Source organism: Hahella ganghwensis DSM 17046 (genome assembly GCF_000376785.1).
GTDB classification, from domain to species: Bacteria; Pseudomonadota; Gammaproteobacteria; order Pseudomonadales; family Oleiphilaceae; genus Hahella; species Hahella ganghwensis.
Map to the genome: position 1 here is coordinate 54,550 of NZ_AQXX01000130.1, position 57,671 is coordinate 112,220.

Genomic DNA, 57,671 nt, shown 5'->3' on the forward strand with positions numbered 1-57,671 from the left:
GAAATCCAAGTCGATATTGCTATACGTTGCGGCATCCCTCAGAAAGCACCAGGAATAACCCACAAGAATAGTCCCGGGCTGGCAGTTGTAATGGTGAATTTCGGCCTTTTTAACGTTACCCACATTCCCACCGGGATGTCTCTTTCAACCCCGTATGAAAGGCACAGTAGTGCATTGCTGATAATGAGCGAGTTCGCACTTATAGCCCATGCCAATGGCTTTAAGTGGGATGAGCTTAATACTTTAGAAGAAGCTCGGGAGCGAATATCTCAACTTCGTGATGAGCCTGTTCCATTCCCGAACGCAACCAGTACATCCCAAGGAGTAACCAGGCCGCAAACAATCAGTGAATGGGTGAATCTATCTCGCAGCTTTTTTGATGAGTTTCCGTGGGAAGAAATAGATCCATACCAGCTGGCACGCGAGAACCTTTCTAAGTGTGGAGAGCAAATACCGAATGATTGCTGCTGCGGGGAGTGTGACGAAGCTTATCGTTTGTGCCCCGTACACAAAACAGATCCAGATGACCTGAAAGTGGGAGGGACTGAGTGATGGCCAAGTACACTCAAGGCATCTGTGCCGATGGCGCCGCAATAGTGAAAGACGGGAAGAGGATGACTATTGAGGAAATACTGGGAGAGCTCAACAGTCAGGCATCAACAACGATAGCTGGCTCCATGTCCGAAGAAACATACTTTCAGGTAGGGGTGCATCTCGTTGAGAGCGGAGAAGGATATTACAACATGAACCCTGCAGACATGAAGCAAGAGGTTGACCAGATACTAAATATCATAGCGGAGTCCGGGAAACCATCGAGCGCCGCAGCCGTACCCTTAGCTAGTAAGCACACTGGGATGAGAGTCAGCGCCCCCGGCATCCTTAATCGCGTTGGCGGGAGGCTCAAGCCTGGAGCTCAAGAAATGCTGCGGCATCTGCAGGAGGTATCAGAACGGTACTACTCCGGAGATCTGAAGGCTGTTGATGAGTTTTTCCAGTTGTATTGCCTGGATGACACAAGGCCTGAAACAACGGAGGGCGTGTGATGACCGATATTTTTGAAACTCTCGGTAAAAGAGATGAGCGCCCTATGAATGGTGGCTGGGCCCCCGGTTATTACACGAACAAATGCTCAACTTGTGGTTCTGAATTCATCGGCGATAAAAGAGCGATCACATGCGCTGACTGTGCCTACGCCAAAGAGCGACCAATCCTATTCAACGGCGAAATGGTCAGAGCAATTCTGGATGGCCGGAAAATTCAAACACGAAGAATCATGAAGGTACAGCCACCATGTGCCAGTTATCAAATGTTGAGAATTGTTGACAGCACTGGTCCAAGAAGTGAGCGAGGAAAACTTCACTGGGCGCAATTGAATGAAAACAAAACTCAAGTTATTGATTCAGATCACAGGCTGTTTACGTGCCCTTTTGGTGAGATTGGCGACAGGCTTTGGGTGAGGGAGACTTGGGCAACTGTGAATACAGAAAGCGGTCCAGCTCTGGCCTACAGAGCCGACAGCGATGTAATACCGTGGCGTGAGTTTTGTGACACCACTTGTGATGATGGTTCAATGGATTACGAGAAGTACCCTGGTGATTATTGCATGTGGTGGTCTGACTTGTTTGATGGTGCAGATGGCCATAAATGGAAGCCCTCAATCCACATGCCAAGATGGGCCAGCCGTATCACCCTCGAAATTACTGATATTCGGGTGGAGCGTTTGCTGGACATTACGGAAAGAAACGCCAGGTTAGAGGGGCCTAAACCTCACCATCTTTCTAATGAATGGGGTGGCGTCGAACCTCACCCGGACTCCACCAAAAAATCACCACATTGGAGATGGTTTGCAAGCGCTATCAATGCCTTTTTGAGTCTGTGGGAATCTATTTATGGAACAGGAAGCTTGAATGCAAATCCCTGGGTCTGGGTGATTGAGTTCAAGAGGGTGGGGATATGAAGATTACCAAACCGAAGATCAAAGAAAAGTGCCCCCACTGTGGGGCAAAGTGGAAGGGGGATGGCTGGACTCTCATTTGTCCGGCCTGCGGTAAAGTAGTACTGAGAGGGAATCTGTGAAAATGAAGAGATCAGCTGGGCTTTCTGCATGTCGAAACCACCGTTACACACTTTCCAGGACCTGGAGTGATACGGGGCCGTTGTTCGGTTACTTCGGTATAAACCCATCGACTGCAGATGCCAATATTGATGACCCTACCGTTCGCAAATGGATTGGCTTTACTCAGCACTTTGGAGGTCGGGGCTTCATTGTAGGAAACGTATTTTCCTACAGAACGCCAAATGTGAGAGATCTGATCCCATTTGCAAACCATGAGAACCTCACAAACGACAGGCATATCGAGCAGATTATCGAAAAGGTGGATGTATTGGTCCCTTGCTGGGGGAACCAGACAAAAGTCCCAATCGATATCCGTCACCACTTCGATCTGCTGTTGGATAAACTCTTTGATTCCGGCAAACCAGTTAAAACCTTTGGGCTCACGAAATCAGGAGATCCGAAGCATCCTGCCAGACTGGGTTATGACACAACTTTGATCGATATGCCGAGGGCGAAATGAGTGAAGCATACGACCTGCAGCCGCGATTTGTCAGGGCTTCTGCTGCCCCCAGGTATTGCGGCATGTGTGAACGAATATTCAATGCTGAGATCCGTCCTTATCTGACTGAGATCTCAATAGGAGTGAAGGGCGTGGCTTTTGATCGCCTTGATTTGGACGCGGCCCTGGATGATTATAAAGAGCGGTACGGTCGCGCTCCTAAAAGAAGTACTAAGGAGCATGGCACATGCAGAAGAAAAGAAAAGCTACACGCGGTCTCCAGTTCAGGAACGGCGTCTGGATCATCGACAAACAGGTCAACGGTCGCAGACTTACGGGAAGCACTGGGACAGCCGACAGGCAGGAAGCGGAAAGGTACTTAGCCAGGCGAATGGAGGAAATCAGGCAGGCCTCAGTTTATGGGGTACGGCCTGAAAGATCCTTCAGAGATGCTGCCATTGAATATGCACAGCGATACAAGGGAGTTAAAAAAAGCTTTGACAGGGACGCACAGGATATAAGTGCTGTCGATCCCTATATCGGGGATATGCCGTTGAGAATGATTCATAACGGCACTTTACAGCGCTTCATTCTGGCCCGAAAAAAGGAGGGGGTGAAGTCGGGAACTGTTAACAGGACGTTGGCAGTAGTGCGGCAGATTCTGAACCTGTGTGCAAGGGAATGGCGAGATGAATATGGGTTGACCTGGCTGGAAACGGCACCGGCGATATCTGGGGTTGATTGGCAAGATAAGCGTAAGCCTTACCCGATCACCTGGAAAGAGCAGGACCGGCTATTCTCAGCATTGGCTGACCATCTCAGGGAGGCGGCATTGTTTGCTGTTAACACAGGATGCAGGGAGCAGGAGATCTGTCAGTTGCGTTGGGAATGGGAAGTGCCGATAGCAGAACTGAAAACATCCGTGTTTGTTCTGCCGGATTGGGCAACGAAAGGTGGAAAAGAAAGAGTGGTTGCTCTGAACTCGGTGGCGATGGCAGTCGTCAACCGGCAGAGGGGGAAGCACAGTGAGTTTGTCTTTACCTACAAAACAAGCCCCGTGCAGTCGTTAAATAATAACGGATGGCAGCGGGCAAGGGAATCAGCTGGGTTAAGGCAGGTGAGATTTCACGATCTACGTCATACCGTTGGCCGGAGGCTTCGGGCGGCAGGGATCGGAGAAGAAACCAGGGCGGATATCTTGGGACATGAGCGGGGAGGTATTACCACTCATTATTCCATTGCTGAGATCAGTGAGTTGATCGAAGCGGTAGAGAAAATCGCCTATCAGTCGTCGGACAATACGCCGAGTCTGACATTGATCCGGTTGAACAACTCACGTAAAACTCACAGTGAAGGCGAAAAAAAAGGGCTCTCAATATGACGCGGCAACGTCGAGAACCCTTTCCGTACAATGCTTTACAATGGTAGCTAGGGGCGGATTCGAACCGCCGACCCCAGCATTATGAGTGCTGTGCTCTAACCAACTGAGCTACCTAGCCACTGCAAATTGAGGCGCGTATTCTCAGGTTTTTTCTGACGGATGTCAACCCTGAAAATTCCCTTTTCTCAGTTAAAAAGATTAGGGGTTACACATTGAAGCGGAAATGGATCACATCGCCATCCTGAACGATGTATTCCTTGCCCTCAAGTCGCCATTTACCGGCTTCTTTGGCGCCCTGCTCGCCATTGTACTGGACGAAATCCTCGTAACTCACAACCTCTGCACGAATGAAGCCGCGTTCGAAATCCGTGTGGATGACGCCCGCTGACTGAGGAGCGGTTGCTCCAACTTTGGTGGTCCAGGCACGAACCTCTTTTACTCCTGCGGTAAAGTAGGTCTGCAGACCAAGCAGGCTGTAACCAGCGCGGATAACTCGATCCAAGCCTGGTTCTTCCATGCCGAGATCTGCCAGGAATTCAGCTTTTTCTTCATCTTCCAGTTCGGCAATTTCAGATTCCAGTTTATTGCAGATAGGAACAACAGCAGCCCCCTCTGACTCTGCGATTTTTTTCACTACATCCAGATAGGGATTGTCCTCAAAGCCCTCTTCGGAAACGTTCGCGATATACATCGTGGGCTTGAGGGTCAGCAGGCACAGCTCGCGCAAAGCCAGTAGCTCTTCCTTGGGCAGGTTCAGTGATCTAACTGGTTTTGCTTCATTAAGGTGAGGGAGGATTTTCTCCATCACGGCCATTTGAAATTTAGCGTCCTTATCACCACCTTTAGCGGCTCGGCTGACACGTTTGATCGCTTTTTCCACTGTATCCAGGTCGGCTAGAGCGAGTTCGGTGTTGATCACTTCAATATCGGCAGCAGGATCGATCTGGTTGGCAACGTGGATGACATTTTCGTCCTGAAAGCAACGGACAACGTGAGCAATCGCATCTGTTTGGCGAATATTGCCGAGAAACTGGTTGCCAAGTCCTTCACCTTTGGAAGCGCCTGCTACCAGACCTGCAATATCGACAAACTCCATGGTGGTTGGAATAACTTTTTCGGGTTTAACAATGTCTGCCAACGCATTCAAGCGCGGGTCAGGCATGGGGACGACACCTGCATTCGGCTCGATGGTGCAGAAAGGAAAGTTTTCGGCATCGATACCGGCTTTGGTCAGTGCATTGAACAGGGTAGACTTTCCGACATTAGGAAGGCCGACAATGCCACAATTAAATCCCATGGTGCATCCTCAAATCTGATTCAAATAGTGTTGCGCGGAGTGCAAGGACTCCTGAAAATTGGGCGAGAATTATACGTGGTTAGTCGGTCCAGGACCATGCCTGAAAGCTTTCCTAATCAATAAGGAAGATAAAAAGTATCGTTGTCGCGATCGGGGAGGAGGAAAAGGTTACTTTTCTGAGCGATGGAGATGATTCATGGCTGTGGACCAGTCTCCTAGCATAATGTTGGTAAGATAGCCGTCCAGGTCCCGGAATGAGTCCTCCAGCAGGTTTAAATCGTCACTGCCGATCCGTCCCAGAACATAATTTACGACTTTGGCTCTGTCTCCGGGGTGTCCAATGCCAAAACGAAGACGTGGAAAGTCCCGATTGCCGCCATATACCCGGATAATATCCTTGATACCATTGTGCCCGCCGTGCCCTCCGCCCATCTTCAAGCGAAGAATGCCTGGATTCAGGTCCAGTTCGTCATAGGCAATCAGGATGTTCTCGGGGTCAATCTTGAAGAATTGGCTAAGCGCAATAACCGCCTGTCCGCTTCGATTCATGAAAGTGGAGGGGAACAGTAGGTGAAGGTCTCCCGTAGAAAAAGGGAGTTTGGTGTACCAGCCATGAAAACGCTTCTCCTGACGCAGGGGGTGGCCATGCTTTTCTGCCAGATACTGAACCCATAGGGCTCCGGCATTGTGGCGGGTCAGGGCGTAGTCGGGGCCGGGATTACCCAGCCCCACTATGGCACGAATAGGAGTCGACATGACGCCTTATTCTTCACCACCTTCAGACTCTTCTCCAGATTCTTCATCTGCTTTGGAGCCTTTTGGTTTGTGTACAGATACAACCGGCAGGTCGTGGTCTGCGCCTTTGCTCAGCTCTGCCAGCTCAACGCCTTTCGGCAGTTTCAGGTCGGACAGGTGAACAATCTGGTCGTTACCAACTTCCGCCATATCAACTTCCAGGAATTCTGGCAGATTGGCAGGCAGACAAACGACTTCAACTTCAGACAGTTGGTGAGAAATTACACCGCCGCCCTGGCGAACGCCAACGCAGGTGTCTTCGTTAAGGAAGTGCAGGGGAACCTGAACGTGCAGCTTCTGATCTTTGCTGACGCGTTGGAAGTCTGCGTGCATGATCAGAGGCTTGTATGGGTGACGCTGCAGGTCTTTCAGGATAACGGACTCATCACCACCTTCCACTTTCAGTGTCAGAATGTGTGAGTAGAACGCTTCGTTTTCAAGCGCGTGAACAAGGTCTTTGTGCATCACGGAGATTGCAGTAGGTTCTGCCTTGCCACCGTAAATGATAGCAGGGACTTTGCCATCCAGACGACGGAGGCGGCGGCTCGCACCTTTCCCCTCTACATCGCGCTTCTCGGCGACCAAAGTAAATTCAGTAGTCATTTTCATTTTCCTCAATATAAGCCAGGCGAATCCGCGACCAGATTCACAGGCAATCATCCGATTTTCATCGGGTTTAAAATGATAAAGCTTCCCAAGGGAAGCTTTATCGAAATGCTCTATTGTCTCAGTTAGCTGAACATGGCACTGATAGATTCTTCGTTGCAGACGCGACGAATAGACTCTGCCAATAGTCCTGCCAGAGAAAGCTGGCGAATTTTAGCACAATTTCTGGCGTTGTCACCTAGTGGAATAGTATCTGTGACAACCAGTTCGTCCATTTCGGAGCCGTTAATGTTCTCAATTGCCGGTCCGGAAAGAACCGGATGGGTAATATAGGCAATGACTTTGCTGGCGCCGTGCTCTTTTAGTGCTGCTGCAGCCTTGCACAGTGTGCCGGCGGTATCTGCAATATCGTCGACCAGTATGCAGACCTTGTCCTGGACGTCACCAATAATATGCATTACCTGGGCAACATTGGCCTGCGGGCGACGTTTGTCGATAATGGCAAGGTCGGCATCATCGAGACGCTTTGCGAAGGCTCTTGCGCGGACGACACCGCCAACATCCGGTGAAACCACGACAAAATTCTGAAAGTTTTTGCGTTCGATATCATCCAGCATGACGGTAGTGGCGTAGGCGTTATCCACAGGAATATGGAAGAAGCCTTGAATCTGGTCAGCATGCAGGTCAACGGTTAAAACCCGGTTGATGCCAACACCGGTGAGGATATCTGCAACGACCTTGGCACTGATTGGTACCCGGGATGAACGCGGGCGGCGATCCTGTCTGGCGTATCCGAAATAGGGGATAACGGCGGTGATACGGCCAGCGGAGGCTCTTCTCAGCGCATCAGCCATGACGACCAGTTCCATCAGGTTGTCGTTGGTGGGCTGACAGGTGGGCTGAATGATAAACACGTCCCGTCCACGAACGTTTTCATTGATTTCCACATTGACTTCACCGTCGCTGAAACGACTGACTGTGGCATCTCCCAGGGGGATATGAAGAGTATCAGCAACTTTCTGCGCGAGCTCGGGATTGGCCCGACCGCTGAAAACCATCAGTTTAGACACGGCACATACCTTTTTACGGTTCGGAACGGATAATTTTTTTGAATATAGAGATGAGAGTGGCTGGGGTGGCAGGATTCGAACCTGCGCATGACGGGATCAAAACCCGTTGCCTTACCGCTTGGCGACACCCCAGTAGCATAATTCTGCTGGTAACTTATTGGTGTTGTTACCGCTGCCGAAGAGTTATTACAACCCTTTAATGGCAGGAGACTTGTTAATGCCCTTGGCGACAAAGCCTTGATAATTTGTCGGCAGTTGGGAGAGTACATTATCCGCTCGCTGTTTGTCGGAGAAGCTTGCAAAAATGCAGGCACCTGTACCGGTTAATTTAGCTGGCGAAAACTGACTAAGCCAATTAATCGCCTGGCGGATCTCGGGGTAAAGTTGACATACAACTGATTCGCAATCATTTGATGTCAGATCGCAGTATTTTGCGATGTTTCCGAGATCTCCCTCAAGAGCGGGCGCTATTTTGCTTTTTGGTGTGTCTCTTGTCAACTGTTTGTTAGAAAAAACATTTGCGGTTGATACATGACATCCAGGGTGGACCACCAAATACCAGGTTTCCGGCAGGTTGACGGGCCTTAACTGCTCTCCTACACCTTCTGCGTAAGCGCTGTGCCCCAAGACAAATACGGGAACATCTGCGCCCAGCGATATGCCGATGCCAGCCAGTTGTTCCGGGCTGTAATCTAATTGCCAGAGCTTGTTCAGGGCCAATAATGTTGTTGCTGCGTTGGAACTGCCGCCACCGAGGCCACCACCCATCGGGAGTTTCTTTTCAAGTTCAATGTGAACTCCGCACAGGGTTGTGGGTTTATTATCCTTTAGTGCCTGCTCTCTCAATTTGACGGCTGCTTTATAAATCAGGTTGTCTTCCAGGCAAACGCCTTCGATAGCAGGTGTTAGCGCAATTTTGTTGCTTTTCTGGTAAGTGAAGGTGAGTTGATCGCCATGATCCAATAACTGGAAGAGCGTCTGGAGTTCGTGATAACCGTCAGGTCGTCTGAAATTGATATGAAGAAAAAGATTGAGTTTCGCTGGAGCGGGCAGCGTTAGAGATGTTAATTCGGACATCAGTGATCTTTACCAGCCGGTTGTTAAATCAGGCTCACAGGTGAAGCGGAATGATCGATATTGTTTGGTCTGAGCAGCCTTAATGCAAGCAAAACGCGGTAATCGTTTTTCCTCATTATTTCTTTAAGGATCTCCATTGTGTAACGATCACTTTCAGGCGAATATCCCCCTTGGTCAGCGTAATCTTATGTGGGAGTATAATTTCTGCGTCCAGGGGCTTAAATCGATCGAGTTCAATTTCCCACTCTGACTGATTAATCCGGTAGGGGTGGCCCTGATCATCAAACTGCATTTCCGTTGGGGCGTCGGGAGCGGGGATTCCTCTAATCCAGTAAGACAAGGATTGTAACGGAAGGCTCCAGCCTAGGGCTTCCTGCAATAACAATTCCGGTGAATCAGAATACAAAGGTGCTTCATCAGGCTGATACAGTCCAATGTATTGGGGATTACCTTCTATTTGGGTTGCTCCCAGACCGAGCAATGCGGAGGATACGTGAATGTTGAATTCTGAGTGACTCTGTACCCACTGATTAATAACCAGGCTATCGCTGCGGTCTCCCTGGCGTACGGCGAGTTTACCCTGGATATTCCATTGGCTGAAATTGGCAAGCTGTTGCTGACGTTCATCCCAGCCTGCAGGGGGCAAAGTGCTGGATTTGCGTTTGGGGGTGATTTCACAGCCTGTCAACCAGAAAGAAAGTATCAGCAGCATAATGACGGCCAATAATGGGTGTCTGGTTTCTGAGCCGGATCTGGATAAAAACATCGGGATTAGGAATTCAACTACTTAGTGGATCTATGGTTGAGGAAAAGCCTATAGCTCAACGTTCAGCCGCTCGAGTGTGGCATTCAGTAGCGGGTGATCCGGCTGAGCCTCTTTCGCTTCACGCCAGATGACTTTGGCATCTTCCTGGCGATCCAGTGTCCAGAGAACTTCACCCAGATGAGCCGCCACTTCTGGGTCGGGAAAGCGGGAGTAGGCTTCCTGGAGATATTCCAAGGCTTCCTCGGGACTGCCCAGCCGGAACTTAACCCATCCCATACTATCTAGAATGGCCGGGTTTTCCGGGTCAATCTGTAGCGCCTTGGAAATCAGGTCGTAGGCTTCCAGGTACCGGTCGGTCTTATCCGCCAGAGTATATCCCAGGGCGTTCAGGGCTACGGAGTTTTCGGGATCCTGCTGCAGGATATGGCGCAGGTCATTTTCCATTTCCGGCAACATACCCTGATTATCCCGAATCATGGCTCTGGCATAACGCAGCTGAATATCATCCGGGAATTCCTCCAGGGCTAAATCGGCCAGCTCCATTGCACGGGTAAAATTTTCGATTTCCACCATCAGGTTGATTTCCAGCTCCCAGAGCTGATTTGCCTGGGCTGACATATTCTGTCTGGCGCTGCTGAATCTGATGGCGGCTTCATCCGGGCGACCGGACTGAATTAGCAGGTAAGCTGATCTGGCTAGTGCGTTGAAGTAATGTCCGCCGCGATTTACCTGCTGATAATGGCCAATAGCCTCATCTACCTGGTCTTCCTGATCAGCAATACGCCCAAGGTAGAAGTGTGCTTCATTAAGATGTTGGCCTTCACTAATGAGCTGTTCTAACTGTTCCTGAGCTATCTCAAGCTTGCCATTCTCCAATGCGACAAGGCCGTAGGAAAGCTTAAGGTGGGGCGCATCAGAGAATCGCTCCATCAGGCTTTTATATATCGTCTCAGCTTTTTCAAAGTCCTTGGCCTCTATCAGCGTTCTGGCGTAGAGCGTTCCCAGTTGCATTTCGTCTGGCAGCTTGCGGGTCTCTTCCTTCAGATAGGCCAGGGCAGTATCGATACCTTCAACTTCCTTCAGCAAGCGGGAGCGAAGCGATATCACTGCCGGGTTTTTCTTTTGCTGTTCAAGTAGCCGGTTAGTGGAATCCAGTGCCTCATCATAAAGTCCGTTGAGTTCCTGGAGTACGGCATAACCATATAGAAGTTCACCGTTGTCCGGGTGGCGTTCCAGGATAATGGAATATAGCCTGAGGAGCTCGGCTTTCTCCTCATCTCCGAGGTTTTTGGCATGTAGTGCAAGCCGGTCAAAGGTTGTAGGGCCTTCCAGGTCCAGCACTCTCTCCATATGAAAAAGTGCGTTCTCGAAGTCCTTTTTCTTGATGAGCTGGAAAGCGGCGAGTTGGTGCGCGTCTACATCTTCCGGTGCTTCTTCTGCCCAGAGTAAGGTCAACTCGGTCAGAGTCTCTTCATCTTTTGCATATTGGGCGGCATTGATCGCGCGCTTGATCACTCCGATATCACGGGTTTTGAAAGCAGTGGCAACATAGTTGTTGACCAGGGTATCGAGCTCGCCTCTCTGGCCTGACAGTTCTGCAATCAGCAAATCATAAAGTACATCTTTGCTGAACTGGCTTGGATGTGGAGACTCTTCCTCTGGTGCCGGCCCGAACTCTTCTTCTGTCATTGTTTCAATGACGGGAATCTGACGTTGGGTAATGGGATCTAGCATCTGGGCGTTTTCGGAATGATTCGCCGTTAATGTGCTGCATCCGCTTTGCAAAACCAAGCTGAAGGTCAGCGCACTTCCTAGCAGTAAAGGGGGGGGAATTCGAAAGCTCATAAATAATTGTGTCACAGCCCAAAGATCCTGATTTTAAAAAAACTACCACAGACAATGCGCTTAGCATAGCCAAACTATTCAGCTTTGCATTACGGACACGTAACGCAAGAGATTGTTTTTTTGCGCATGTTGCGTGCGTTAATTTCCGGAATCATACCGATACAGGTCAAATCTTGAATGGGATTAATCCTATTAAAGTTGTGTGAAAAAAAATGCCAGGTAAAATGGGCGACTCTTTCATGGGCTGATAAACTGTCAGGCAAGCCCGCGGACATTGGGAAAGAGGAGAAAGCCGGGTAAGCCGCCTGGCCAGACGCCGGAAAATGTCCGAAACTTTGTTATAAAACCATACTGATGTCGGGGCTCTATTCCGAATGTCCTTGTTTGTGCTGGGAATCAACCACAAGACTGCACCTGTCGCCATAAGGGAGAAGGTGGCCTTCGGCCCTGAGCAATTACAGGAAGCTCTGCCGATGGCGTCTGCGCGTCCGGGGGTGGAGGAATTGGCGGTTGTATCCACCTGCAACCGGACCGAGCTGTACTGTTCTTTGTCAAATGTGGGAATAGACTGTCTCCTGGAATGGGTGAGCGACTATCATAATGTCAGCCTTTCCGACCTTAAGCGCTGCGTCTATGTACATGAAGATGAGGAAGCCGCCAGTCATATGATGCGGGTTGCCAGTGGGCTCGACTCACTGGTTTTGGGAGAACCCCAGATACTGGGGCAATTAAAAGATGCTCACTCGGTTGCAAGGAACCTTGGTACCTTGGGTGGGCCTCTAGACAGACTTTTTCAGCACACTTTTTCCGTTGCGAAACGTGTTCGTACTGAAACTGCCATTGGTGAAAACCCGGTGTCAGTTGCCTTTGCTGCGGTCAGTATGGCCTCACACATCTTTGCGGACATGTCTTCTAACACTGCCCTGTTGATAGGTGCCGGCGAAACGATTGAATTAGTGGCGCGCCATTTGTATCAGGCTGGTGTCCGTTCGATGATCGTGGCCAACAGAACATTATCGAGGGCTCGTGATCTGGCCGAAATGTTTCACGGAAGTGCGATTGGGTTATCCGATATCCCCGCTTACCTTGAGCAGGCCGATATCATTATCGCGTCCACCGCCAGTCCGCTTCCGATACTGGGTAAGGGGGCTGTGGAAAGGGCTCTGAAAAAGCGTAAACACCGTCCCATGTTCATGGTCGATATTGCGGTTCCGCGTGATATTGAGCAGGAAGTCGATGAACTGGCGGATGTGTACCTCTATACCGTAGACGATCTGCGTCAGGTGATTGACGATAATATGAAATCCCGGGAAGGTGCTGCTGAAGAGGCAGAGCATCTCATTGCGGCAGGGGCTGCTGATTTCATGTATCATCTACGCGCTTTGGATTCCGTGTCGGTTCTTAAAACATTCCGGGATCAGGCTGAGGGATTGCGTGATACAGAATTGACTAAAGCCATGAAGCGTCTGGAAAAGGGTGACGACCCGGAAGCTGTATTAAGGCTCCTGGCCCACGGTCTAACCAATAAACTGATTCATCACCCCACTGTTCAGGTGCGGCGGGCCTCGGCCGAAGGAAGGCTGGAGGTTACCGGATGGTTGAGAGATCTGTTCCAGTTGCCCGACGATAAACTAAAGCAGGATTAGGCCAAACAAAGCCTCTCCTGGTTCAAGAATCTGCCTGAACAGTTCTCCGAAATCCTTCAACTTTCCCAAGGTACTATGCGTTGATAGCCGTGGAGTGCGGGATAACCTGGCTTCCGGGCATAATGGCAGGTAGAGCTGGGCAGGCACACAGAAGACTTTTTGAAAAACAGTTGGTATCACACAACGGTTGCCAGGTTTAATTCAGAGAGTACATAGACTTTTTTAGAATGGTTATACATATATGAAAGATTCAATCCGGTTGAAGCTTGAACAATTGCAGGATCGTTATGAAGAGGTCAGTGCATTGTTGTCGGATGCCGATGTGATTGCTGACCAGAACAAGTTCAAAGCGTTATCCAAAGAATATGCTGAACTTGAACCGGTGGTGAAATGTTTTGAACGCTATCGCTCCTGTCAGGGGACCATTGAAGAAGCGCATCAACTGCTGAAGGATTCTGATCCGGATATGCGGGAAATGGCCAAGGAAGAACTGGGTGAGGCCGAGCCGCGTCTGGAGGAACTGGAGCAGGAGCTACAGATTCTGTTACTGCCCAGGGATCCCATGGACAGTGCCAATATTTACCTGGAAGTGCGTGCAGGAACTGGGGGCGACGAAGCGGCAATTTTTGCGGGGGATCTGTTCAGAATGTACTCCCGATATGCAGAAACACGGAAGTGGAAAGTCGAAATCGTCAGTGAAAACCCTGGCGAACACGGTGGCTATAAGGAAATTATCAGTCGGGTTACCGGAGAAAACGTATACGGCACATTGAAATTTGAGTCCGGCGCTCATCGAGTCCAGAGAGTCCCGGAAACCGAGTCTCAGGGTCGGATTCACACTTCTGCCTGTACTGTGGCGATCCTGCCTGAAGGGGAAGAAGTTGAAGAAGTGGAGATCAATTCGGCAGACCTCCGTGTAGACACCTACAGAGCCTCTGGGGCGGGTGGTCAGCACGTCAACAAAACCGACTCGGCGATCCGGATTACCCACTTGCCGTCGGGGATTGTTGTGGAATGTCAGGACGAGCGGTCACAGCATAAAAACCGCGCTAAAGCCATGTCGCTGCTCAAAGCGAAGCTTTTTAACCAGGCCCAGGAAAAGCAGGCCCAGGAACAGGCACAGGCAAGAAAATCCCTGGTGGGAAGTGGGGATCGTTCTGAGCGTATCCGTACATACAATTATCCACAGGGACGGATCACCGATCACCGAATAAACCTCACCCTATATAAGCTGGAAGAAGTGGTGCAGGGTGATCTGGATCCCGTGATTGGCCCGCTGTTACAGGAATATCAGGCGGAAATGCTGGCATCTCTGAGTGATTGATCATATCTGCATCAAATGAAGATTTCAGAAGCGTTAAGATGGGCACAGAATCAACTTGATAGTGACACTGCCCGGCTGGATGCGGAGGTTCTGCTTTGCCATCTACTGGGTGTTGGTCGTGTATATCTTTTTACTCATGATGATCAGGATCTGGGTCGTCAGCTAAACACCTTTAAGAAGATGATTGAGCGTCGACGCTGCGGGGAACCGGTTGCACATATCACCGGTGTCCGTGAATTCTGGTCTCTTCCTCTGCAGGTAACTCCTGCCACTCTCATACCCCGTCCTGACACTGAGACGCTGGTAGAGTGGTGTCTTGATCAGGAACTACCTGCCACAGCACGAGTGTTGGATCTTGGGACCGGGACCGGCGCTATTGCCTGTGCCCTGGCATCTGAGCGTCCGGGTTGGTCTGTGACTGCAACAGACAGGAGTCGTGAGGCGCTTGAAGTTGCCAGCAGGAACAAAACGCAAATCGGGTTGGAAAACCTGGAGTTGGTTAACTCTGATTGGTTTGGTTCCCTGACAGGTTTGCGTTTCGATTTGATTGTCAGCAACCCTCCTTATATTGCGGAAGGCGATGAACACCTTAGCTCCGGAGACGTGCGTTTTGAGCCCAAGACAGCTTTGGTGTCCGGTGTCTCTGGTTTAGACGATATTTTGATTATTGCGGCAGGAGCCTGTGAGCATTTTGATGGAACGGGCTGGTTGGCGCTGGAGCACGGATACGACCAGGGTGAAAGTGTCCGGGATATTCTGGAAAATACCGGTTATCGTGCTGTGGAAACAATTCAGGATCTTGCGGGGCAGGATCGAATAACCGTGGGATTCTGGTCTCAGCCGTAGAGAGCCTCTGACGGGAGCGGCTGCTTTATTTCAACTGTACAGGGTTTTCCTTAAACAGGGTTTTCCATAATGAGTGATCAGCTAGAAAGCACCCAGCGGGAACAGATGAGCGATGAATTGCTGCTGCGTTACAGTCGGCAAATCATGATGCCGGAGTTTGATGTAGCGTGTCAGGAAAAACTGCGAGCCGGGACTGCCTTAATTGTCGGTATGGGAGGACTGGGGTGTCCTGCCGCTATGTATTTGGCTGCAGCCGGTTGCGGTACGTTATTGCTCGCCGACTTTGATGAGGTTGATCTGAGTAATCTGCAACGCCAGATCGCTCACACGCAGGCGCGGATTGGACAGAACAAGGCTGAGTCCGTCGCTGCTGTCATCGCTGGACTGAATCCGGATGTCAGGGTGGAGACCTTGAAGCATCGCCTAGAAGGAGATGCGCTGACGGCGCAGGTCAGGCGGGCGGATGTGGTGGTCGATTGTACGGATAATTTTAGTACTCGCGACTCAATCAACCAGGCCTGTGTGGAAACAGGGGTTCCGTTGGTGTCCGGTGCGGCGATACGTGCGGAAGGACAGATATCAGTATTTGATTTCAGACAGACTGACTCACCCTGTTATCACTGCCTTTATGGCACCTTCGGCAATGAGGATCTGACCTGTTCACAGACTGGCATTCTGGCACCAGTCGTGGGAATTATTGGCACCATGCAGGCGCTGGAAGCGCTTAAAATTCTTTCAGGCTATGGCCAGCCAGCAGTGGGACGACTGCTTACCTTTGACGCAGACTCGTCGTCCTGGCGCGAATTCCGGTTACGCCAGGATCCTGAATGTCCTGTGTGTCAGGTCAAGCGTCAGGAGACCTGATCTTTCAAAGTTTTAAAGGTATCTATCGCCCGCTGCCGGGACTTTTTCAGATCGGCAATGGGAGGCGGATAATCGATGCCGGAAACAGGATGTTCCAGAGGGTAATGAATTTTTTTGTCCGGGAGGTTCTTGAGTTCTGGAACGTATTGCCGGATGAATGTCCCATCCGAATCAAACTTCTCACTTTGGCTAACTGGATTGAATACTCTGAAATAGGGAGCGGCATCAGTGCCTGTAGATGCGCTCCATTGCCAGCCTCCATTGTTTGCGGGCAAATAACCATCGATCAGGTGTTCCATGAAATAACGCTCGCCCCGCCGCCAGTCTATCAGTAGGTTTTTGGTCAGAAACATGGCGCAGACCATACGAAGGCGATTATGCATCCAGCCGGTGGTATTCAATTGGCGCATTGCAGCATCGACAATAGGGATGCCTGTTCGACCTTCGCACCAGGCGTGAAAGTCATCTTCGGAATCACGCCAGGGAATCTGCTCAGTGTCTGGTTTAAATGCTCGATTCATGCTGACTCTGGGGAAGTCGCAAAGAATATTGATGTAGAAATCCCGCCAGATCAGTTCGTTGATCCAGCAGTCCAACCCTTCCGCCGCATTGGCGTGGCTATGCTGGTACTGGCGGGCGGCAAGAAAACATTGTTTGCCTGATAAAACTCCGAGGGCAAGGTAGGGAGACAGCTGGCTGGTGCCTTCCACTGCAGGTATGTCCCGTTGTTGATGGTAGTGGCCAGCCCGTTCTTCGATAAAACTCTCCAGTTGATAGTGTGCTGCGCTTTCTCCAGCTTTCCATACGGAAGAGTCTTTGGCCTTTATCCGGCTAAGCTGCGGGGGCTGGGGGTTCTTTTCTGTGGTCTTGTGCCGTCCTGTGGGGGCGTGCCATAAGGAGAGATCTGTCTCTGTAATATGCTTCCACCAAGTGCGCTTAAATGGCGTAAACACAGTGTAGGGGGCAGATTGTTGAGTCCTGATTGAGCCAACGGGGAGAATAGACTGATCCCGAAATTTTTTAACTGAGATGCCCTGCTCCTGAAATGTTCGGTGAACCTCCTTGTCCCGCCGGCGCTCGTTAACGCCATATTCTTCGTTGAAGTAGAGTGTCTGGCATTGATGCTCTTCCATCAGTGACCACAGTTCCTTTGGTGTGTTCTGGAAATTCTCGGTACAAATGATCAGTAGCGGAATGCCTTTGTTGGCCAGTGATGATTGCAGACTCATAAGGTTGGCAATAAGAAAATCTGCTTTGATCGGCGCCATATGGTGCTCTTGCCATTGTTCTTCAGCGAGACAGAAACAACAGATCAAATCGCCCTGTGAGTCTGTGGCTGCTGCTGTCAGCGCCGGGTTGTCATGTATTCTGAGATCGTTGCGAAACCAGTGAAGTATACGAGGCATAAATAACGTCGACACCAATAGAAAATTAGTTAAAAACAGAGCGTTGTTACGAAAAGATCAGTCAATCGGACCAGGGGAAGTGGCCGGCTGCACTATACGACAGCCGGCGAAAGGGTTACAGGTTGGCTTCGGCAAATTCTGCCAAGACAGATCTAGGGACGCCACGCAGGTGAACATGCCCGTTATGCTGGAAGCCACGGAATCGCTCCGTAAGGTAGGTCAGGCCTGAGCTGGGTGCATTCAGGTAGGCCGTATCAATCTGCGCCAGATTGCCCAGGCAAATCACCTTACTGCCATTTCCGGCACGAGTGATGATGGTTTTCATCTGATGGGGGGTCAGGTTCTGACACTCATCAATGACTATCAGGCTGTGTTGAAAGCTGCGCCCTCGGATGTAGTTTAGCGATTTAAACTGTATGGGGACTTTCTGCAGAATGTACTCCACACTGGCTGTCATGTTTTCATCATCGCTGTGCAGTGCTTCCAGGTTGTCAGTAATGGCTCCCAGCCAGGGTTCCATTTTTTCTGCTTCAGTCCCAGGTAGAAAGCCAATATCCTCATCCAGTCCTTGGGTGCTGCGGGTGACAATGATGCGTTTATAGCGTTTGCTGGCGACAGTCATCTCAATAGCTGCGGCCAGGGCCAGGATGGTTTTACCCGACCCAGCGGCTCCGGTCAGGTTGACCAGATGGATATCAGGATCCAGCAATAACTGCAGAGCGACTGCCTGGTAGATATCCCGGGGAATCAAGCCCCAAGCTTCCTGTTCCAGAAGTCGATCCCGGGACAAATCCCGCACGATCAGATGGTCTGAATCCACTCTGGAGATTCGTCCGACAAATCCCTGGTCGTCAATAAGAAATTCATTGACGGATAATTCCTTAAGCTCTGGCAGTCGGGGAATGAGGTGCTCCGTTAAGCCTTCCCGCTGCATGGTTTCCACTTTATTGATTTTGTCCCAGAAGCTATCTGTGAAATCGGCATAGCCTTTGGGCAGGAGATCGATATCGTCGATCAACTGGTCAGTGTGATAGTCCTCAGCATCGACCCCACAGGCGCGGGCCTTCAGCCTCATATTGATGTCTTTACTCACTAGAATGGTCGGTCGTCCCGGGTGTTTGCCTTTGAGGGTGACGAGACCATTGATGATCTTGTTGTCGTTCAGTGTTTCGGGGAGTTGGACTTTATGATCTCCGTCGAGGTCCATGAGAATAGAGATCGTGCCAAGGGGGGGAGACTTTTCGTTGCGGATGATGTCGACACCCTTTTCGATATCGGTGGGTGAGGCGTCTCCCAGTAATTTATCAATCAGCCGGATTGCCTGGCGGCAGTCTGCGGCGATTGAGGACTTTCCATTCTTCAGTCTGTCGAGTTCCTCCAGAACCGTGAGTGGGATCACGACATGATGTTCTTCAAAATTCAGTACCGAGTTGGGATCGTGAATCAGAACATTGGTATCGAGCACGTAAGTTTTTTCTTGCGAGACGGTTCGCGCCATATTGGGTTTCCTTCGCCAGAGGTATGGGCATAAAGTCAGGGAGTTTGCGAGTTGTGAAGCGAGTGGGGCACATGGCGTGTGCCGGGAAAGGGAACAATGCTGTGATTAAGAGGTGGGTTAGAGCCAACAACTCACTCCCTGCCATTATCAGAAACGAAAAGCTATCAGAAACAAATAGCGTTCAGTAACAAGCAGGTGGAATCAAGGTTCCACCTTCACTGAAATAATAACCCAATTAAAAAAAAGATTGTAAGCCCTGTGTAAAAGAAATATTCAGACCCTTAGTGTTTCATGGCACCTTGCCATAACAAAGTCATGGCATCCTTCAACGTTGGCGCGAAGTCAGGCATCAGAATTTCATAGTGTCGCTCTTTGATTGCCCTGGCGACTTCAGGCGGGAGATTCTGCATTTGCCACAATCCCAGAATCATTGCATTGGTATGTATCAGCAGATCTTTGCATCGATTTTCACCGATAGCCGGCAATTTTTCGGCCAGGTTTTTGGCCAGAGAGCTGAGCTTGTCTACCAGCATTGATTTGAACTCCAGCACAATGTTCACTTCCGTATTCTGCTCCAGAACGGAATTCGCCATCGTGGCCAAGTGCATAAAGTCTGGATGGTCATGGGTGAAGTGAATGACCTGTTCCACCAGACCCGAGATCAATATTTCCGGCTTGGCGTGATTGTCCTTTAAGGCCAGCTCTGAGAGTTGATTTATCAAGGTTTCGTAGTGGGTGGCAAGTAGACAGATGAATATTTCTTCCTTGGTTTTGAAGTACAGATAGACCGTGCCTTTCGCCAATCCTGCCTCCTGTGCAATATTGATGACAGAGGGCAGAGTTCCCGGTTGTGCCAGAAACAGCCGACTTGCCGCATCCAGAATGCTCTGCTTGCGTAATGCTTTTTCGCCGTCATCGATTGCCCGGCTGCGAGGCTGTAGGCACTTCACCTGTTGTTCACCTGAATCAGTTTGCTTGGATAACGTTGCATAATAGCATTGTTTTGGTCACGTTGGCCTGTATGTCACCAGTCTTCATGGGTTTGCGAATTCAGGTAGGAGGCATTGGGTACGCAATACAACTATGGGGCATTAGGCGCGTGCAATTTCCGGATGAATCATTAAGAATAATGTTTAAAGCCGGGACATGCCGTTGAAGTCTGGTCAAGACTGATCTCGGGTTGCAGCTTCAGAATCCAAAATGGAAAAATTGCTATGCCTTTGCTCGCAAAAGACATTATGACGCCGCATGTGAAGTCAGTTCCTGAGACCTGGACTATGCAGAAATTTGCAGGTTTCCTGGCTGAGAACGGAATTTCGGGAAGCCCTGTGGTGGATACGGATAATCAAATAGTGGGAATCGCCACACTGTCAGACATTGCGGATTTTCATCTCAATCAGGTCGATACTAATTACGATAATCAGATGACCCCAGAGGAGCAGCGGGAAGCTCGGCGTCTGAGGCAGTTTATCTTTGAAGAGATGTCCCGCATGCCGGTGGAGGTACGGGATATCATGACCCCCATTCTGTTCTGGGTAGATGAAAGCACGGCCGTTACGGATGTTGCCAAACAAATGATGGATGAGCATTTACACCGGATTTTCGTCAAGAAGGATGGCGAAGTGGTGGGTATCATTACCTCCTATGATATGCTCAAACTGATCGCCGAAGGACAGTGATTGATTTATCGAGAGTGCCTTTTCGGTACTCTCTTCTCTGTTGGTTTAAAAGTGCCTGTAGCGGAATGTTCGGGAAGGCCGAAGAAAAAATCACTGCACTGACTTGTTTTTCACACCAATAATGGCACCACTCTGATCGTAGTTGATCACGGCCCCATTATACTTCTCTGAATTTGCTACCTCTTCCAGTGCCCGCATGGATTTATACGGGATATCGACAATTAGCGCGTTTACCAGCCAACTTGGTATAGAGCCTGCCGGTTCTGTATGTTGAAGCCATACCATCCTGGTCTTGTTGTCAGGCATTTCGTAAAAGAAGTAGTGAGTTTCCTGTACAGTGACTCTGACATATTCTTCCTTGGTCGGCATTTTGTTATCGACCGCATACATGTTCATGATGATCGCGCCTGTTTCTTGGTCTTTGTGCGTGTTGATCTCAAGAACGTAATCCCGGTCTTTAACTGGCCAGGGCAGGTCGTTGACGGAGTATGCGAATCGCTTGCCGAAACCCTGTTCTTCGAGCCCCCATGACTCCCGGCACCCATAGACCCACTCAACACAGGAATTGGGATTGGCCATCACCGCGATAACATTGGTGATCGGTGTATTGAGAACCGCTTCGGCTTTAAACGCCTCAAAATCTGAGTCGGGCTGGTCTTTTGTGAATATCCTGATGCCGTGTTTGTCGAAATCTAGCTGCCACTCAGGCGATTCAATGGGGAGTTCTGCGCTTGCTGCGACCGCTGCAAGCATTGTTAACAGGGAAAAGAAGAATGTGCGCAAGTTGCCTCTCCCGGCAGAAATGTCTTCAGGTTGTTTTTATTAATTGGCTTGTGTTCATCAATCAGAAAGCGGCTATAGAGACGGAAGCAATCCCATACACTGTGCTCTCTATTTGTATTTTTATTGTTTTCGAACAGTCCCTAATACTAGCACTAGTAGATGAGCCAAAATGATAAAGGGTACAAATTTCCTGACTTTGGGTGAGTGGTAGATGTGCAGGCGTTAGTGATCAAACGGACAGAGCAGAGCGGCGAAAGCCTATGATTGTCAGTGAAGCTCCTGCCGTAAGCCGGCAGGAGTGGGTGATTACTCGGGGAGTGTAATATTCAGCTCAAGAACCGAGCAGTCGTCATTACGGTCAATCTGAACTTGGACATCGTCCTGATTAATGTTGACATATTTACTGATCACCTGAAGCAGTTCTTGTTGTAGCTGCGGGAGATAATCAGGTTGGCTGCGATGACTACGTTCGTGGGCAACGATGATCTGCAGCCGTTCCTTTGCGACGGATGCCGTGGTGGGTTTTGTGCTGCGGAAGTAGTCCCAAAAGCTCATGCCTTCCCTCCAAATACACGGCTGAAAAATCCTTTCTTCTGAACATCCAGAAAACGATGCTCTCTCTCTTCACCAAGTAGCCTGGCCACTGCGTCCTGGTATGCCTGTCCAGCATCGCTCAGGTCATCATGGATGACCGGTATCCCCTGGTTGGAGGCGGTCAGGACAGCCTGTGATTCAGGGATAACCCCCAGTAGTGGGACGGCCAGGATTTCTTCTACGTCCTGAACGCTCAGCATTTCGCCTTTGATCACGCGCTCAGGGTTGTAGCGGGTCAGCAGAAGATGCTCTCTGACAGGGTCCATGCCCATTTCTGCGCGGCGGGATTTGCTTTGAAGAATCCCCAGAATTCGATCGGAATCCCTGACAGATGAGACCTCCGGGTTAGTCACCACAATCGCCTCGTCGGCATAGTAGAGTGCCATCAGGGCGCCGTGTTCAATCCCGGCAGGTGAATCACAGACGATATACTCAAATGACTCAGAAAGTTCATTCAGGACTTTCTCAACGCCCTCTCTGGTCAAGGCTTCCTTGTCCCGTGTCTGGGATGCAGGAAGAATATGAAGCTTGTCTGTGTGTTTATCTTTAATCAGGGCCTGGTTTAGTGTGGCCTCACCATTGATCACATTGACAAAGTCGTAAACGACACGGCGTTCACAATTCATGATCAGGTCAAGGTTACGCAGGCCGACATCAAAATCGATCACGACGGTCTTATGCCCTCGTTTTGCCAAACCGGTGGCAATCGATGCGCTGGTCGTGGTTTTGCCCACGCCACCCTTTCCTGATGTGATAACTATAATCTTGCTCAACGTAATAACCCTTTGTACTCAGTTCTTAGTCGTAGGGCTGGTGCCGGTCACTGCCTCTGGGTAAAAACACCAGTGACAATTACAGTTCCCTGATTACCAGCCTGTCGTCTTCCAGTTTCAATAAAGATGGCTTTTTCCAGTGATTGCCCAGCAGGTCCTCACTTATTTTGTATTGTCCGGCAATGGAAACGAGTTCAGCTTCCAGGCTTTGGCAAAAAACCATGGCTTCAGTGTTTCCACGGACGCCTGCCAATGCCCGCCCTCTCAGTGGGCCGTAAACATGAATGTTGCCATCAGCGAGTATTTCCGCCCCGGCGCTGACCGGTGCCATGATGATCAGATCGCCACCGGGAGCATAAACCTGCTGACCGGAACGAATAGGCGTGCGGATTACACGGTTGGCGGCGACTCCATTGCCAGGAGGTGGATCTTCAACTTCTTCTGTCGCCTCAGCTCCCGACTGAGGGTTGGCAGTTTGGGGCTCCGACGCTTTTTGTAGGGATGATTGAGAGTCGTCTTCCGGAGCCTCCTGCCGTCCGCGGGAAGGTTGTAACACTGCCAGTCCGGCAGCTTGTGCCGCAGCAATCTGGGCTGGTTCTGTCGCCCGAATGCCTACGAGTTGTAGTTCCTGTGCTGCACACAGTTCCCGAATCTGAAGAAGGTTGAGGTTGTTGATGTCGTCAGCGAATTTGTCCAGGCTGAGCACCAAAGGCAGGTTTTTAAACAGGTTGGGGGCTTGTTGGATTTTTTCCTGAAGAGTCTGAGAGAATTTTTCAGGGTCAAAATATAACAGTTCAAGAGTGGTCAAAGGAACCATACTGCCCTTGAACTGCAAGCACGGCGACGCAAACAAGTCGGCAGTAGCCTGCGGCATAGTCAAAGTCTTTCCCTACCAAGGTGTGAGTGAAACTTTATTATATTCTTGATTCTCTCCTGGCCGCGTTGGTTTTCAAAACGCGACACTAGGGATGGCTCGGATTGTACTGTAATCCGTGGAGGGTGGTCCATGGTGAAATGGAAGGGGAGCGGAAATATGCCCGAAATTTAATGCGCATTGGCCCTGTTTGCCCGTATTTTGTGGGCTGCAGAGTAATGAATTGGTGCTTGTGGCCTGGGATTGCCGCCTCTTATTAAGGACGAATAGATTGATTTGGAATGTTATCCCGGATTAATAGATCAAATTGCGCTTAGTTTGCTGGTTAATCGCTAGAGATGACAGATAAACTCCCGCCCTGCCATCGGGAAGGGAGATAATTCAAAATCGTTACAGATCAAATGGGACGATTGTAATGGCCGTACTGGCAATCAAAACCCCGATAATGGATCCGGCACCGACATCGCTTGGATAGTGCAGTCCGAGAACCACTCTGGACATTGCAACACACAATGTGAAAGGCAGTACGATCAATCCCAACACAGGGTTAATGTATGTCAGGAGAACAGTAAAGCAAACCGCATGAAGCGTGTGACCACTGGGAAAACTATACCGGTCCAGAGCCTTGCCACTGCATTCGATCCCGGCGTGGGTAATATAGGGACGTTCACGTACCAGCCATCCTTTCAGAAGTTTGTAAATGATCGTGGCGGAAAGTCCGGCAGAGGCTAATAAAATGGTGGCTTTGGCCCCTTCAGTCACGAGAACGGTAGCCATCACGCAATACCAGAAGACGCCATCTCCAAGGCGGCTGATCTTTTTGAAAAAGGCCTCCAATCCATGATCTCTTGACCACTGAATAGTCAGTCGGCACAGGCGTAACTCGACATCATCTGCTCGACGAAACAGCTCTGAGGCGTTTGGCGTTTTCATGGGAAACCCCCTGATATTCCTGGTTAAGTAACAAGTGGGCAAATTGCTGAGCCAACGGCTGCCAATCCATAGCAATGGATTGTTGATGAGCATTTTGGCGGAGGCGAGTCAGCAGGCTGGGCCTCATGGCAATTGACAGTGCGTGCTGACAAAAAAGATCGCTGTTCCCGGAGGGGGCCAGAAGGGCGCTTTCATCATGGTGGAGAAGTTCCCGGGCGGCGGCCTCATTAAAGCTGACAATACCGAGGCCACTGGCCATGGCTTCCAGAATGACATTGCCAAAGGTGTCCGTCAGGCTGGGGAAAAGGAAAATATCGGCACTGGCATAGTGCTCAGCCAGTGACTCGCCTTTCTTGACGCCGGCAAGAATAACATTGGGGTATTGCCGGGCGATTTTTTCCTGTAGTGGGCCTCCGCCGACCAGAACCATTTTGGTATGACTAGCCTGCTGCTGGGCTCGTTCAAATGCGCTGAGAGCCAGATAGACGTTCTTTTCATTGGCCAGTCTGCCAACATAGATAAATACCGGAGTAGTGGCGTCCGCCCCCCACTGCCTGCGACGAGCTTCCGAACGGCGTTCCGGGTTGAACAGATTGCTGTCAACGCCCCGGCTCCAAATGCAGGTATTCTTGATCCCCATGGAATCCAGGGCTGACGCTGTTTGCCTGGTCGGTACCAAAGTGTGACGGGTCAACTGGTGAAAATAGGTGAAGTAGCGGCCAATCAGTCGGCTGAGCCATCCCATTCTGTAGTGGCGGCTGTATTGATGGAAATTGGTGTGGAATCCGCTGCTGACGGGAATGTCCAATTTTCTGGCAGCGCTGACAGCACTCCACCCAAGTGGTCCTTGGGTGGCAACATAAACGGCATCGGGCCGGTTTTCCTGCCACAGGGCCTGTAGTCTTTTTTGGCAGGGGAAGCCAAATCGAAGTTCTGAATAACCTGGGATAGGGCATCCGGGGACCAAAATGTGCTCCAGGCCATCTTGAATGGGAGATACACCGGACTGTTTTGGGTGGATAACCTGAATGCTGTGCTTTTTTCTCAATTCTTTGGTGAGTTGAAAAAGAGTGTTGGCAACGCCATTGACCTCAGGTGGGAATGTTTCGGAAACAATCGCCAGTCGAGAGCAGCTTGAAGGTCGCGTATTGAGTTGGATTGCTGCGGTGTCGACTGATTTTTCGGGTGCGTTATCCATGATTGCCCATTTCTCGTTTCTCACGGACTCAATATGCTTCAGCCGTGTTACAACGCAGCGTCAGGACTATTGCAAATTAATGACGGTTGCTTTGATCACTATTTGAAGTCTAACCGGCGAGATTTGGTTGTGTTATGGGCGGCTGTTCTGTTCGTAACCTGCTGATGTCTCTGGTATAAACATACATTGGGTGCTTATCTCAATTTTTCGAAATTCAACACAGGCGGTACTTGGCGGAATATTTCAGCAAGGGCGCGCGGTGTTGGTGAATCTGCATGACGACAGGAGTTTTCACGATGGAATACCGGAAGCTGGGAAGAACAGATATCGAGGTCAGTGCTATCTGTTTGGGAACCATGACCTGGGGCGAACAGAATACGGAAGCAGAGGCTCATGAGCAGCTGGATTATGCGCTGGAGCAGGGCGTTAATTTTATTGATACCGCCGAAATGTATCCTGTGCCTCCTCGCGGTGAAACTCAGGGCAGGACTGAACAATATATCGGTAGCTGGCTGGCCAGTCGTGGCAACCGTGACAAAATTGTACTGGCATCGAAAGTTGCCGGGTATTCCGATGCCATGTCTCATATTCGTGGAGGTCCCCGCTTAAACCGTCAACACATTGAGAAGGCGCTGAATGACAGTCTTTCAAGATTGCAGACGGATTATCTGGATCTGTATCAGCTGCACTGGCCGGATCGCCCCACCAATTTTTTTGGGCAGTTGGGATACCAGCATCAGGAGAGGGATGACGGTACTCCTATTCTAGAGACTCTGGAGGTGCTGTCTGATCTGGTGAAAGCGGGTAAAGTCCGGCAGGTAGGGCTATCCAATGAAACTGCCTGGGGCACCATGAAATTCCTACATCATGCCGAACAGGCAGAATTACCCAGAATGGTGAGTATTCAGAACCCCTATAGCCTGCTGAACCGTTCATTTGAGGTCGGCCTGTCAGAAGTGGCACATCGGGAACAAGTAGGTTTGCTTGCATACTCCCCCATGGCATTTGGTGTATTGAGTGGCAAATATATCGGCGGTGAGCGCCCGGCTAATGCACGTATAACGCTTTATTCTCGTTTCAGTCGATATACCAATGCGCAGGGCGAGGCTGCGACAGAAGCCTATCATTCTGTTGCCGGTAAATACGGAGTGAGTCTGGCCCAGATGTCTTTGGCTTACGTTACCTCTCGCCCGTTTGTTACCAGTAATATCATTGGTGCCACCAGTATGGATCAGTTGAAAGAGAATATCGGCAGCATTGATCTTCATCTCTCAGCAGAAATGCTTGAGGATATTGAAGCCGTTCATCGGGTTTATACCTATCCCTGCCCCTGATTTAATCCCGTGATTCAAAACCTATAGCTCCTATTGGAGTAAGGTGCAGAAACCCGTTTGGCAGTTTTCGCCATTCGGGTTGCTTGAGCATGTCATTGCCCGAATGCTTTTTCCACGTATGATGGCTTTAAATAGCTAGATCCATAAATAACTAAATCCTTATTCCACAGGGCAAAATATTCCTGATGTCAGCAAAAGATCAACCGGCTTGGTCCGAGAAAATTCTCTGGGGAACGTTAAACGCCCTCGAAAGATATCTCTATTCTGAGAATTTCATCGTTGCAAACTTGACTCCGTATGAAGAAATCTGTCGGGACGGCATTATGTCGGTACGCCACTATCTTCCATTGGAGGAATCTGAAATCACGATAGGTGATGAAGTGGTTCCTGTCAGCCGACAGCGTCATCGGGTGCCGCTGGTGCTGGTGCCACCTTTGGCAGCGACCTCCATGATATTTGATCTCTTGCCCCAGCGTAGTGTTGTACGCTTTTTTCTGGCGCAGGGGTTTGATGTATATCTGGTGGATTGGGGGGAAGTCACTGAAGATCACTCGCACTTATCGCTGGAAACTTATGTTATGGAATGGATGCCGGCAGCGCTGCAGCAGGTCCGTCGTCATAGCGGAGAGCAAGAGGTGTCTTTTTTTGCCTACTGCATGGGGGGACTGTTGACTCTGATGTATGCAGCGGCCAGTGAAGACAAACATATCCGCAATCTGGTCACTGTAGCAAGTCCGATAGACATGCACCAAAGTGGGCTGGCCGGACGGGTGTTATCTCTGGTTTACCGGCCGGCAAATATCGCCTCGCGTCTGCTTAACTTCTCGCTTCTGGATTTACCTGCACGTTATCTCCATATTCCCGGCTGGTTGAATTCGCTCGCTTTCAAACTCACTAACCCTATGGGGTCTGTCATCAGCACTCTTGAGTTACTGGTGAATTTCTGGGACCGGGAGTTTGTCACCAGCCACACCACTGTCAGTCAGTGGTTCGACGAAATGGTTGATTACCCAGGGCAGACTATCAAGGAAATGCTGGTAAAAATGGGACTGGAAAACCAGATGGCCAAGGGTCGAATGATGATGGGGGATACATCAGCCGAGTTTTCTGCGATTCGTTGTTCGGTGTTGGCGTTTGCTGGTGATAGCGACAAGTTGGTCAGCATCAAGGCGGCACATAAAGTACTGGATATTGTATCGACGGAAGATAAAGAATTCTGTGTGGTTCCTGGAGGGCATGCAGGTGTATTTGCCGGTAGCAACGCCCCTCAGAATACCTGGGCGGTCAGTGCTGAATGGTTAAGTCATAGATCTGATTAACCAATACCTTTCTGTGATTGAAAATTGACGCAAAAGTTATCTTTTTGTGTCGGGAATACGACTTTTTGCTAAGTCGATCACGGAATAATCAGTACAGATCCGTATCATGAGTACCATAGATTGTTATCTTTGGTTACAGGAAGTCTTTGCATGTTGATCAGAATTTTCGCCGTATTAATGCTACTGAATTTGGCTGGACAAGCTGTCCAGGCGAATGCAGAGGATTTTTCGGCTCGAACTGATGCTGACATGTTTTCCTGGCAAACCGGTTACGCAACCTCTCTTACTCAAGGTGTGGCAGGTGAAAAACAATCTTCTGAAACTGGTGAATGTGTTCGTCGTGCCGTGATGATGGTGGTCAACCAGCTTTTATTCGATAGGAAGGAAGCTGACACCCAACAGTTTAATGGTCGTACTGCTGGATATGGCATTGGCCCTGCCCAATATGCCATGGATGTGGATCATGACGAAGTTAGCCTCACGGTTGGCTGGACGTTCTAGTTTTTGCTCCCTTAGCTTTCAATTTTTCTCTTTTCTTAACTGATCTCCCTCAATAAGTTCTATATATACCCTTAATAAGCATCACAATGTCATCAAAAATTGATGTGGCTCTGTTGCAGGTTTTTGTGCAGATTCTAGTATGATCAGTGTCCTGTAATAGACCACAGGTATCTGAATAAAAACTCCAAGAACAAGGAAAACAGCATGAGCGAGACCGCCCCTCAGTATTTTAAGGATATTGAAGCATGTGTGGATGCCATATTGGACAAGGTGGGAAACCGTATCGTATTGGGGTTACCTCTTGGCCTCGGGAAGCCAGTAATTCTGGCGAATGCTCTCTATCAACGGGCAAAAAAGAAGTCCGACATTTCCCTTAAAATTGTGACAGCCCTTTCACTGGAGAAGCCCACCGGTAAAAGTAAGCTGGAAACGAATTTCCTGGAGCCTTTTGTGGAACGCGAATTTGCTGGTGTTCCTGATCTGGATTATGTGCTGGATCTGAGGGCTGGGAAGATGCCAAAAAACATTGAAGTTCAGGAGTTTTTTTTCAAGGCGGGCAGCTATCTACACTCTCCCTCCCAGCAACAAAACTACGTCAGCTCCAACTATACACATGCCGCCAGAGACCTGATGCTGAGTGGCGTCAATGTAGTGGCACAGATGGTGGCCAAAAAGGACATTGATGGCAAAACCTTCTACAGTTTTTCCTGTAATCCTGATTTGTCTATTGATCTGGTTCCCATGCTGCGTGAAAAAGAGCAGAAGGGCGATCCTGTCGCGATTGTTGGCGAAGTTAACCGGAATCTGCCGTTCATGCATAACCATGCCGTCTTTCAGGCTGAATCGGCAGATATGATTATCGATAATCCGGAATATGACTATGCGCTTTTCGGAGCGCCCAGTATGGCCATTTCACCGACTGATCATATGATTGGTTTTCATGCCAGTACTCTGATCAAGGATGGTGGAACTCTACAGGTGGGAATCGGCTCTCTGGGAAGTGCTCTGGTGTCCAGTTGCGTCCTGCGCCACAAGAACAATAGTGCTTACCGGGAGCTGGCCGAGGAGCTGGAGCTTTCTGAAAAGTTTCCGATTCTGCATGATTGGGGGGGGCTGGGAACTTTCGAGGAAGGGTTGTATGGCTGCAGCGAGATGCTCGTTGATGGGTTTATGCATCTTTATCACGCCGGTATTTTGAAAAGAGAAGTATACGACGACACTCAACTACAGGAGTTATTGAATCGTCGGGCGATTACCCAGAATGTCTCGTTGGAGACACTGGACATACTGGCAGAAGAAGGATTGATCAATGCCAAGTTACGCTCACGGGATGTCCAGTACTTAAAGCAGTATGGCATTCTGAAGGAAAGTGTTGAATATAAGGGCGGAGCGCTTTTGATAGAGGGCCAACCGGTTCCCACTGAGTTGAATGATATTGAGACCAGAAAGCAACTGTCGGAGCACGGGCTCGGAGCATGCCTGAAAGGTGGTGTATTGGCCCACGGTGGTTTTTTTCTCGGACCCAAAGAGTTTTACCGTCACTTGCAGAACCTGACCGAGGAAGAGCATCAGAAATTCTGTATGACCAGTGTGAACTTTATCAATCATCTTTACGATCACCCATTTGGTCGTCAGGATCTCAAACGAGCCCAAAGAAAAGACGCGCGCTTCGTGAATTCAGCCATGATGGTGACTTTGAATGGTGGCGCAGTATCCGACGGGTTGTCAGACGGGCGAGTGGTCAGTGGCGTTGGCGGGCAATATAATTTTGTTGCCATGGCGCATGAATTGTCCGACGCGAGATCCATTCTGAAGCTCAAGTCGACAAGGGTCAGTGGAGGCCAGACGCTTTCCAATATTGTGTTCAATTATGGTCATATCACCATACCCCGGCATCTCCGGGATATTGTGGTCACAGAGTATGGTATTGCGGACTTGCTGGGTAAATCAGACAAGGATGTGTATATCGAGTTAATCAAGGTGTCAGACTCCCGCTTCCAGGATCAGTTGCTGGAGCAGGCGAAAAAAATCGGCAAAGTGCCGGCAGATTATGAGCTGCCTTTGAAATATCGTCAGAATACCCCGGAGAAAATTCAGCAGTTGTATCGTAAGTACAATGGGATGGGGTATTTTCAGCCGTTTCCATTTGACTGTAGCTTTACCGATGACGAGCTCAGATTGGGTAAAGCGCTTAAATCGCTCAAGGCGAAAACCGCCACCAAACTGGGATTAATCAAATGCCTGCTCAAAGCGATGACTATAAAGTCTGTCCCTGCTGAATTGGAACCTCTGATGCATCGTATGAAACTGAATGCACCGTCGGACTTTAAGGAAAAGCTGGAACAGCGCATGCTGGCCGGAGAATTGATGAACGCAGGTATGAGTGGGGTGTCTGTGGCAAGGCCAACGCAACATCATGGAGTCAATCACTAATTCGCGTTAGACTGCTCGGTTTTTGGCTGCAAACCGCATTCAGTTGGCGCTTTGTGACTTTTTTAAAGGTTATTTGGCGATTCTGTGTGGTGCAAGAGTCTGCCTTCAAATCTTATTGAGCATTTGTCCTTAACTACGTAGAGCAACAAGACGCATGAATCCCAAAGTCTATACCATCGATTACAACCTGAAAAACGAAAACGGCGAAGTGGTTGATACTTCTCATGGTGGCGAGCCATTGGTTGTTATGGAGGGGGCCAAGCAGGTGGTTCTGGGGTTGGAGAAAGCATTGGCAGGTCGGGAGCCGGGCGAAAAGCTGGAAGTCACGGTGCCACCAGAACTCGCCTATGGTGTTCGTCGTGAAGAGCTGGTTCAGAATGTCCACATCACACAGTTTGACGGTGTTCCTGACCTCAAGGCGGGCATGCTATTCCAGACTCAATCCGGTGATCAGCGGCATGTGGTAAAAGTAATGGCGATCAACGGTGATCAGGTGACGATTGATGCCAATCATCCTCTGGCGGGTTTCTCCCTTAACTTCGAGGTGGAAATCAAGGCCGTGAGAGAAGCCACGGATGAAGAGTTAAAGCAGGGTTACGCACTCGCCTGATACTCTCAACTGGGCCGTGGAGAACCGAATATCAGAGCATCATATTGGAACATCTGTGATCGGAACATCTGCCGGAACGTAAGGATAGTTCTGCCATATCATATGGATAAGGGTGCGTTCGACCCGGCTGTGGGCCTGGCGGGCGAGTTCGGTCACCTCGGTGTCGGATGTGGCGCTGAGCGCGGGATGGATGACGATATGGACTTCGGTCGGCGGCGCTTTCAATAACCGTATCAAGTGAGAAAAGAACTCATCGTCTCCGATGAAGGGGGCCAGAACATCTGGCGTGCCTTCTCTACGATAGTGCAATGTGACCGGCTGAACATGGCGGCCAACAGATTTGGCGGCCTTGAACAATCGGGGATGGAATTTCTTGACGGTTTGTCCGTCAGTCGTTGTCCCTTCAGGGAAAATCAGCACGGTCTTCTCCTGGTGGAGAACGAACTCCAGTTCTTCCTGAACCTTTGCTGCCTGCCCGCCGCCTCTTTTGATAAACAATGTGCCAGCGCGCGCTGCGAGAAAGCCTATCAACGGCCATTCCCGGACTTCAGCCTTTGACAAGAAGTGCAGGGGCTTCAATGCCCCCAATACTGGAATATCCAGCCAGGAAATGTGGTTGGCAACGATCATGGTCGATTCATCTGCAATCTCGCCATGTTGTTGTACTTCCAAGTTCAATACGCGACAGAGCCCGGACAGCCACCAGCGGGCTATGGGAGTGGTATCAAGTGGCCTGGAGCGAAACCGGTCCAGAGTCACGATGGTCATTCCCAGGGTGACTCCCCACAGTAAATAGGGAATCAACACAACACTTCTGCAAGTGAGTCGCAGATATTCCATAACCGTCTCCCGGAGCATCTGGCTCATGCGGCAGTTGTTGTTTCAGATTTGTTGTCCTGATTCTTCAGAAAGTGTTTGGCATACCGGGCTTCCAAAGCGCTGATAGGCAGCATGATAAACAAGTCGGCACAACGGAAATCGGGGTCCCAGCAGGGATCACCGCCAATCTTTGCACCCAGCCGCATATACGCTTTGATCAGTGGCGGAATGGCTACGGGCTTTGAAGCTTCAGAGTCGGGTAGTGGTAGTGCCAGTTTGGGAAAAACTTGTTTGTCTTCTTCAAGAAGAAATCGATTTTTCAATTGATTGGTAATGGACCAGGCTTCCTGAGTACCGTTAGTCAGACTGATGGAGCCGCATCCGATGAGGTGCTCGAAATCGTGGTCGATGACATATTTTGCAATACCGCTCCAGAGTAGTGCCAGCGTAGCTCCGTTTCGAAAGTTGGCATGCACGCAGGTGCGGCCAATCTCAAGTTTATTTCCGGGCAGGCGATGAATATTGCTCAGATCAAACTCACCCTCGGAATAGAAACTGCCGGCTTTGAGCATTTGACTCTGGCTAAGCAGTCGGGTGGTGGCCAGAATCTGCCCGCTGATCAGATCTTCTACCAGAAGATGGTCACAGTGAGGGTCAAAACGGTCCTGATCGATGCCGTCCCGGGCACCGTGCAGGTTAGCCCCGAATTCCTCCGTGAATACCTGATAACGCAGACGTTGAGCTGCCAGAACATCGGCTTTAGACTCGGCAACCCTCACGTGCAGCTTGGCTGCCTTAGGGCAAATGTTATGTACACGAACGTTAGGACCTGATCTGTGCATAGTATTTCTCTTATAGGTATCAGTTCTGGCGGATACTATGGCGGTGAGTTGACAGGTTGGTGACGAAGAGATGACGACTACATGACAGTGAAGTTATTTGTCGGGATAATTGGCGAAAAGATCAGTATCTCGACGTTGTTCGGGGAGGTTAGCCGGACGTGTTAAACTGACACATATCTCAACAAATTAAGACGTTTAGGGTAATTTTTGTAAGACTGGTTATACTTATGTGTATAAAAGTGCTATTTTTTCTATAAGTCTCGAATAATTATAAGATTTATACACTTCAACACTTTGTGGCTATGTCGTCCGGAGTGAACAGGTGAATCGATGGGGCGCTGCGCAGGATTGCGCGGTGGGAATGGCAGGGAAGGTTCTCAATTCTACAAGAAAGAGTAACGGACACCGTGGATACGAACGAAGCTTGGCGCATTTTGATTGTCGAAGACGACGAACGTCTTGCCGATTTGACCAAAGAGTATCTTGAATCGAATGGTTTGGTGGTTTCGGTAGAGCCCAATGGCGGTAAAGCCGTTGATCGCATTCAGAACGAACAGCCTGATCTGGTCGTGCTTGATTTAATGCTGCCCGGTGAAGACGGGCTATCTATCTGTCGTAAAGTCAGGCCGTCCTATCATGGACCCATTCTGATGCTGACAGCTCGAACTGATGATCTTGATCAGGTTTTGGGCCTGGAAATGGGGGCTGACGACTACATGTGTAAACCGGTTCGCCCCCGGGTTTTGCTGGCACGGATACGTGCCTTATTGAGGCGGGTGAAAGAGCAGGGAGAACCGCAGCCAGCAGGCGCGACGGAAGAATCGGCAGATGAGCCGGTACGACTGATATTCAATAACCTGGTGATAGATCGTTCCATGCGTGAAGCCTGGTTAGAGGATGAAAGCATTGATCTGACAAGTGCAGAATTTGACTTGCTGTGGTTGCTTGCCAGTAGTGCAGGAAGAGTTTTGAGTCGGGAGGAAATATTCACTGCCTTGCGGGGAATTGAATACGACGGGCAGGATCGTTCCATCGACGTCAGGGTTTCAAGGATTCGTCCAAAAATTGGCGATGATCCTGTCCATCCAAGACGTATCAAAACTGTACGCAGCAAAGGTTATCTGTTCGTTAAAGAAGCCTGACAGGCTGCCCGGCCGTGAACAATGTTTTTTCCAGGGTATTTGCCGGTGTAGCAGTTGCTTTGCTGTTTTACGCCGTGCTTGCTTTTGGTTTATTCCATAGCCTTAATCAGGTTCGCTATCTTCAGTATCAGGAGGAGCGGGTAGAACCTTTGTTTTCCTGGTTAAAGGTATCGCCGGATGAGAGGCTGGAGTTTCTGGCCTCGATACTTCCGAAAGAATCCGAATTCCATCTTCTGTCCTTGTCTGATTTGTCGCTTAGTCGATTGGAACAGGAGCGTCTTGCCTATGGCCAGAGTCTGGTCGTGGCGCATCAGAGCGGACTACACGCCTTTGCTCAGACAAACTCCAGTCATGTTTTTGCGGCCTATTTTTCTGACCTTCCTCTTGAGAGCACATTGTGGTCGGCTAAGCTGATCGCATTGCAGGTCAGGGCTGTTGCTGATGAGCATCGAGAACAGACGCTTCAGGATCTGGGAGCGTTTTTTAATATGACGCCCCAGCTTGCATCGCTGACCGAGTTGGCGGATTGGCAGACAATCAAGCAAAGTGACTTTATGAATAACGGTTGGGCTCTGCTGCCTTCGCAAGGTCGGCGTGGAGATACTCTGGTGGTCGCTTTTGATAAAGAACATTACCTAAAGGTTGACCCCATTCCTACCTTTAATCCCTGGGCCTGGCCCGTCCTGCTGACATTGGTGGTAGCGGGGCTGCTTTGTATTGGGGCGACTCTTTATCTTTTGCTCGATAAACTGGAAAGGCGCTTACGTAAACTCGAATCGGTCGCCAGTCGCATAGCGCGGGGTGAGCTGGATGCCCGTGTTGATGATAGCCGGTTTGATGCCATCGGACGTCTGGGAACCGTTTTCAACCGCATGGCGGAGCATATCCAGCGGTTAGTGGGTGTGCAGAGGGAAATGATTCATGCCGTATCCCATGAATTGCGGACGCCAGTGGCGAGGATTCGTTTTGGCGTCCAGATGATTGAGGATACGCCTAACGAAGAGATGCGTGCCAAGCAGTTGGCAGGAATAGACCATGATATTCAAGAACTGAATGAGCTGATTGATGAAATATTGACCTATGCCCGTTTGGAGCAGGGCGGACCCATTCTGGATTTCCAGGAAGCCAATGTACTGGATATTGTGAATCAGGTTGTTCAGGAGCAGCAGTCTGTCAAACCCGACATGTCCATTACTGCAAACATCAGTGAAGGTTCTGAGCGCTGGAAGATGTCTGAAATTGAGCCGAGGTATATACACCGCTCTGTGCAGAATCTCGTGGGGAATGCCACCCGATATGCAAAATCCAAGGTAATTGTGAATGCCAGTTTTGGGTCGGAAACATGCCGGGTCGACGTGGAAGACGATGGTCCGGGGATCCCCGAAACTGATTGGGAAAAGGTCTTCACAGCGTTTGCACGGCTGGATGACAGTCGCACTCGGAGTTCCGGTGGGTATGGTTTGGGGCTTTCGATTGTTCGGAGAATCTTATATTGGCATGGCGGGCAGGCCTTTGTAGGGCGCAGTGATCGCCTGGGTGGTGCCAAGTTCAGCCTGGTCTGGCCACGCAAACAGCCAACATAATTGATTGAATTTGATCGAATTAGTTTACCTACCGTTACACTAGACCACACTAAAACAACAGATTTGAAAGAGGCCCCCCGGCATACTTTGCACTGTAAGGGATGACTCTTTGAGGTTGTAGTTCTATCGAACTTTCCTCGTTTCATTTAAGGGCTCACATTGAGCCCTTTTTTTGTGCCTGAAAAAAGCCTCTGCCTATATTCTGAAAGCAATAAGGTGATCCGCTGCCAGGCGGATGTTCACTTCGCTGGTTACCGGGTAATCCTGATGACTGGGAGCCAGAATTTCCAGTTTGCGGTTTGAGGGCAGCAAGAGCCGGTACAGTGTGGAAGACCCTGCGAATACCTTATCTATGACTTTGGCGGTCAATTGGGAATCGGCGTCGAAGACTATATCGTCGGGCCGAATCAGAACTTCTACCAATTCTCCCTGCTTCCAGGGGTAAGCCCTATCTCCGCTGATTTTCCCCAGTTCCGTCTTAATGCAGTCCGGTTCTATGATCGAACCTGGGATTAACACCCCTCGCCCGACAAAGTTGGCAACAAACCGGTTGCTGGGTTCGTGGTAGAGATTGTAGGGGGTGTCCCATTGTTGTAGCTTGCCGTTGTGGATAATGCCCACATGGTCTGCCATTGCAAAGGCTTCGTTCTGATCATGCGTGACCAGTATGGCCGTGGTACCCCGTTTCTTCAGGATGTCGCGAACATCCAGGCTTAACCTCGAGCGAAGCTCTGCATCGAGGTTTGAGAAGGGCTCATCCATTAAAAGTAGAAGGGGGTCGGGTGCCAGCGCGCGTGCCAGCGCCACTCGCTGCTGCTGTCCGCCGGAAAGCTCATGGGGGTATGCGTTGGCGTACGGGGACAGTCCGGTAAGCTCCAGCATTTCTGACAGGATCACGTCAGCCTGGGCAAGTTTGCCGTTACTCTTGGTTAAGCCAAAGCGAATATTTTGGGCGACGGTCATGTGCGGAAAAAGGGCATAATCTTGAAAAACCATGCCGACCTGCCGTTTTTCCGGAGGCAAAGTCACCATCTCGGAAGATAGCACTTTGCCATTCAGCTCAATACTGCCACTGAACACAGGTTGAAACCCTGCCAAAACCCTAAGCAGCGTTGTTTTACCGCAGCCACTGGGGCCCAGCAGGCTGGCAATTTCCCCATGATTCAAATGGAAGGAAATATCCTCAATGACACAAGTGTCACTGTATCCACAGCTGACATTTGAGGCCTGAAGCAGGAAGTGGTCGCTCATTGATCAGGATTGCCCACCGAGAAGCAGGAATTCCATTAGGGCCTTCTGTGCATGCAGACGATTCTCTGCCTCGTCCCAGACAACAGCACGGGGATCTTCCATCATCTCATGACTGACCTCCTCGCCCCGATGTGCAGGAAGGCAATGCATGAATAGAGCGTCTTTATTCGCCAGGTCCATCAGTTGTGGGGTGACCTGGTAATCGGCAAAGGCTTTTTCCCGCAGCAACTGCTCTTCTTCCTGTCCCATAGAGGCCCAAACGTCAGTAACAAGAAGATCTGAGTGACGTGCAGCTTCAGCGGGATCCCGCACTATGCTCACCCTGTCCTGGTTCGCTTCTACCAGTGCCTGCATAGGCTCGTAGCCTTCAGGGCAGGCAACCACCAGATTAAAATCAAATTGACGAGCGGCATTGATGTAAGAATTGCACATATTGTTGCCATCGCCGATCCAGGTGACGGTCTTGCCTTTAATGCTGCCGCGGTGCTCTACATACGTCTGAACGTCCGCCAAAAGCTGGCATGGGTGGTAGTCGTCAGTAAGGGCGTTAATGACAGGGCTGTTTGAATACTGGGCAAACGTTTCCAGTTTCTTGTGCTCAAATGTCCGTATCATGATGATATCCACCATGCTGGACAGGACTCTGGCGCTGTCTTCAATCGGTTCTCCACGACCCAGTTGAGTGTCTCTGGGAGAAAGAAAGATGGCTGAGCCGCCCAATTGACTCATGCCGGCTTCAAAGGATACACGTGTTCGGGTAGATGACTTCTCAAAAATCATACCCAGAACCTTTCCCTTGAAAGGCATGTATTGCACACCATTGCGATGATCCTGTTTTAGCTTGATCGCCCGCTGTATGATGCCGTCAAGTTCTTGTTGCGTCAGGTCTCCCAGAGTCAGGAAGTGTCTGCTGCTCATCTGCTTTCTTGGTCTCCGTAAAGTGGGTAGGTGTTTTTACCTGTTCTTGCGCAATGCGAAAAATAATCCTACCCGGCATTTGTCGATATATGCCGGGTATAGAGAACTAGTGACGGAATTTATCGTGGGCTCTTGCGGTCATCACCGGCGTACAGCTTAATCAGTGTACAGAGTGTGTTGGCCAGATGATCTGCGTCAGCATCCGACATGATCAACGGGGGGAGTAATCGGATCACTTTATCCTGGGTAACATTGATCAACAGGCCCTGGGAGTTTGCGAGAGGAACCAGCTCCGGGCAGGACTCCTTCATTTCAATGCCAATCATGAGACCTTTGCCTCTGATTTCCTTGATGCAATCAGTGCCTCCCAGCTGGGATTCAAAGTGACTTAATAATCTGTCGCCAAGCTCCCGGGCTCTGGCGCTGAGGTTTTGTTTTTGTATGGTCTGGATGACAGCAATTCCTGCTGCGCATGCTAATGGGTTGCCACCAAAGGTTGAGCCATGGCTGCCTGGGTGAAATACTTCTGACGCTTCACCTCTGGCAAGGCATGCTCCAATAGGGAAGCCATTGCCCAACCCTTTTGCTGTTGTGACAACATCAGGGGTGATGCCGTATTCTTGGTAGGCAAAGTAGCTGCCGGTACGGCCGTTACCTGTTTGTACTTCATCCAGCATCAGTAACCAGCCATGATCACGGCAGAGCTTTTCGACTGATTTGATATAGTCAGGATCGGCAGGAATTACGCCACCTTCTCCCTGAACCGGCTCAATCAGAACGGCGACGACATTACTATTGGACTCGGCTATATGGTCAAGGGTCTTGATATCGTTAAATGGCGTGCGCACGAACCCTCTTACCAGAGGTTCAAATCCCGCCTGTACTTTTCTGTTCCCGCTCGCGCTCAACGTCGCCAGCGTACGGCCGTGGAAGGAGTTTTCCATGACAACAATTGCTGGGTTTTCTATGCCCTTTTTCTTGCCAAATAAACGAGCCAGCTTGATTGCTGCTTCATTGGCTTCTGCACCGGAGTTACAGAAGAAGACGTTATCCATGCCGGAAACATCACAAAGGAGTTCGCCAAGAGTTTCCTGATTCGGAATTTGAAATAGATTTGAGCAGTGAGTCAGCTGGGCCGCCTGTTTGCTGATGGCTTCTGTCACCGCAGGGTGAGAGTGTCCAAGGCCACAAACTGCGATGCCGCTTATTGCGTCGAAATAGCGGTTTCCATTGGTATCGTATAACCAGCAGCCTTCTCCTCTGGCGAAAGAGATCGGCAGCTTACCATATGTGCTCATTAACGGTGCGGCGGGCATTCCTGTAAAACCTCTCTATATAACGCGGAGCCATGCATGTCCTGCCAAAGAAATCGGTTGATAATATGCATACCCGAAAAACCAACAAAAAAAAAGGCAGCTCCGGCTGCCTGTCGGATAGTTATAGTATAGATTATTATGTCGCTACGCAATTTCGCTGAAATGATGCGGATTGTCTGGGGTTTGGGCTGATATGGAGTGGTAGGAAGAGGCAATTTGCCTCTGTAGTGGTTATGGTAAAAACATAGTAAAATAGTCAACTGTTTTGACGTCCCGGCAAGTTTGTGTACGATACGGGCACATCAACATGTGAATACACCTTTAAAAGTTAGCAGGTTCAGGATCTATGGATATTATTGAAGTCATCAAAGAGCAGCTTTCCAGCAATGACGTCATTCTTTATATGAAAGGGGCTCCAAATGCTCCGCAGTGTGGCTTTTCAGCTCGTGCCGTGCAGGCTCTGATGGCGTGCGGAGAAAAGTTTGCTTACGTTAATATCCTGGAGCATCCGGAGATTCGTGAGAATTTGAAAACCTACTCCAACTGGCCTACCTTTCCTCAGCTTTATATTAAAGGCGAGCTGGTTGGTGGGTCCGATATTATCAGCGAACTTTATGAGAAGGGTGAGCTGCAGGATATGATCAAAAGTGCGGTTGCCGCTGCCAGCGAGTAATCCCGCCTCTTGTGCTGTTGTGGGGGCTCATGATATTTCCAAAGTAACAGGCCCCCTGTTTCCTTCTTCCACATCATCTCTCTACAGTATCGGGCTTAGTCTCCGATATCAGCCTTATTTGGCGAATAAATGATCTGCACCAGATAGTTGTAGTCAAACGCTCGATCTGATGAAGGCGGCGGTTCAAAAGGATTAGCCGCATATGCGCTTCTGATGGCGGCGGAATCCAGTTGTTCATCCCCGCTGCTTCTCGCAACTTTGGCTCGTACCAGCATACCGTTTGACTGAAATCCAAGATTAAGCACCACGACTTTCTCGCTATTCAGTTCACTGAAAGGGTATTGCTTGTCATGGTACTTGTTATTGGCTAAATGTTGGACCAGGTACGGCCAGAAATCGCTTTGAGTGGAAGGGGCTGATTTCAGCATATCCCTGATAGTCTCTGCGTCACCGGCATTGCCGGTCGGCTGTTCGGTATTGCCGTGATCACGTGCATTACTCTGGCTGAACATACTGTCTATTCGGGCCAGGTTGGGTTTATTTGCCGATAATTGGCTCAATTCTTTGAATGCGTTGTTTGTTGCCTGTTTCCATGGGAGAGCATTGTCATGGATATCTTCGTCTCGATTGGGAGGAGGTGCGGAGACTTCATTTGTAGTGGAGCTTGGTTGGGCGCTGGAATTGTCTGTGGGTCTTCCTGGATTTTTTGGCTGCCCGGGGGCCAAAGCAAGTGTCATTGTGGTGCTTTGCTGAGGGGAAGGTGAATTTTTATTGAGAAAAGACCATAGAATAATGTGTACAGATATCGATATGACCAGTGCGAGCACCAGATAACCATAGTGAGAATCGAGCTTGGTCATAGCGAGTGAGGCGGACGATAGTGAAGAGGAAGAGTGGTCCGAGATATTTCTCAGGCCACTTTTCCGGACATTTTGCGCAAGTTGTTCATCACTGAATCAATGGCACGATCTATCAGCATGCCGGACTCAAGAATGATCATGGTTCCCTTATTCAGCTCATCGGCCAGTTCTGCTCGTGTTTTTTCCACAACCTTGAGTCCCAGTCTATTAACGAAAACGAGACTGTCTGATTCTTCCAGCGCTGTCGACAGTTTGCAGCGGAACCGGGAGCCATTGACCAGTTTGAACTCGACCCAGTCACCAGGTGTCAGATTATCGATTTGTTCCAGGAACTCTGACAATGAGGCATCATTAACGTGGATCTTTTTCTTCTCGGCAGCTTCAATGGCTGCTTGTAGGTCAGTGAGCGGCAATGGTTTTGGGGCATCTTTGATGGCTGCTGATACAGACTGTTGCTTAAATGTTTGTGTGAGCTCTTTCTTTAGGTCCAGCAGCATTTCGTCCAGGCGACCAGTATTGTAGGCAACTTCCTTCAAGCCAACTTTGAGGTTTTTCAGTAATTTTGGGACAACCTGGACCCAGCGTTTACGTGCATCTTCATCGGTGTGAATTTGCAGACACCAGATAAGTTCGTCAACGACTTTGACGCACTGGCTGAATCGGTGTCCCCGTCCTTCCTTCAGGTAGACCAGGAACATGACCCGACTCCAGCCACTCTTGAGCAAGTCCAGAGCGACTTGTGGAATCGCAGTGCTGGAGATTTTTTCGTAAAGAATTCTGTCGACTACCAGTTTGGCCTTTTGTGATTTTACGCGGCCAATTTCAGCTTCTCTGGTACGCTGTTCGACCAGTTTGGACTTGCGTTCTTCTCTTACCAGGTAGTTGTTGAAGCTATCGTACAGGCGCTCGAAAAGGTCGATATCGCCGTTGAAATCTTCCAGGATGGTGTGCACAACATCGTGAATCTGTTGGTACAGTTTATCCCGGCTTTTTTCAGAGGCGTCACTCCAACCAATACTGGCTTTTGCCAATGCATTCAGTAATTTTCGTGCAGGATGACTCGGCTTGCTGAAGAAGCTCTTATCCCGTATGGCGACTTTTAAAATGGGGATCTGTAGGCGGCTGATCATGACCTGCACTGGTGCGGACAGGTTGTAATCGTCGAGAATAAACTCGAATAGCATGGAAACCAGGTTGATGAGGTCTTCGTCAACCTGACTGATAGTGGTTGGGCGTTCGGAAGTTTTGGATTGTTCCTCAAGGACGCCTTTTACTGCGGTCTTAAGGTCAACGGCTACTACAGGGCCTTCGGCAAGATTCTCGGAAATCATTGAATCCTGCAGGTCTGTCAGCATGTTAACAAGTTGAGGGCCTTCAACCAGTTGCGGATTACCTGAGAAATTGGCTCCTCCAAATATGCGGTTCTGCCCGCGCTGGGGCTGGCCTGCGGCAGTTTCCTGCTGTAATCCGCCGACGTGTTGAGAGTCTTTCCGCCCTTTGCCAGCATCTTGTGGCGGGCTGTACTCAGTTCCACGGAGAGAGGCCAGAAGCTCTTGAGCCTGTTCGAAAACGTCGCTTTCCGGCGGGAAGTTATCGTTCCCCAGACTGCCTGAGTCTGTTGTTTGTTCTTTACTGTCCTGCGACTGGCGAGCCTGGTGGCTCTTATTGTTAGTCGTTGTGTACTTAAGATTTGGAAGTATTCCGGCCTGAACGAGAATGCTATTTCCTGAATCCAGCAGTTCGACCAGATAATTCATGACATGCCGGTCAAATTGTTTGAAAACGATCAGCTTTTCTTTGATTTCGATTTCAAGACCGCTGCAAACCTCAGCAAAAGCTCGACAGATAAGGTCAGGGTCCAGCGGATTTACCTGCTTGTTGGTTCTGCTTGAATAGAGTGTGGATACCCTGGTCTGGAATTGCATCAGAGAGCCGGAGAAATTGGCTCGAGCCTTGGTTACCATGCTTTCGACGGCGACAGACTCTTCCAGTGCATCATTGTGGACAAGGGTCAGGTCTTCCAGCTCAACATCATCAGATGCATCTTGGCCTTTATCGCCCGGTTCTGGGGGAATTTCAAATGCATCTTTCAGAGTTTGTTGTAAAAAACTCTCGATACCCTTCCTTTTGATGCGTATTTCGCGCATCGCCTCAAAATAGCGATTTTGTTCGTTATTGGTGTGGGCGTGATTGGCCAGCTCAAAAAATGAGTCATCGATGCCATCGAACATGGCATTCAAGTGATTGGATAATAGGGAAATAGAGTTGTCACGAAGCCTTTGCTTCAAACTCTCATTAGAGGGGCTGGTACGTGCATTGAGGTGTTCATGCATGTAGCTGACACCGCTCCCCTTGTTCATAAACTTCTCCCGTCGCGCCCAATGGGCATCAAAACAAACTGCTAAGCAGCCCTGCTTGTTGGAAACGTTCGGCGGTGTTTATTTATGATTTTTATGACTATTGTACGTTTTTGTATGGAAAAATCTACAGTTATCATTGGAACCGTAAATCCGCTTGTTAATCCACTATTTGTCGTGTGTGTACAATCGTCTTTTGTAAAACAGGGAAGGGGGTGCCCCTTACCCTGTTATTCAACTTTCGAAATATTGTCACATGTCCGTTAGGTTGTGTAAACCGGACCTATACCAAAGCTCCATATAACGACGCTGGTGGCTATCAAGGCGACAAGCATGACGAGGCCCACGGTAAGCACGCTGCTCGCGAAAAGAAAGCCGCGCTCTTTGGGAATCTTCATCAATATAGGTAAACCCTCATACAGCAAATAAACTGAGTAGCAAACACCGATCAGGCCGGTGAACATGTTTAACCAGATATTAGGGTAGATGGCCATGGCTCCCATGATGTATAGGGGGGTTGCGCCATAAGCGGCCAATTCAATGCCGTGTGGATACTTTTTGTTGTCGGCGCCATAAGTGACAGCCATAAAATCAATGAATTTACCCAGAATATAAACGCCAGCCAGGATGGCCATGTAAAACAGCACGCACAGATTCAGTGCGCTTCCAGGGGTGAGTTTGACGATCTCCTCGCTGCCAACCTGCCATCCCACCTGACTGGTACCAATATAGGCGGCGATGGTCGGAATCAGTGCAAGTACTATCGTATGTTGTATGTATAGGCGTCCGGTAGTGGCGTGTTGCTCACGGATAGATTGCCACTCTTCGTCCGGATGGGTGAATAACCCGAGAGTGTGTTCCAGAATCATGGTTAGGAAGCCTCCTTATTATTTTTATCTCACACTTAACTAGATAGTGGCAGTGCAATTTATAGTCAAGGAGTTGCTTATAATTTGATCTTTTAAACAGATTCTCTTTAGACTCAGGTCGTATAAGAAATGTTGCTATATGTCATGGATATGCCCTACTTCTCAGGCAGGGCAACGATTGCGGCTTTCACAACATTATCTTTCACTTGTTTAATTTCCACGTTATAGCCATGGAGTTTAAGGCAAGTTGGATACTCGGGGATGGCTTCGAGCGCTTCCAGGATTAAGCCGTTTAAAGTTTTGGGGCCATTGGTAGGAAGTTTCCAGCCTAGAACTTTATTAACGGTTCGCAGGGTCGCTGAGCCGTCAATCAGGAACCGATTAGCATCAAGGGGGGTGATGTCTGGGCTCGTGGCTGCAATATCTGTAGTGAACTCGCCGACGATCTCTTCCAGAATGTCTTCCAGTGTCGCTATGCCTTGAACGTCTCCATATTCGTCCACCACGACACCGATTCGCCGCTTTTCTTTTTGGAAATTAAAAAGCTGGGTGTGTAACGGAGTCCCTTCAGGAATAAAATAGGGATCCCGGCAGCTTTGCAGGAGCATTGCTTTGTTGGAGTCGTTGAGAGTCAAAAACTTGGCTGCATTACGCAGATGCAGGATGCCGATGATATTGTTGATGTCGCCCCGGTATACAGGAAGTCGAGTATGCTGAGCTGCTTTTAACTGGTCGACTATCTCGTCAATATCGTCTTCGATATCTATCCCCGTAACCTCACTTCTGGGGATCATGATGTCCTCAACGGTGACCTTCTCCAGGTCCAGTATGCTGAGTAGCATCTGGCGGTGCCTTTTAGGGATGCGGGTACCTGATTCATGCACCAAGGTGCGCAGTTCTTCGCGGGATAGGTGCTCTGTCCCACCTTCAATTGCTTTAACACCAAGCATGCGCAACAGCGAGTTAGATAGCAGATTTACAAACCAGACAAAGGGGTAAAGTAACTTTAGGAGCGGTTTTAAAGCCAGCGAAGCTGGAAACGCGATTCTCTCTGGGTATGTTGCGGCTAGTGTCTTGGGGGTTACTTCCGCAAAAATTAGAATAACGAATGTTAGGACTAAGGGGGCTATTGCCAATCCCAGATCGCCCCATAGTCTCTCGGCCATAACACCGACGATTGAAGCTGCAAGTATATTGACAAAATTATTGCCAATTAGAATTACGCCGATCAGTTGGTCTGGGCGTTGGAGTAATTTGTTCGCTCTGGCGGCGCCTTTATGGCCGTTTTTAGCTAAGTGCCTCAGACGATATCGGTTGAGCGACATCATGCCGGTTTCTGAGCTCGAAAAGAAACCTGACAGTACAATCAGAATGAAAAGAATAAAGAGTAAGACCGGAATAGGTGAATCGTTCAAGGAGGTGTCTAATCCTTTGAAATAGCAGTGAGTAACATAATAGGAACGAGGAGTGGTGTGTCAAGCGTCAAGGCGTTTTGTTCAGCAGAATTTCCAAGACAAATTTACTTCCCAGAAAGCCCAGCATCAATATACCGAATCCTGCGATGGTGATCTGCGCTGCCAGAAGACCGCGCCAGCCCCAGAGTTTTCTCCCCACCAGTAAAATCAGAAACAGTGCCCAGGATACAACTGAGAGCACGGTTTTATGCACGAGGTGTTGGGCAAACAAGTCTTCAACAAATAATGCACCACTAGCGATCGCCAGGGTGAGCAGTACAAAGCCGGTCCAGATCATTTCGAACAAGATGGCTTCGGAGGTTTGTAATGGTGGAAGAGCTTTGACGAGTCTACCGGTCAGGTGGGACTTAAGTTGGCGATTCTGTGCGTAAAGTAATACTGCCTGAATTGCAGCGAGGCAAAATACGGCATAAGCCACCACCGAAAACGCGGCATGCACAAGAACGCCTGTCTGATCCATGGATACAACAAGTTGTGGTCCGCTGCCGTTAATTGACACAATGATTGCTGCTACAGATGTTGGGAATATGATGAGTTTAAGGTTGTGGACCGGCTTGCTGATGGCGAAAACAATAATGATAAAGCTAATGACAAGGCTGATGCCCGAGAGTGTATTGTAAACGCTAAAATTCGCACCGGCTGGCGTGGACAGGTGTGGCCACAGACCTAATGCATGCGTGATCACGGCAAGAACACCCATTAATAAGGCGATATTAGGGCGTTGGGGGATTTTCCCCTGGTACACCGCGAACTGCAGGGTCGTTGCAGTTGTATAGATAATGATGGCAATAATGCTAAGTGTGATTGCGCTCATCAAGAAACTTCTTCAGGATATCTTAATCTTTGAATTTCAATGCTTTAATTTTCAGATGCAGGAACTGCTGCGAACATCATAGGAGCAGCTCCCTTCTTTGTACATACAATCGTGGCCGGAAATGCCAACTAATGCGAACACGTTAGAATTGGTCCGACTTATTAGCAACTGTTTGGAAAGAAAGTTGGGTTATTAATGAACTCTGCAGTTGTGTTCGCTATAATCCGCAACCTTGCTACGAATAACTTTCTCGCATCGATCGATCTCTGGAGACATATGTTATGTTTGATAGTCTGACGGAACGTCTCTCCGACAGTCTCAAAAAAATTACCGGTCAGGCCAAGCTTACCGATGACAATATCAAGGAAACGCTGCGTGAAGTGCGCATGGCGTTGCTCGAGGCGGACGTTGCTCTTCCGGTGGTAAAAGAGTTTATCGATGGTGTTAAACAGAGAGCCGTCGGCCAGGAGGTTATGCGCAGCCTGACTCCGGGCCAGGAGTTTATTCGCATCGTGCAGGCGGAACTCGTCCGAGTGATGGGACAGGGTAATGAAGATCTCAATCTAAATACCCAGCCCCCGGCGGTCATTATGATGGCTGGTTTGCAAGGGGCGGGTAAAACGACCTCTGTCGCCAAGTTGGCCAGACTGCTGAAAGAGCGTCGCAAAAAGTCGGTAATGGTCGTCAGTGCGGATATATATCGTCCCGCGGCGATCAAACAGCTGGAAACTCTGGCTGGCGAGGTTGATGTTAAATTTTTCCCCAGCACGGCCGATCAGGATCCAGTCGATATTGCTAATGGGGCGATAGAGGAAGCCAAACGCCGCTACGTTGATGTTGTTATTCTGGACACCGCCGGACGACTCCACATAGATGAAACTATGATGGGGGAAATTAAGCGATTGCACGCGGCGGTCAATCCTATAGAAACCTTGTTCGTGGTTGATTCCATGACAGGTCAGGATGCTGCGAATACAGCAAAGGCATTTAATGAAGCATTGCCGCTTACTGGTGTTGTGCTGACCAAGGCCGATGGCGATGCCCGGGGTGGGGCCGCTCTGTCTGTCAGATCGATTACCGGAAAGCCGATTAAATTCCTGGGGATTGGTGAGAAAACCGACGCCTTGGAGCCATTCCACCCGGATCGTGTTGCTTCCAGAATCCTTGGTATGGGGGATGTGCTTTCTCTTATCGAGGAGGCTGAGCGTAAGCTGGATAAGTCCAAGGCTGAAAAGCTCGCCAAGAAAGTAACGAAAGGCAAGTCCTTTGATCTGGAAGATTTTCGTGATCAGCTACAGCAAATGAAAAATATGGGAGGCATGTCCGGTCTGCTGGATAAACTCCCGGGTATGGGGCAGGTCAGTCAGATGGCGTCCCAACACCTGAATGAAAAAATGTTTGTGCATATGGAAGCGTTGATCAGCTCAATGACCCCGCACGAGAGGCGCTACCCGGATGTTATCAACAACTCTCGTAAGCGCCGTATTGCTGCAGGTTCAGGAATGCAGATTCAGGATGTGAACCGTCTGCTGAAGCAGCATAAGCAGATGCAGAAGATGATGAAGAAGTTCTCCAAGAAAGGCGGCATGATGAATATGATGCGCGGAATGAAGGGAATGATGCCTCCAGGTGGAGGGGGAATGCCGCCAATGGGGCGTTTTTAAAGGCTTTTTGGAATTAATTGATTGGGTAAGGTTGTTGGTTGTTTTGATTCGATTTTCTGATGTTCGGAAATAATCGAAAAAATGGTTTTCAATGCTTGAATAATTGCGTAGAATATGCGCCCTTTCAGGTAGAGAGCCGATTTGGCAATAAGATAAACGCCCGCGGCCAGGTTTTATTTTTATATAAAGAAACAGGATTCAAACAGAGATGGTTACGATTCGTTTAGCACGTGGTGGATCTAAAAAGCGTCCATTTTATCACCTGACTGTTACAGACAGCCGCAATGCGCGTGATGGTCGTTATATTGAGCGTCTGGGATTCTTTAATCCTCAGGCTCGTGGTCAGGAAGAGCGCATTCGCTTGGATGGCGAGCGTTTGGAATTCTGGCTGGGCCGCGGGGCGCAAATGTCCGAGCGTGTTAAGTCTCTGGTTAAAGAAAACCAGAAAGCGGCAGCTTAATCACCGTTTGGTGATAAAGTTGTTTGGAGGCGCAGATGACAAGCCAAGAGGTAGTACTAGGTAAAATCGTCGGCGTCTTCGGAATTAAAGGGTGGGTGAAGGTTCAGTCATTTAGCTCACCAATTGAGAATGTATTCTCATACAAGTCGTGGACGTTGGAATTTCCAGACTCCTCCCGGAAGCAGGTATCTCTGCAGGAAGGAAAGCCTCAGGGTAAGGGACTTGTTGCATCTATTTCAGGAGTAGCTGATAGAGATGTGGCCAGGTCTCTGGTTGGGTCAACCATTAAAGTTCCGGTTGAGCAACTACCCGAGTTGAGCCAGGGTGATTACTACTGGTATCAACTTGAGGGGCTTAAAGTGACGACAACCCAGGGTGAAAAGCTTGGTGTGTTAGATCATATGATGGAAACCGGCGCAAACGACGTGATGGTTGTGAAGCCTGATCAGGGCAGCATTGACGGCCGAGAACGCCTCATTCCCTATCTGCCTGAACAAGTTGTCCAGAGTGTGGCGCTTGATGAAGGATTGATCACTGTCGAATGGGATCCGGAATTTTAGAGTGTTTTTTGGAATCGTAACCCTGTTTCCGGAATCCATGAAGGCTGTGACTGATCAGGGAGTGGTCGGTAAGGCTGTTAAATCAGGGTTGATTCAGGTGGAAACCTGGAATCCTCGGGATTTTGCTACTGATAATTATCGTACGGTTGATGATCGGCCTTACGGTGGTGGCCCGGGGATGTTGATGAAGATAGAGCCGGTGGTTGCGGCATTGAACGCCGCTAAGCAGGCAGCTCCCGAAGGGAGTAAAACAGTTTATTTGAGCCCTCAGGGGCGTCCAATCAGGCAGAATTTGGTGAGATCTGCTGCAAACCTTCCGGGTTTGGTTTTATTGTGCGGACGTTACGAAGGGGTTGATGAAAGAATAATTGAGTGTGAAGTCGACGAAGAGTGGTCGCTCGGAGATTTCGTGCTCAGTGGTGGCGAGATTGCCGCCATGGCCGTTGTGGATGGCGTGGCACGACTTGTTCCTGGAGTGCTCGGGCATCACGAATCTGCAGAGCAGGATTCATTTGAAAACGGCTGGTTGGATTGTCCGCACTATACCCGTCCGGAGGTCTATCAAGGCCATCAAGTTCCGGATGTGTTGCTGAGCGGTAATCACGCAAAAATCAGGCGCTGGAGGTTAGAGCAGTCGATTCGACGCACACTTGAGCGCAGACCAGATTTGTTGGAAGGGCGGAGGCTATCGTCGGAAGAATCCGAGATAGTTGAGCAAATCCGGCATGAAAAGTTAAACATGAATTAGTTGGAATCCGTCGGATCAGTTTAGGAGCGAGCCATGAGCAGCAAAAATCCAATCATCAGTCAGCTAGAAGCTGAACAGATGACTAAAGAGATCCCAGAGTTTGCTCCGGGTGATACAGTTACAGTTAATGTAAAAGTTGTTGAAGGAAGTCGTGAGCGTTTACAGGCGTACGAAGGTGTGGTTATTGCTAAGCGTAATCGCGGCCTGAACTCTGCATTCACCGTACGTAAAGTTTCCTACGGTGTTGGTGTTGAGAGAACCTTCCAGACCTATAGCAACTTGGTTGACAGCATTAAAGTCAAGCGTCGTGGTGATGTTCGTCAAGCGAAACTATACTACCTGCGTGACCTTAGTGGTAAGGCTGCTCGTATTAAAGAGAAGCTTGACTAAGCTTGTCGATCAGTTAAAAAAAGGCGGTAATTAACCGCCTTTTTTTATGCCTGAAATATAGTGCAACTGCAGATCAAGTTAGGTCTGCTGATATTGCAAGAGTGAGTTGTCAGCTTTATATGTGTCTACCGGTAGTCGTCTATGGATGATCAACTGCTTATCAATAAATTCATTGATTCCTTGTGGCTTGAGGCAGGGTTGTCAAAGAACACTCAATCAGCCTATCGCTCTGATTTGCAAAAGTTGTCGCTGTGGCTTCTGCAACAAAATAGCTGTCTTCATAAAGCTCGAAGAGAAGAGTTGTTGACTTACCTCGCAGCAAAGATGAAGAAGGGAGCGAAAAGTACTTCATCGGCGCGGACGCTGACGACAATGCGACGCTTCTACCGATATTTGCTTCGCGAGCAGTTAGTCCCCGAAGACCCCACGCTAAAGATCGAACATCCCCGAGTTCAGCGAAGCCTGCCTTCATCATTAACTGAATCCGAAGTAGACAGCTTGCTGGATGAGCCGGACAAGGATTTGGAGATAGAACACAGGGATGCCGTGATGCTCGAAGTTCTTTATGCCAGCGGGCTCAGAGTTTCGGAATTGGTGGGCTTGCACCTGGAACAGCTTAATCTGCAACAGGGGGTGGTCCGGGTGATGGGTAAGGGAGGTAAGGAGCGGTTGGTGCCACTTGGTGATGCTGCTCTGGATGCACTAAAGGACTATCTTTCCGCGGTAAGGCCGCTGCTCGTTGTCGGGGGTGGTCAGTCTGTTGTATTTCCCAGCCTGAGAGGGCGGGAGATGACACGTCAAACCTTTTGGCATCGGATAAAGTTATATGCACAAAGAAGCGGTATTCGGAAAAATATCACGCCGCATACTTTGAGGCATGCCTTTGCAACCCATTTGGTGAATCATGGTGCGGATTTAAGGGTCGTTCAGCTTCTTTTGGGACATAGTGATCTGTCTACGACGCAAATTTATACTCATGTGGCCAAAGCGCGTATGCAGAGACTTCATTCTCAGCATCATCCGCGGGGGTAATGTTTTCTGCCACACTCCGTTAAGAAAGGCTGGCTTGCCTTTCCTATTGAGTTCAAAGGTTACGTAGATGTCATGGAAGTGCAAAGTACTATTGTGTAAGTTAGTTGAAGGACTAAAGATAATTGGTGGACAAGGCATGCGGCTTTTTCGATGTGTAGTAATTTTGGGTATGGTTCTGTCAGGAGCGATGAGTGCTCAAGCAGAGACTGATGACCCGGTGACAGTCATTAAACAGAGACTTGCTGAGGCTGTGCCAGGGCTGAGAATCGTTAAAGTTAGCCCCAGTCCGCTGGAAGGTATATACGAGGTAGAGTCCAATAATCCAAACCTGATTTATATCAGTTCCGACGGAAAATACTTCGTGGCAGGTGATATTTATAAGGTTGAAGATGGTCGGATTACAAATCTGGCGGAGCAGCGTCGGGAAAGTACTCGAGCTGAATTGGTCAATGCGGTGCCTGAGTCTGAATTGGTTGTATTCAAACCGGAAGGTGAGCCGAAGGCTAAAGTTACCGTATTTACCGATGTTGATTGCGGATACTGTCGCAAACTGCACAGGGAGATTGCGCGAATTAATGAGCTGGGTATTCAGGTAAACTACATGGCCTATCCAAGGGCTGGTGTTGGTTCGAGCAGTTATACCAAAATGGTTTCCGTCTGGTGTGCTGATGACCGTCAAGCTGCCATGACCGTGGCTAAGGCAGGTAAGGTGCCTCAGGCTAAAGAATGTGAAAATTCGGTATCTGACCAGTACGAGCTCGGTAACAAAATCGGGATTACAGGAACACCGGCAATTGTTCTCGACGATGGGCGCCTGATTCCGGGTTATGTGCCAGCAGAGTCACTTGCTAAAGGTTTAGGATTGGCTGCAAACTAATTCGAATCTTACACTTGTTACTTAATTGGCCAGAGATTAGTTAATCTCTGGCCAATTTGTTTCCTTCCCTTTTTATTTCTCTCATCCGGTTACCGTCTCAGTTTTAATCTGACTTTCTACCAGAATATTTGCCCCATATTGATTGGATTTAGCAATTCTTTAGATGGCGGCATTTGTGTCGTGAGGGCTGAGATCTCTCGCCTATACCGGGTAGATTTTTATATTTATTCAGGCTTTGCCTCCCGTTTTTAGCTATTGATACTCACTTTTGAATTAAACTGCCCTGAATCCCTCGTCGCCACTGCTTTCGCCTACGTTGACAGCCGGCTGTAGGGGAGGTATCTTGCCCTGTTCTCGATGGTCTTAGATCCCGTAAAATATTTAATCTGGAGTTGATAATGGAATTCGCGCGAATAAGTCGCCTGCCTCCCTATGTCTTTAATGTGATCGGGGAGTTAAAGCAGCAGGCGCGAGCACGAGGAGAAGATATTATCGACTTTGGGATGGGGAATCCCGACCAGCCGACACCCAAGCATATTGTTGATAAACTGACCGAAACCGCACAAAGGGATGACACCCACAGGTATTCTCAATCCAAGGGAATTCCACGGCTTAGGCGGGCGATTTCGCAATGGTACAAGAATCGCTATGACGTGGATCTCGATCCGGAAACGGAAGCGATAGTCACTATTGGCTCAAAGGAAGGTCTGGCTCACCTCGCTCTTGCGACAATGGGGCCGGGCGATGCGGTGTTGGTGCCTAATCCCAGTTATCCAATACATCCATACGGATTCGTTATTTCAGGGGCTGACATCCGGCATGTCCCATTGAATGATGAAGTGGATTTTTTTGCCGAACTGGAAAATGCCATTATCCAGTCCTGGCCAAAACCAAAGATGCTGGTATTGAACTTTCCCGGGAACCCCACTACTCAGTGTGTTGAGCTGGAGTTCTTTGAAAAAGTCGTTGCTATTGCCAGAGAGCATAAAATCTGGGTGGTTCAGGACATCGCCTATGCGGATATAGTTTTTGACGGTTATCAAGCCCCCTCTATTCTTCAGGTTGAGGGCGCAAAAGAGGTAGCCGTTGAGTTTTTTTCATTGTCCAAAAGCTACAATATGCCAGGCTGGAGGGTCGGTTTCTGTTGTGGGAACCCTGAGTTAATTGCGGCACTGGCAAGAATTAAATCTTATCTCGATTATGGAACCTTCACTCCGATCCAAGTCGCCGCTATTGCGGCTCTCGAAGGAGACCAAACATGTGTCGGAGACATCAGGGATATGTACCAGCGCCGTCGGGATGTATTGTGCAAGGGGCTGAACTCTGTGGGTTGGGAAGTCACTCCACCTAAGGCCACCATGTTTGTCTGGGCCAAAATTCCTGAAAAATATCGGGAAATGGGATCGCTGGAGTTTTCCAAGAAGCTGTTGTTGGATGCCAAAGTTGCGGTGTCCCCGGGCATAGGTTTCGGTCACTATGGCGACGATCATGTCAGATTCGCTTTGATCGAAAACGAACATCGTACTCGACAGGCTATACGAGGGATCAAAACGATGTTTCGGAATGATGGTTTGATAGTAGATGAAGTGTGATAGACGTAATGAATCTGGCAGGGGGCAGTAACAAACTGACCTTAGACATCGCACTGAATATAGAAAACACCCTAAGATGATTTAGTAACCTAACAACATAGAATATTCAGCCTCTGAAGAACGTTAACCTGCGATGGCAACGCAGTGGCTGATTAGAGGTATTATAGAAATTACCCCTGAATTCCAGGGATAACCAAGCGAACTGCTGTATTAGTGGAGATGAGAAATGAAAATTGGTCTGTGCGGTCTAGGCACTGTAGGTAGCGGAACTTTTAATGTTCTGACTCGTAATGGGAGTGAAATTGCTGCTCGTTGCGGAATGCCTATTGAGATTGTGCAGGTTGGTTCCAGACGCCCCAATCCAGCATGCGAATTGGGACAAACATCTTTCTCAACTGATATTTTTGCCGTAGCGGAAAACCCGGAAGTAGAGGTTGTAGTTGAGTTGCTCGGTGGAACAACCGTCGCGCGGGAGTTGATTATAAAGGCCATCAATAATGGCAAGCATGTCGTGACGGCCAATAAAGCGTTGATTGCAGAGCACGGTAACGAGATTTTTGCTTTGGCGAAGGAAAAGGGAGTGACCGTTGCATTCGAAGCGGCTGTTGCGGGCGGTATTCCAGTCGTAAAAGCCTTGCGTGAAGGTCTGGCTGCCAATGAAATCAACTGGCTAGCCGGAATCATTAATGGTACCGGAAACTTTATCCTTACCGAAATGCGCGATAAAGGGCGAGCCTTTGAAGATGTGCTGAAAGAAGCTCAGGCGCTTGGTTATGCTGAAGCTGATCCTACCTTTGATGTTGAGGGAATTGACGCGGCTCATAAGCTGACAATTCTTGCATCAGTGGCGTTTGGTATTCCCCTTCAGTTTGAGCGCGCTTACACCGAAGGAATCAGTAAAGTAGCTCCGGAAGATGTGCAGTACGCCGAAGAGTTTGGGTATCGCATCAAACACCTGGGTATTGCGCGAAGACTTGAAACTGGCGTTGAGTTGCGAGTTCATCCCACGCTGATTCCTGAAAACCAGTTGATTGCGAAAGTCGATGGCGTGATGAATGCTGTTGTGATTGATGGCGATGCGGTAGGGCAGACGCTCTATTATGGCGCCGGTGCGGGAGCTGAAGCGACAGCTTCTGCGGTTATTGCAGATCTCGTGGATATTGCCCGTGCTTCTAAAGAAGGCGCTAATGTTGGTGTTCCTTCCCTGGGCCATAGTGATGATCAACTGAAAGACCTGACAGTGGTGCCTGTAGAGGAAGTGGTCAGCGCTTACTACCTGCGCATCCTGGTGGAAGACCATCCCGGCGTGCTGGCGAAGGTGGCACAAATACTGAGTGAGCATGGTATTAATATTGAGTCAATTGTGCAGAAGGAAAGTGAGCAGTTTGATGGCTTGATTCCTATGATCATGATTACCCACCGGATTCAGGAAAGAAATATGGATCATGCTATTGCCACGATTGAGGCGCTGTCCGAAGTCCGGGGTGAGGTAATGCGGATCCGGGTGGCTGCGCTTAATTAAGACCGGAGTCTGTATCCTCACAGAATTTCTCCGACAACATACAGAATATTAAGGCGCCGCGTTAGTGGCCCTTTTACAAGCTTCAAAGGTAATTACAGTGAAATATATCAGTACCCGTGGCCAGGCTCCTGCCTTGAACTTTGAAGAAGTCCTGCTGACAGGACTGGCCTCTGATGGTGGGTTATACGTCCCTGAGTTTCTGCCTAAATTTACCATGGAGGAGATTGCTTCCTGGAATGGTCTGTCCTATGCGGAATTAGCAGTCAATATCATGTATCCGTTTGTGGAAGGATGCATCAGCAGGGAAGAGTTTACTGATCTGGTCGAGGAAACCTACGCGGGTTTTGCTCACACCGGTTGTGCGCCATTGAAACAAATCGCTCCCAATGAGTGGGTGATGGAGTTGTTTCATGGACCAACCATTGCGTTCAAAGACTACGCGTTGCAGCTTCTTGGCCGGTTGGTTGATCACTTTCTGGAGAAACGTCAGCAAAAGGTAGCGATTCTTGGTGCCACTTCTGGTGACACAGGGTCAGCGGCTATAGAAGGTTGTCGTCATTCCAAACACGTCGATATTTTTATCCTTCATCCTCATGAGCGGGTCTCTGAAGTTCAGCGCCGTCAAATGACCACAGTTCCTGGCGAAAATGTACACAACCTGGCAGTAAAGGGTAACTTTGACGATTGCCAGCGCATGGTCAAAGCCAGTTTCAATGATCAGTCTTTCCTGGAAGACCGACAGCTGGTGGCGGTAAACTCAATTAACTGGGCCCGTATCATGGCTCAGATTGTTTACTATTTTCATGCCGGTATCAGCCTTGGTGCTCCTCACCGCAGTGTGTCGTTTTCTGTACCTACAGGTAACTTCGGCGATATCTTTGCTGGTTACCTGGCTCGGAATATGGGCTTGCCGGTTAATCAGTTGGTTATTGCGACCAATCAGAACGATATCCTGCATCGCTTCATGAGTCAGAATCTGTATCAGATGCAGCCTCTGCTGCATACTTTGTCCCCTAGCATGGACATCGTGGTGTCCTCAAACTTCGAGCGTCTTTTGTTTGACCTGTACGGGCGTGACGGTAATGCTTTGGCAGACCTTATGGCGCGGATGAGTTCTGAAGATGTGTCCATTGAAGATTATCGTTGGAAGCAGGCGCGTCAGTTGTTCGATTCTCATCGGGTGGACGATACTGAAACCCTGGAAATCATTCAGCAGTTGTTTGAGCAGACTGAAGAGATCATGGATCCACATACCGCCATCGGCGTCGCTGCTGCACGGGCTTGCCGGAGAGATATAAAAGTTCCGATGGTGACGCTGGCTACCGCGCATGCGGCGAAGTTCCCGGAAGCGGTGAAAAAGGCCGGGGTTGAGGAAGAGCCCAAGCTGCCTCACCATATGGCTGATTTGTTCGAGCGGGAAGAGCGATTCACTGTGGTGGAAAACGACCTGAAGGCAGTGCAGGATTTTGTTCGGGAGCATCTGACCTGATTAGATTCTAAATGTCCATGGATTCCTCCGTTTCAAGTGTATCGGGTAAACCTAAACCCGATACGCTTCTGAAGAAAAAGATTGTGCGTCGGTCAGTGCCGAAGCTGTCTTCACCGCCGTCAGGCGAAAACTTCCCTCCTTTAATTCAGCGCATTTATGCCGCGAGAGGCGTCCTGTCTCCTGAAGACTGTGATTACAGCCTTCAACGGTTGCTTCCCCCTGAGCAGCTAAAGGGAGTTGACCAGGCAGCCAAAATACTTGCGGAAGCGATATCCGATCAGAAACGAATTCTCTTTATTGGAGATTTCGATGCTGACGGCGCTACCAGCACAACAGTCGGTACTCTGGCCCTCAGAATGATGGGCGCTCGCTGGGTGGATTACATCGTTCCCAATCGCTTTGATTTTGGCT

The 57,671-nt window shown here is 49.4% G+C and carries 55 protein-coding genes and 2 tRNA genes (2 of these 57 only partly in view); 29 read left to right on the forward strand and 28 right to left on the reverse strand.

Going from position 1 to position 57,671, the window contains the following annotated elements:
- The 5 genes from F566_RS0120860 to F566_RS0120885 form a co-directional block, all read left to right on the forward strand.
- Positions 1–552: the 3' portion of a hypothetical protein gene (locus tag F566_RS0120860; protein ID WP_020408975.1), read on the forward strand. 30 nt of this gene lie to the left of the window's left edge; 552 of the gene's 582 nt are visible here — the last part of the coding sequence; its start codon lies beyond the left edge, outside the window; its stop codon occupies positions 550–552.
- Positions 552–1,043 carry a hypothetical protein gene (locus F566_RS0120865; RefSeq protein WP_020408976.1) on the forward strand — a complete coding sequence of 164 codons (492 nt, stop codon included), beginning with the start codon at positions 552–554 and terminating at the stop codon, positions 1,041–1,043. The genes F566_RS0120860 and F566_RS0120865 overlap by 1 nt, the downstream gene beginning before the upstream one ends.
- The gene (locus F566_RS0120870) at positions 1,043–1,957 is read left to right on the forward strand and encodes a hypothetical protein (protein ID WP_020408977.1); all 915 of its coding nucleotides are present in this window, start codon (positions 1,043–1,045) and stop codon (positions 1,955–1,957) included. The genes F566_RS0120865 and F566_RS0120870 overlap by 1 nt, the downstream gene beginning before the upstream one ends.
- Positions 1,958–2,078: 121 nt before the next feature.
- A complete protein-coding gene (locus F566_RS0120880; protein ID WP_026180181.1) occupies positions 2,079–2,576 on the forward strand; it encodes a DUF1643 domain-containing protein in 498 nt (165 codons plus the stop codon).
- 226 nt (positions 2,577–2,802) lie between these two features.
- Positions 2,803–3,936 (forward strand): tyrosine-type recombinase/integrase, encoded by a 1,134-nt coding sequence (locus F566_RS0120885; protein WP_020408979.1) that lies wholly within the window; start codon positions 2,803–2,805, stop codon positions 3,934–3,936.
- 41 nt (positions 3,937–3,977) lie between these two features.
- Here the strand turns inward: F566_RS0120885 and F566_RS0120890 are convergent.
- The 9 genes from F566_RS0120890 to F566_RS0120930 form a co-directional block, all read right to left on the reverse strand.
- Positions 3,978–4,054 (reverse strand) — tRNA-Met (locus tag F566_RS0120890).
- Positions 4,055–4,141: 87 nt separating this feature from the next.
- Positions 4,142–5,233 (reverse strand): redox-regulated ATPase YchF, encoded by a 1,092-nt coding sequence (gene ychF, locus F566_RS0120895; protein ID WP_020408980.1) that lies wholly within the window; start codon positions 5,231–5,233, stop codon positions 4,142–4,144.
- 168 nt (positions 5,234–5,401) lie between these two features.
- A complete protein-coding gene (pth, locus tag F566_RS0120900) occupies positions 5,402–5,989 on the reverse strand; it encodes an aminoacyl-tRNA hydrolase (protein WP_020408981.1) in 588 nt (195 codons plus the stop codon).
- A gap of 6 nt (positions 5,990–5,995) precedes the next feature.
- On the reverse strand, positions 5,996–6,631 hold the full coding sequence (locus tag F566_RS0120905; protein WP_026180182.1) for a 50S ribosomal protein L25/general stress protein Ctc: 636 nt from the start codon (positions 6,629–6,631) through the stop codon (positions 5,996–5,998).
- 128 nt (positions 6,632–6,759) lie between these two features.
- Complete coding sequence (locus F566_RS0120910) at positions 6,760–7,704, reverse strand: ribose-phosphate pyrophosphokinase (protein ID WP_020408983.1); 945 nt, start codon at positions 7,702–7,704, stop codon at positions 6,760–6,762.
- A 57-nt stretch (positions 7,705–7,761) separates the two neighbouring features.
- Positions 7,762–7,836, reverse strand: a tRNA-Gln gene (locus F566_RS0120915).
- Between the two features lie 54 nt (positions 7,837–7,890).
- Entirely contained in the window at positions 7,891–8,781 is an 891-nt protein-coding gene (gene ispE / locus F566_RS0120920) for a 4-(cytidine 5'-diphospho)-2-C-methyl-D-erythritol kinase (RefSeq protein WP_020408984.1), read from the reverse strand.
- A 115-nt stretch (positions 8,782–8,896) separates the two neighbouring features.
- Complete coding sequence (lolB, locus tag F566_RS0120925) at positions 8,897–9,493, reverse strand: lipoprotein insertase outer membrane protein LolB (RefSeq protein WP_033416685.1); 597 nt, start codon at positions 9,491–9,493, stop codon at positions 8,897–8,899.
- Positions 9,494–9,595: 102 nt separating this feature from the next.
- Positions 9,596–11,407 carry a tetratricopeptide repeat protein gene (locus tag F566_RS0120930; protein ID WP_245555281.1) on the reverse strand — a complete coding sequence of 604 codons (1,812 nt, stop codon included), beginning with the start codon at positions 11,405–11,407 and terminating at the stop codon, positions 9,596–9,598.
- A 359-nt stretch (positions 11,408–11,766) separates the two neighbouring features.
- Between F566_RS0120930 and hemA the strand changes: the two genes are divergently transcribed.
- The 4 genes from hemA to F566_RS0120955 all read left to right on the forward strand — a co-directional run bounded on the left by hemA (position 11,767) and on the right by F566_RS0120955 (position 16,072).
- Positions 11,767–13,038 carry a glutamyl-tRNA reductase gene (hemA, locus tag F566_RS0120940; protein ID WP_020408988.1) on the forward strand — a complete coding sequence of 424 codons (1,272 nt, stop codon included), beginning with the start codon at positions 11,767–11,769 and terminating at the stop codon, positions 13,036–13,038.
- Between the two features lie 241 nt (positions 13,039–13,279).
- Positions 13,280–14,362, forward strand: a complete 1,083-nt coding sequence (gene prfA, locus F566_RS0120945; protein ID WP_020408989.1) for a peptide chain release factor 1 — start codon at positions 13,280–13,282, stop codon at positions 14,360–14,362.
- Positions 14,363–14,377: 15 nt separating this feature from the next.
- Positions 14,378–15,208 carry a peptide chain release factor N(5)-glutamine methyltransferase gene (gene prmC, locus F566_RS0120950; RefSeq protein WP_020408990.1) on the forward strand — a complete coding sequence of 277 codons (831 nt, stop codon included), beginning with the start codon at positions 14,378–14,380 and terminating at the stop codon, positions 15,206–15,208.
- A 69-nt stretch (positions 15,209–15,277) separates the two neighbouring features.
- Positions 15,278–16,072 carry a molybdopterin-synthase adenylyltransferase MoeB gene (locus F566_RS0120955; protein WP_020408991.1) on the forward strand — a complete coding sequence of 265 codons (795 nt, stop codon included), beginning with the start codon at positions 15,278–15,280 and terminating at the stop codon, positions 16,070–16,072.
- Here the strand turns inward: F566_RS0120955 and phrB are convergent.
- The 3 genes from phrB to F566_RS0120970 form a co-directional block, all read right to left on the reverse strand.
- Complete coding sequence (gene phrB, locus F566_RS0120960) at positions 16,060–17,478, reverse strand: deoxyribodipyrimidine photo-lyase (protein ID WP_020408992.1); 1,419 nt, start codon at positions 17,476–17,478, stop codon at positions 16,060–16,062. The two genes, F566_RS0120955 and phrB, sit on opposite strands and share 13 nt — an antisense overlap.
- A 115-nt stretch (positions 17,479–17,593) precedes the next feature.
- The gene (locus tag F566_RS0120965; protein ID WP_020408993.1) at positions 17,594–18,976 is read right to left on the reverse strand and encodes a PhoH family protein; all 1,383 of its coding nucleotides are present in this window, start codon (positions 18,974–18,976) and stop codon (positions 17,594–17,596) included.
- A 281-nt stretch (positions 18,977–19,257) separates the two neighbouring features.
- Positions 19,258–19,926, reverse strand: coding sequence for a TetR/AcrR family transcriptional regulator (locus tag F566_RS0120970; RefSeq protein WP_020408994.1), 669 nt, complete (start codon positions 19,924–19,926; stop codon positions 19,258–19,260).
- Between the two features lie 264 nt (positions 19,927–20,190).
- On the opposite strand from F566_RS0120970, the gene F566_RS0120975 reads away from it, so the two are divergent.
- Complete coding sequence (locus F566_RS0120975; RefSeq protein WP_020408995.1) at positions 20,191–20,655, forward strand: CBS domain-containing protein; 465 nt, start codon at positions 20,191–20,193, stop codon at positions 20,653–20,655.
- Positions 20,656–20,745: 90 nt separating this feature from the next.
- Here F566_RS0120975 and F566_RS0120980 read toward each other — a convergent pair whose 3' ends face one another.
- From F566_RS0120980 to F566_RS0121010, 6 genes are all read right to left on the reverse strand, one after another.
- The gene (locus F566_RS0120980; RefSeq protein ID WP_245555282.1) at positions 20,746–21,438 is read right to left on the reverse strand and encodes an START domain-containing protein; all 693 of its coding nucleotides are present in this window, start codon (positions 21,436–21,438) and stop codon (positions 20,746–20,748) included.
- Between the two features lie 306 nt (positions 21,439–21,744).
- Positions 21,745–21,993, reverse strand: coding sequence for a cell division topological specificity factor MinE (gene minE, locus F566_RS0120990; protein WP_020408998.1), 249 nt, complete (start codon positions 21,991–21,993; stop codon positions 21,745–21,747).
- Positions 21,990–22,805 carry a septum site-determining protein MinD gene (gene minD / locus F566_RS0120995; RefSeq protein WP_026180185.1) on the reverse strand — a complete coding sequence of 272 codons (816 nt, stop codon included), beginning with the start codon at positions 22,803–22,805 and terminating at the stop codon, positions 21,990–21,992. The genes minE and minD overlap by 4 nt, the downstream gene beginning before the upstream one ends.
- A 79-nt stretch (positions 22,806–22,884) precedes the next feature.
- Positions 22,885–23,679 (reverse strand): septum site-determining protein MinC, encoded by a 795-nt coding sequence (gene minC / locus F566_RS0121000; protein ID WP_020409000.1) that lies wholly within the window; start codon positions 23,677–23,679, stop codon positions 22,885–22,887.
- 390 nt (positions 23,680–24,069) lie between these two features.
- Positions 24,070–24,612 carry a phosphatase PAP2 family protein gene (locus tag F566_RS0121005; RefSeq protein WP_020409001.1) on the reverse strand — a complete coding sequence of 181 codons (543 nt, stop codon included), beginning with the start codon at positions 24,610–24,612 and terminating at the stop codon, positions 24,070–24,072.
- The gene (locus tag F566_RS0121010) at positions 24,569–25,810 is read right to left on the reverse strand and encodes a glycosyltransferase family 4 protein (protein WP_020409002.1); all 1,242 of its coding nucleotides are present in this window, start codon (positions 25,808–25,810) and stop codon (positions 24,569–24,571) included. Before F566_RS0121010 ends, F566_RS0121005 begins: the two co-directional genes overlap by 44 nt.
- A gap of 296 nt (positions 25,811–26,106) precedes the next feature.
- On the opposite strand from F566_RS0121010, the gene F566_RS0121015 reads away from it, so the two are divergent.
- The 5 genes from F566_RS0121015 to F566_RS0121035 all read left to right on the forward strand — a co-directional run bounded on the left by F566_RS0121015 (position 26,107) and on the right by F566_RS0121035 (position 32,007).
- The gene (locus F566_RS0121015; protein ID WP_020409003.1) at positions 26,107–27,144 is read left to right on the forward strand and encodes an NADP(H)-dependent aldo-keto reductase; all 1,038 of its coding nucleotides are present in this window, start codon (positions 26,107–26,109) and stop codon (positions 27,142–27,144) included.
- Positions 27,145–27,329: 185 nt separating this feature from the next.
- Entirely contained in the window at positions 27,330–28,463 is a 1,134-nt protein-coding gene (locus F566_RS0121020) for an alpha/beta fold hydrolase (protein WP_020409004.1), read from the forward strand.
- A gap of 150 nt (positions 28,464–28,613) precedes the next feature.
- Positions 28,614–28,964, forward strand: coding sequence for a hypothetical protein (locus F566_RS0121025; protein WP_020409005.1), 351 nt, complete (start codon positions 28,614–28,616; stop codon positions 28,962–28,964).
- Between the two features lie 204 nt (positions 28,965–29,168).
- Entirely contained in the window at positions 29,169–31,397 is a 2,229-nt protein-coding gene (locus F566_RS33660; protein ID WP_020409006.1) for an acetyl-CoA hydrolase/transferase C-terminal domain-containing protein, read from the forward strand.
- A gap of 154 nt (positions 31,398–31,551) precedes the next feature.
- Positions 31,552–32,007, forward strand: coding sequence for an FKBP-type peptidyl-prolyl cis-trans isomerase (locus F566_RS0121035; protein ID WP_020409007.1), 456 nt, complete (start codon positions 31,552–31,554; stop codon positions 32,005–32,007).
- A 39-nt stretch (positions 32,008–32,046) separates the two neighbouring features.
- Here F566_RS0121035 and F566_RS33665 read toward each other — a convergent pair whose 3' ends face one another.
- Positions 32,047–32,847, reverse strand: a complete 801-nt coding sequence (locus tag F566_RS33665) for a lysophospholipid acyltransferase family protein (RefSeq protein ID WP_033416693.1) — start codon at positions 32,845–32,847, stop codon at positions 32,047–32,049.
- Positions 32,848–32,870: 23 nt separating this feature from the next.
- Entirely contained in the window at positions 32,871–33,668 is a 798-nt protein-coding gene (locus tag F566_RS0121045) for a GNAT family N-acetyltransferase (RefSeq protein WP_020409009.1), read from the reverse strand.
- Positions 33,669–34,075: 407 nt separating this feature from the next.
- Between F566_RS0121045 and F566_RS0121050 the strand changes: the two genes are divergently transcribed.
- Positions 34,076–34,810, forward strand: coding sequence for a response regulator (locus tag F566_RS0121050; RefSeq protein ID WP_020409010.1), 735 nt, complete (start codon positions 34,076–34,078; stop codon positions 34,808–34,810).
- Positions 34,811–34,824: 14 nt separating this feature from the next.
- Positions 34,825–36,393: an ATP-binding protein gene (locus tag F566_RS0121055; protein WP_020409011.1), complete on the forward strand. Its 1,569-nt coding sequence runs from the start codon at positions 34,825–34,827 to the stop codon at positions 36,391–36,393.
- 195 nt (positions 36,394–36,588) lie between these two features.
- Here F566_RS0121055 and F566_RS0121060 read toward each other — a convergent pair whose 3' ends face one another.
- The 3 genes from F566_RS0121060 to F566_RS0121070 form a co-directional block, all read right to left on the reverse strand.
- Positions 36,589–37,644, reverse strand: a complete 1,056-nt coding sequence (locus F566_RS0121060) for an ABC transporter ATP-binding protein (RefSeq protein WP_020409012.1) — start codon at positions 37,642–37,644, stop codon at positions 36,589–36,591.
- A gap of 3 nt (positions 37,645–37,647) precedes the next feature.
- The gene (argF, locus tag F566_RS0121065; protein WP_020409013.1) at positions 37,648–38,562 is read right to left on the reverse strand and encodes an ornithine carbamoyltransferase; all 915 of its coding nucleotides are present in this window, start codon (positions 38,560–38,562) and stop codon (positions 37,648–37,650) included.
- Between the two features lie 119 nt (positions 38,563–38,681).
- Positions 38,682–39,878, reverse strand: coding sequence for an aspartate aminotransferase family protein (locus F566_RS0121070; RefSeq protein WP_026180187.1), 1,197 nt, complete (start codon positions 39,876–39,878; stop codon positions 38,682–38,684).
- A gap of 346 nt (positions 39,879–40,224) precedes the next feature.
- Between F566_RS0121070 and grxD the strand changes: the two genes are divergently transcribed.
- Positions 40,225–40,551: a Grx4 family monothiol glutaredoxin gene (gene grxD, locus F566_RS0121075; protein WP_020409015.1), complete on the forward strand. Its 327-nt coding sequence runs from the start codon at positions 40,225–40,227 to the stop codon at positions 40,549–40,551.
- Between the two features lie 95 nt (positions 40,552–40,646).
- Here the strand turns inward: grxD and F566_RS0121080 are convergent, their stop codons facing one another.
- From F566_RS0121080 to F566_RS0121100, 5 genes are all read right to left on the reverse strand, one after another.
- On the reverse strand, positions 40,647–41,411 hold the full coding sequence (locus F566_RS0121080) for an energy transducer TonB family protein (protein ID WP_020409016.1): 765 nt from the start codon (positions 41,409–41,411) through the stop codon (positions 40,647–40,649).
- 50 nt (positions 41,412–41,461) lie between these two features.
- Entirely contained in the window at positions 41,462–43,771 is a 2,310-nt protein-coding gene (locus tag F566_RS0121085) for a DUF1631 domain-containing protein (protein ID WP_020409017.1), read from the reverse strand.
- Between the two features lie 260 nt (positions 43,772–44,031).
- Positions 44,032–44,637: a Yip1 family protein gene (locus F566_RS0121090; RefSeq protein WP_020409018.1), complete on the reverse strand. Its 606-nt coding sequence runs from the start codon at positions 44,635–44,637 to the stop codon at positions 44,032–44,034.
- A gap of 155 nt (positions 44,638–44,792) precedes the next feature.
- Complete coding sequence (locus F566_RS0121095) at positions 44,793–46,052, reverse strand: HlyC/CorC family transporter (RefSeq protein WP_026180190.1); 1,260 nt, start codon at positions 46,050–46,052, stop codon at positions 44,793–44,795.
- 67 nt (positions 46,053–46,119) lie between these two features.
- The gene (locus F566_RS0121100) at positions 46,120–46,926 is read right to left on the reverse strand and encodes a cytochrome C assembly family protein (protein ID WP_020409020.1); all 807 of its coding nucleotides are present in this window, start codon (positions 46,924–46,926) and stop codon (positions 46,120–46,122) included.
- Positions 46,927–47,207: 281 nt separating this feature from the next.
- Here F566_RS0121100 and ffh point away from each other — a divergent pair, with 281 nt between their 5' ends.
- From ffh to recJ, 11 genes are all read left to right on the forward strand, one after another.
- Positions 47,208–48,590, forward strand: a complete 1,383-nt coding sequence (gene ffh / locus F566_RS0121105) for a signal recognition particle protein (protein ID WP_020409021.1) — start codon at positions 47,208–47,210, stop codon at positions 48,588–48,590.
- A 208-nt stretch (positions 48,591–48,798) separates the two neighbouring features.
- Complete coding sequence (gene rpsP / locus F566_RS0121110; protein ID WP_020409022.1) at positions 48,799–49,050, forward strand: 30S ribosomal protein S16; 252 nt, start codon at positions 48,799–48,801, stop codon at positions 49,048–49,050.
- A 35-nt stretch (positions 49,051–49,085) separates the two neighbouring features.
- On the forward strand, positions 49,086–49,610 hold the full coding sequence (gene rimM, locus F566_RS0121115) for a ribosome maturation factor RimM (protein WP_020409023.1): 525 nt from the start codon (positions 49,086–49,088) through the stop codon (positions 49,608–49,610).
- Position 49,611: 1 nt separating this feature from the next.
- Positions 49,612–50,358 carry a tRNA (guanosine(37)-N1)-methyltransferase TrmD gene (gene trmD / locus F566_RS0121120; protein ID WP_020409024.1) on the forward strand — a complete coding sequence of 249 codons (747 nt, stop codon included), beginning with the start codon at positions 49,612–49,614 and terminating at the stop codon, positions 50,356–50,358.
- Positions 50,359–50,391: 33 nt separating this feature from the next.
- Positions 50,392–50,748 (forward strand): 50S ribosomal protein L19, encoded by a 357-nt coding sequence (gene rplS / locus F566_RS0121125; protein WP_020409025.1) that lies wholly within the window; start codon positions 50,392–50,394, stop codon positions 50,746–50,748.
- A 141-nt stretch (positions 50,749–50,889) separates the two neighbouring features.
- On the forward strand, positions 50,890–51,780 hold the full coding sequence (xerD, locus tag F566_RS0121130; RefSeq protein WP_020409026.1) for a site-specific tyrosine recombinase XerD: 891 nt from the start codon (positions 50,890–50,892) through the stop codon (positions 51,778–51,780).
- A gap of 187 nt (positions 51,781–51,967) precedes the next feature.
- The gene (locus tag F566_RS0121135) at positions 51,968–52,657 is read left to right on the forward strand and encodes a DsbC family protein (RefSeq protein WP_020409027.1); all 690 of its coding nucleotides are present in this window, start codon (positions 51,968–51,970) and stop codon (positions 52,655–52,657) included.
- Between the two features lie 398 nt (positions 52,658–53,055).
- A complete protein-coding gene (gene alaC, locus F566_RS0121140) occupies positions 53,056–54,249 on the forward strand; it encodes an alanine transaminase (protein WP_020409028.1) in 1,194 nt (397 codons plus the stop codon).
- A 226-nt stretch (positions 54,250–54,475) separates the two neighbouring features.
- A complete protein-coding gene (locus F566_RS0121145) occupies positions 54,476–55,771 on the forward strand; it encodes a homoserine dehydrogenase (RefSeq protein ID WP_020409029.1) in 1,296 nt (431 codons plus the stop codon).
- A 97-nt stretch (positions 55,772–55,868) separates the two neighbouring features.
- Positions 55,869–57,260 (forward strand): threonine synthase, encoded by a 1,392-nt coding sequence (thrC, locus tag F566_RS0121150; protein WP_020409030.1) that lies wholly within the window; start codon positions 55,869–55,871, stop codon positions 57,258–57,260.
- A gap of 11 nt (positions 57,261–57,271) precedes the next feature.
- Positions 57,272–57,671, forward strand: the start of a protein-coding gene (recJ, locus tag F566_RS0121155; RefSeq protein ID WP_020409031.1) for a single-stranded-DNA-specific exonuclease RecJ. It continues 1,388 nt past the right edge of the window; 400 of the gene's 1,788 nt are visible here — the first part of the coding sequence; the start codon lies at positions 57,272–57,274; its stop codon lies beyond the right edge, outside the window.

Excerpts from the sequence above, each read along its gene's own strand:
- F566_RS0121060 (WP_020409012.1), bottom strand. The coding sequence starts at position 37,644 with ATGAGCGACCACTTCCTGCTTCAGGCCTCAAATGTCAGCTGTGGATAC.
- F566_RS0121135 (WP_020409027.1), top strand. The coding sequence starts at position 51,968 with ATGAGTGCTCAAGCAGAGACTGATGACCCGGTGACAGTCATTAAACAG.
- pth (WP_020408981.1), bottom strand. The coding sequence starts at position 5,989 with ATGTCGACTCCTATTCGTGCCATAGTGGGGCTGGGTAATCCCGGCCCC.
- rimM (WP_020409023.1), top strand. The coding sequence starts at position 49,086 with ATGACAAGCCAAGAGGTAGTACTAGGTAAAATCGTCGGCGTCTTCGGA.
- lolB (WP_033416685.1), bottom strand. The coding sequence starts at position 9,493 with ATGCTGCTGATACTTTCTTTCTGGTTGACAGGCTGTGAAATCACCCCC.
- ispE (WP_020408984.1), bottom strand. The coding sequence starts at position 8,781 with ATGTCCGAATTAACATCTCTAACGCTGCCCGCTCCAGCGAAACTCAAT.
- xerD (WP_020409026.1), top strand. The coding sequence starts at position 50,890 with ATGGATGATCAACTGCTTATCAATAAATTCATTGATTCCTTGTGGCTT.
- F566_RS0121080 (WP_020409016.1), bottom strand. The coding sequence starts at position 41,411 with ATGACCAAGCTCGATTCTCACTATGGTTATCTGGTGCTCGCACTGGTC.
- grxD (WP_020409015.1), top strand. The coding sequence starts at position 40,225 with ATGGATATTATTGAAGTCATCAAAGAGCAGCTTTCCAGCAATGACGTC.
- F566_RS0121100 (WP_020409020.1), bottom strand. The coding sequence starts at position 46,926 with ATGAGCGCAATCACACTTAGCATTATTGCCATCATTATCTATACAACT.
- F566_RS0121035 (WP_020409007.1), top strand. The coding sequence starts at position 31,552 with ATGAATCCCAAAGTCTATACCATCGATTACAACCTGAAAAACGAAAAC.
- alaC (WP_020409028.1), top strand. The coding sequence starts at position 53,056 with ATGGAATTCGCGCGAATAAGTCGCCTGCCTCCCTATGTCTTTAATGTG.
- F566_RS0121010 (WP_020409002.1), bottom strand. The coding sequence starts at position 25,810 with ATGGATAACGCACCCGAAAAATCAGTCGACACCGCAGCAATCCAACTC.
- F566_RS0120870 (WP_020408977.1), top strand. The coding sequence starts at position 1,043 with ATGACCGATATTTTTGAAACTCTCGGTAAAAGAGATGAGCGCCCTATG.
- ychF (WP_020408980.1), bottom strand. The coding sequence starts at position 5,233 with ATGGGATTTAATTGTGGCATTGTCGGCCTTCCTAATGTCGGAAAGTCT.
- F566_RS0121090 (WP_020409018.1), bottom strand. The coding sequence starts at position 44,637 with ATGATTCTGGAACACACTCTCGGGTTATTCACCCATCCGGACGAAGAG.
- F566_RS33665 (WP_033416693.1), bottom strand. The coding sequence starts at position 32,847 with ATGGAATATCTGCGACTCACTTGCAGAAGTGTTGTGTTGATTCCCTAT.
- F566_RS0120880 (WP_026180181.1), top strand. The coding sequence starts at position 2,079 with ATGAAGAGATCAGCTGGGCTTTCTGCATGTCGAAACCACCGTTACACA.
- minC (WP_020409000.1), bottom strand. The coding sequence starts at position 23,679 with ATGCCGCAGGCTACTGCCGACTTGTTTGCGTCGCCGTGCTTGCAGTTC.
- phrB (WP_020408992.1), bottom strand. The coding sequence starts at position 17,478 with ATGCCTCGTATACTTCACTGGTTTCGCAACGATCTCAGAATACATGAC.
- minE (WP_020408998.1), bottom strand. The coding sequence starts at position 21,993 with ATGAGCTTTTGGGACTACTTCCGCAGCACAAAACCCACCACGGCATCC.
- F566_RS0121145 (WP_020409029.1), top strand. The coding sequence starts at position 54,476 with ATGAAAATTGGTCTGTGCGGTCTAGGCACTGTAGGTAGCGGAACTTTT.
- F566_RS0121020 (WP_020409004.1), top strand. The coding sequence starts at position 27,330 with ATGTCAGCAAAAGATCAACCGGCTTGGTCCGAGAAAATTCTCTGGGGA.
- argF (WP_020409013.1), bottom strand. The coding sequence starts at position 38,562 with ATGAGCAGCAGACACTTCCTGACTCTGGGAGACCTGACGCAACAAGAA.
- F566_RS0121025 (WP_020409005.1), top strand. The coding sequence starts at position 28,614 with ATGTTGATCAGAATTTTCGCCGTATTAATGCTACTGAATTTGGCTGGA.
- F566_RS33660 (WP_020409006.1), top strand. The coding sequence starts at position 29,169 with ATGAGCGAGACCGCCCCTCAGTATTTTAAGGATATTGAAGCATGTGTG.
- F566_RS0121070 (WP_026180187.1), bottom strand. The coding sequence starts at position 39,878 with ATGCCCGCCGCACCGTTAATGAGCACATATGGTAAGCTGCCGATCTCT.
- prmC (WP_020408990.1), top strand. The coding sequence starts at position 14,378 with ATGAAGATTTCAGAAGCGTTAAGATGGGCACAGAATCAACTTGATAGT.
- F566_RS0121015 (WP_020409003.1), top strand. The coding sequence starts at position 26,107 with ATGGAATACCGGAAGCTGGGAAGAACAGATATCGAGGTCAGTGCTATC.
- F566_RS0121045 (WP_020409009.1), bottom strand. The coding sequence starts at position 33,668 with ATGCACAGATCAGGTCCTAACGTTCGTGTACATAACATTTGCCCTAAG.
- F566_RS0121005 (WP_020409001.1), bottom strand. The coding sequence starts at position 24,612 with ATGAAAACGCCAAACGCCTCAGAGCTGTTTCGTCGAGCAGATGATGTC.
- F566_RS0120955 (WP_020408991.1), top strand. The coding sequence starts at position 15,278 with ATGAGTGATCAGCTAGAAAGCACCCAGCGGGAACAGATGAGCGATGAA.
- rpsP (WP_020409022.1), top strand. The coding sequence starts at position 48,799 with ATGGTTACGATTCGTTTAGCACGTGGTGGATCTAAAAAGCGTCCATTT.
- rplS (WP_020409025.1), top strand. The coding sequence starts at position 50,392 with ATGAGCAGCAAAAATCCAATCATCAGTCAGCTAGAAGCTGAACAGATG.
- F566_RS0120965 (WP_020408993.1), bottom strand. The coding sequence starts at position 18,976 with ATGGCGCGAACCGTCTCGCAAGAAAAAACTTACGTGCTCGATACCAAT.
- prfA (WP_020408989.1), top strand. The coding sequence starts at position 13,280 with ATGAAAGATTCAATCCGGTTGAAGCTTGAACAATTGCAGGATCGTTAT.
- F566_RS0120885 (WP_020408979.1), top strand. The coding sequence starts at position 2,803 with ATGCAGAAGAAAAGAAAAGCTACACGCGGTCTCCAGTTCAGGAACGGC.
- F566_RS0120975 (WP_020408995.1), top strand. The coding sequence starts at position 20,191 with ATGCCTTTGCTCGCAAAAGACATTATGACGCCGCATGTGAAGTCAGTT.
- F566_RS0121085 (WP_020409017.1), bottom strand. The coding sequence starts at position 43,771 with ATGAACAAGGGGAGCGGTGTCAGCTACATGCATGAACACCTCAATGCA.
- hemA (WP_020408988.1), top strand. The coding sequence starts at position 11,767 with ATGTCCTTGTTTGTGCTGGGAATCAACCACAAGACTGCACCTGTCGCC.
- F566_RS0120865 (WP_020408976.1), top strand. The coding sequence starts at position 552 with ATGGCCAAGTACACTCAAGGCATCTGTGCCGATGGCGCCGCAATAGTG.
- F566_RS0120905 (WP_026180182.1), bottom strand. The coding sequence starts at position 6,631 with ATGACTACTGAATTTACTTTGGTCGCCGAGAAGCGCGATGTAGAGGGG.
- ffh (WP_020409021.1), top strand. The coding sequence starts at position 47,208 with ATGTTTGATAGTCTGACGGAACGTCTCTCCGACAGTCTCAAAAAAATT.